The organism is Amycolatopsis coloradensis, from assembly GCF_037997115.1.
Classification (GTDB): domain Bacteria; phylum Actinomycetota; class Actinomycetes; order Mycobacteriales; family Pseudonocardiaceae; genus Amycolatopsis; species Amycolatopsis coloradensis_A.
In genome coordinates, this window is the sequence record NZ_CP150484.1 from 2,081,776 (window position 1) to 2,139,008 (window position 57,233).

General features: G+C 69.2%; 52 protein-coding genes and 1 pseudogene (1 of these 53 running past the window's edge). 29 read left to right on the plus strand and 24 right to left on the minus strand.

What is annotated here, in order from left to right:
• Positions 1 to 31: 31 nt before the first annotated feature.
• The gene (locus LCL61_RS09710) at positions 32 to 976 is read right to left on the minus strand and encodes an o-succinylbenzoate synthase (protein WP_340686534.1); all 945 of its coding nucleotides are present in this window, start codon (positions 974 to 976) and stop codon (positions 32 to 34) included.
• A 57-nt stretch (positions 977 to 1,033) separates the two neighbouring features.
• Between LCL61_RS09710 and LCL61_RS09715 the strand changes: the two genes are divergently transcribed.
• Positions 1,034 to 3,856: an AfsR/SARP family transcriptional regulator gene (locus LCL61_RS09715; RefSeq protein WP_340686535.1), complete on the plus strand. Its 2,823-nt coding sequence runs from the start codon at positions 1,034 to 1,036 to the stop codon at positions 3,854 to 3,856.
• Positions 3,857 to 3,971: 115 nt separating this feature from the next.
• Here the strand turns inward: LCL61_RS09715 and LCL61_RS09720 are convergent, their stop codons facing one another.
• The 3 genes from LCL61_RS09720 to LCL61_RS09730 form a co-directional block, all read right to left on the minus strand.
• On the minus strand, positions 3,972 to 4,787 hold the full coding sequence (locus tag LCL61_RS09720; protein WP_340686536.1) for a DUF72 domain-containing protein: 816 nt from the start codon (positions 4,785 to 4,787) through the stop codon (positions 3,972 to 3,974).
• A 52-nt stretch (positions 4,788 to 4,839) separates the two neighbouring features.
• Complete coding sequence (locus tag LCL61_RS09725; RefSeq protein WP_340686537.1) at positions 4,840 to 5,595, minus strand: DUF4253 domain-containing protein; 756 nt, start codon at positions 5,593 to 5,595, stop codon at positions 4,840 to 4,842.
• Positions 5,596 to 6,063: 468 nt separating this feature from the next.
• On the minus strand, positions 6,064 to 7,710 hold the full coding sequence (locus LCL61_RS09730) for a DNA repair helicase XPB (RefSeq protein ID WP_340686538.1): 1,647 nt from the start codon (positions 7,708 to 7,710) through the stop codon (positions 6,064 to 6,066).
• Between the two features lie 85 nt (positions 7,711 to 7,795).
• On the opposite strand from LCL61_RS09730, the gene LCL61_RS09735 reads away from it, so the two are divergent.
• The gene (locus tag LCL61_RS09735; RefSeq protein ID WP_340686539.1) at positions 7,796 to 8,431 is read left to right on the plus strand and encodes an LppU/SCO3897 family protein; all 636 of its coding nucleotides are present in this window, start codon (positions 7,796 to 7,798) and stop codon (positions 8,429 to 8,431) included.
• Between the two features lie 50 nt (positions 8,432 to 8,481).
• Here LCL61_RS09735 and LCL61_RS09740 read toward each other — a convergent pair whose 3' ends face one another.
• Positions 8,482 to 9,441, minus strand: a complete 960-nt coding sequence (locus LCL61_RS09740; RefSeq protein ID WP_340686540.1) for an ABC transporter substrate-binding protein — start codon at positions 9,439 to 9,441, stop codon at positions 8,482 to 8,484.
• A gap of 193 nt (positions 9,442 to 9,634) precedes the next feature.
• Between LCL61_RS09740 and LCL61_RS09745 the strand changes: the two genes are divergently transcribed.
• Positions 9,635 to 12,304, plus strand: a complete 2,670-nt coding sequence (locus tag LCL61_RS09745; protein WP_340686541.1) for a sensor histidine kinase — start codon at positions 9,635 to 9,637, stop codon at positions 12,302 to 12,304.
• 121 nt (positions 12,305 to 12,425) lie between these two features.
• Complete coding sequence (locus LCL61_RS09750) at positions 12,426 to 13,103, plus strand: copper homeostasis protein CutC (RefSeq protein ID WP_340686542.1); 678 nt, start codon at positions 12,426 to 12,428, stop codon at positions 13,101 to 13,103.
• Between the two features lie 307 nt (positions 13,104 to 13,410).
• Here LCL61_RS09750 and LCL61_RS09755 read toward each other — a convergent pair whose 3' ends face one another.
• The gene (locus LCL61_RS09755; protein ID WP_340681357.1) at positions 13,411 to 14,562 is read right to left on the minus strand and encodes an IS481 family transposase; all 1,152 of its coding nucleotides are present in this window, start codon (positions 14,560 to 14,562) and stop codon (positions 13,411 to 13,413) included.
• Positions 14,563 to 14,994: 432 nt separating this feature from the next.
• Here LCL61_RS09755 and mdlC point away from each other — a divergent pair, with 432 nt between their 5' ends.
• Positions 14,995 to 16,578 (plus strand): benzoylformate decarboxylase, encoded by a 1,584-nt coding sequence (mdlC, locus tag LCL61_RS09760; RefSeq protein ID WP_340686543.1) that lies wholly within the window; start codon positions 14,995 to 14,997, stop codon positions 16,576 to 16,578.
• A 78-nt stretch (positions 16,579 to 16,656) separates the two neighbouring features.
• Here the strand turns inward: mdlC and LCL61_RS09765 are convergent, their stop codons facing one another.
• The 5 genes from LCL61_RS09765 to LCL61_RS09785 all read right to left on the minus strand — a co-directional run bounded on the left by LCL61_RS09765 (position 16,657) and on the right by LCL61_RS09785 (position 21,359).
• Positions 16,657 to 17,517: an ABC transporter ATP-binding protein gene (locus tag LCL61_RS09765; protein WP_340686544.1), complete on the minus strand. Its 861-nt coding sequence runs from the start codon at positions 17,515 to 17,517 to the stop codon at positions 16,657 to 16,659.
• 21 nt (positions 17,518 to 17,538) lie between these two features.
• Positions 17,539 to 18,372 carry an ABC transporter permease gene (locus tag LCL61_RS09770; protein ID WP_340686545.1) on the minus strand — a complete coding sequence of 278 codons (834 nt, stop codon included), beginning with the start codon at positions 18,370 to 18,372 and terminating at the stop codon, positions 17,539 to 17,541.
• A complete protein-coding gene (locus tag LCL61_RS09775) occupies positions 18,369 to 19,139 on the minus strand; it encodes an ABC transporter permease (RefSeq protein WP_340686546.1) in 771 nt (256 codons plus the stop codon). Before LCL61_RS09775 ends, LCL61_RS09770 begins: the two co-directional genes overlap by 4 nt.
• 8 nt (positions 19,140 to 19,147) lie before the next feature.
• Positions 19,148 to 20,095, minus strand: a complete 948-nt coding sequence (locus tag LCL61_RS09780) for an ABC transporter substrate-binding protein (RefSeq protein WP_340688537.1) — start codon at positions 20,093 to 20,095, stop codon at positions 19,148 to 19,150.
• A gap of 307 nt (positions 20,096 to 20,402) precedes the next feature.
• The gene (locus LCL61_RS09785) at positions 20,403 to 21,359 is read right to left on the minus strand and encodes an ABC transporter substrate-binding protein (protein WP_340686547.1); all 957 of its coding nucleotides are present in this window, start codon (positions 21,357 to 21,359) and stop codon (positions 20,403 to 20,405) included.
• A gap of 727 nt (positions 21,360 to 22,086) precedes the next feature.
• Between LCL61_RS09785 and LCL61_RS09790 the strand changes: the two genes are divergently transcribed.
• The 7 genes from LCL61_RS09790 (at position 22,087) to LCL61_RS09820 (ending at position 29,020) form a co-directional block, all read left to right on the plus strand.
• On the plus strand, positions 22,087 to 25,203 hold the full coding sequence (locus tag LCL61_RS09790) for a sensor histidine kinase (protein WP_340688538.1): 3,117 nt from the start codon (positions 22,087 to 22,089) through the stop codon (positions 25,201 to 25,203).
• A gap of 20 nt (positions 25,204 to 25,223) precedes the next feature.
• Entirely contained in the window at positions 25,224 to 25,682 is a 459-nt protein-coding gene (locus LCL61_RS09795) for a roadblock/LC7 domain-containing protein (protein ID WP_340688539.1), read from the plus strand.
• Positions 25,683 to 25,707: 25 nt separating this feature from the next.
• Positions 25,708 to 26,493, plus strand: a complete 786-nt coding sequence (locus LCL61_RS09800; RefSeq protein WP_192743810.1) for a DUF742 domain-containing protein — start codon at positions 25,708 to 25,710, stop codon at positions 26,491 to 26,493.
• Complete coding sequence (locus tag LCL61_RS09805; protein ID WP_007033392.1) at positions 26,474 to 27,082, plus strand: GTP-binding protein; 609 nt, start codon at positions 26,474 to 26,476, stop codon at positions 27,080 to 27,082. The genes LCL61_RS09800 and LCL61_RS09805 overlap by 20 nt, the downstream gene beginning before the upstream one ends.
• Positions 27,083 to 27,510: 428 nt before the next feature.
• Positions 27,511 to 27,930, plus strand: a complete 420-nt coding sequence (locus LCL61_RS09810) for a roadblock/LC7 domain-containing protein (protein ID WP_005156190.1) — start codon at positions 27,511 to 27,513, stop codon at positions 27,928 to 27,930.
• Between the two features lie 3 nt (positions 27,931 to 27,933).
• Complete coding sequence (locus LCL61_RS09815) at positions 27,934 to 28,521, plus strand: DUF742 domain-containing protein (RefSeq protein WP_340686548.1); 588 nt, start codon at positions 27,934 to 27,936, stop codon at positions 28,519 to 28,521.
• Between the two features lie 166 nt (positions 28,522 to 28,687).
• Positions 28,688 to 29,020, plus strand: a complete 333-nt coding sequence (locus tag LCL61_RS09820) for a hypothetical protein (protein ID WP_340686549.1) — start codon at positions 28,688 to 28,690, stop codon at positions 29,018 to 29,020.
• A gap of 39 nt (positions 29,021 to 29,059) precedes the next feature.
• Here the strand turns inward: LCL61_RS09820 and LCL61_RS09825 are convergent, their stop codons facing one another.
• Positions 29,060 to 31,303, minus strand: coding sequence for a helicase-associated domain-containing protein (locus tag LCL61_RS09825; RefSeq protein ID WP_340686550.1), 2,244 nt, complete (start codon positions 31,301 to 31,303; stop codon positions 29,060 to 29,062).
• A gap of 92 nt (positions 31,304 to 31,395) precedes the next feature.
• Here LCL61_RS09825 and LCL61_RS09830 point away from each other — a divergent pair, with 92 nt between their 5' ends.
• The 5 genes and pseudogenes from LCL61_RS09830 to LCL61_RS09850 all read left to right on the plus strand — a co-directional run bounded on the left by LCL61_RS09830 (position 31,396) and on the right by LCL61_RS09850 (position 36,333).
• Complete coding sequence (locus LCL61_RS09830) at positions 31,396 to 31,578, plus strand: hypothetical protein (RefSeq protein WP_007033389.1); 183 nt, start codon at positions 31,396 to 31,398, stop codon at positions 31,576 to 31,578.
• Positions 31,579 to 31,678: 100 nt separating this feature from the next.
• Positions 31,679 to 33,079 (plus strand): NAD-dependent malic enzyme, encoded by a 1,401-nt coding sequence (locus tag LCL61_RS09835; RefSeq protein WP_340686551.1) that lies wholly within the window; start codon positions 31,679 to 31,681, stop codon positions 33,077 to 33,079.
• A 305-nt stretch (positions 33,080 to 33,384) separates the two neighbouring features.
• On the plus strand, positions 33,385 to 34,932 hold the full coding sequence (locus LCL61_RS09840) for an alpha/beta hydrolase (protein WP_340686552.1): 1,548 nt from the start codon (positions 33,385 to 33,387) through the stop codon (positions 34,930 to 34,932).
• Positions 34,933 to 34,949: 17 nt separating this feature from the next.
• The gene (gene moaC, locus LCL61_RS09845; RefSeq protein ID WP_016337573.1) at positions 34,950 to 35,420 is read left to right on the plus strand and encodes a cyclic pyranopterin monophosphate synthase MoaC; all 471 of its coding nucleotides are present in this window, start codon (positions 34,950 to 34,952) and stop codon (positions 35,418 to 35,420) included.
• A pseudogene (locus LCL61_RS09850) lies at positions 35,417 to 36,333 on the plus strand (molybdenum cofactor biosynthesis protein MoaE). Before moaC ends, LCL61_RS09850 begins: the two are co-directional and overlap by 4 nt.
• A gap of 209 nt (positions 36,334 to 36,542) precedes the next feature.
• Here LCL61_RS09850 and LCL61_RS09855 read toward each other — a convergent pair.
• From LCL61_RS09855 to moaA, 4 genes are all read right to left on the minus strand, one after another.
• Positions 36,543 to 37,178 carry a transglycosylase family protein gene (locus LCL61_RS09855; protein ID WP_340686553.1) on the minus strand — a complete coding sequence of 212 codons (636 nt, stop codon included), beginning with the start codon at positions 37,176 to 37,178 and terminating at the stop codon, positions 36,543 to 36,545.
• Positions 37,179 to 37,634: 456 nt separating this feature from the next.
• A complete protein-coding gene (locus LCL61_RS09860) occupies positions 37,635 to 38,486 on the minus strand; it encodes a phosphatidylinositol-specific phospholipase C/glycerophosphodiester phosphodiesterase family protein (RefSeq protein ID WP_340686554.1) in 852 nt (283 codons plus the stop codon).
• A 212-nt stretch (positions 38,487 to 38,698) separates the two neighbouring features.
• Positions 38,699 to 38,953: a MoaD/ThiS family protein gene (locus tag LCL61_RS09865; RefSeq protein WP_340686555.1), complete on the minus strand. Its 255-nt coding sequence runs from the start codon at positions 38,951 to 38,953 to the stop codon at positions 38,699 to 38,701.
• A gap of 1 nt (position 38,954) precedes the next feature.
• Complete coding sequence (gene moaA, locus LCL61_RS09870) at positions 38,955 to 40,019, minus strand: GTP 3',8-cyclase MoaA (RefSeq protein ID WP_340686556.1); 1,065 nt, start codon at positions 40,017 to 40,019, stop codon at positions 38,955 to 38,957.
• A gap of 78 nt (positions 40,020 to 40,097) precedes the next feature.
• Between moaA and LCL61_RS09875 the strand changes: the two genes are divergently transcribed.
• From LCL61_RS09875 to LCL61_RS09905, 7 genes are all read left to right on the plus strand, one after another.
• A complete protein-coding gene (locus LCL61_RS09875) occupies positions 40,098 to 40,571 on the plus strand; it encodes a MarR family transcriptional regulator (protein WP_340686557.1) in 474 nt (157 codons plus the stop codon).
• Between the two features lie 33 nt (positions 40,572 to 40,604).
• Positions 40,605 to 41,009, plus strand: coding sequence for a helix-turn-helix transcriptional regulator (locus tag LCL61_RS09880; RefSeq protein WP_340686558.1), 405 nt, complete (start codon positions 40,605 to 40,607; stop codon positions 41,007 to 41,009).
• Entirely contained in the window at positions 41,006 to 41,761 is a 756-nt protein-coding gene (gene modA, locus LCL61_RS09885; protein ID WP_340686559.1) for a molybdate ABC transporter substrate-binding protein, read from the plus strand. Before LCL61_RS09880 ends, modA begins: the two co-directional genes overlap by 4 nt.
• Before the next feature lie 76 nt (positions 41,762 to 41,837).
• Positions 41,838 to 42,614: an ABC transporter permease gene (locus LCL61_RS09890; RefSeq protein ID WP_167373533.1), complete on the plus strand. Its 777-nt coding sequence runs from the start codon at positions 41,838 to 41,840 to the stop codon at positions 42,612 to 42,614.
• Positions 42,611 to 43,675 carry a sulfate/molybdate ABC transporter ATP-binding protein gene (locus LCL61_RS09895; protein ID WP_340686560.1) on the plus strand — a complete coding sequence of 355 codons (1,065 nt, stop codon included), beginning with the start codon at positions 42,611 to 42,613 and terminating at the stop codon, positions 43,673 to 43,675. Before LCL61_RS09890 ends, LCL61_RS09895 begins: the two co-directional genes overlap by 4 nt.
• A gap of 10 nt (positions 43,676 to 43,685) precedes the next feature.
• The gene (locus LCL61_RS09900) at positions 43,686 to 44,480 is read left to right on the plus strand and encodes an HAD-IIA family hydrolase (RefSeq protein WP_034308369.1); all 795 of its coding nucleotides are present in this window, start codon (positions 43,686 to 43,688) and stop codon (positions 44,478 to 44,480) included.
• A 219-nt stretch (positions 44,481 to 44,699) separates the two neighbouring features.
• On the plus strand, positions 44,700 to 45,515 hold the full coding sequence (locus LCL61_RS09905; protein WP_340686561.1) for a metallophosphoesterase: 816 nt from the start codon (positions 44,700 to 44,702) through the stop codon (positions 45,513 to 45,515).
• Positions 45,516 to 45,518: 3 nt separating this feature from the next.
• Here LCL61_RS09905 and LCL61_RS09910 read toward each other — a convergent pair whose 3' ends face one another.
• Both LCL61_RS09910 and LCL61_RS09915 read right to left on the minus strand, forming a co-directional pair.
• Positions 45,519 to 45,893, minus strand: a complete 375-nt coding sequence (locus LCL61_RS09910; protein WP_340686562.1) for a YccF domain-containing protein — start codon at positions 45,891 to 45,893, stop codon at positions 45,519 to 45,521.
• Positions 45,893 to 46,654 (minus strand): PhzF family phenazine biosynthesis protein, encoded by a 762-nt coding sequence (locus tag LCL61_RS09915; protein ID WP_340686563.1) that lies wholly within the window; start codon positions 46,652 to 46,654, stop codon positions 45,893 to 45,895. Before LCL61_RS09915 ends, LCL61_RS09910 begins: the two co-directional genes overlap by 1 nt.
• A 133-nt stretch (positions 46,655 to 46,787) precedes the next feature.
• On the opposite strand from LCL61_RS09915, the gene LCL61_RS09920 reads away from it, so the two are divergent.
• Complete coding sequence (locus LCL61_RS09920; RefSeq protein WP_340686564.1) at positions 46,788 to 48,446, plus strand: AMP-binding protein; 1,659 nt, start codon at positions 46,788 to 46,790, stop codon at positions 48,444 to 48,446.
• Positions 48,447 to 49,008: 562 nt separating this feature from the next.
• Here LCL61_RS09920 and LCL61_RS09925 read toward each other — a convergent pair.
• Both LCL61_RS09925 and LCL61_RS09930 read right to left on the minus strand, forming a co-directional pair.
• A complete protein-coding gene (locus LCL61_RS09925; RefSeq protein WP_340686565.1) occupies positions 49,009 to 49,980 on the minus strand; it encodes a R2-like ligand-binding oxidase in 972 nt (323 codons plus the stop codon).
• Between the two features lie 30 nt (positions 49,981 to 50,010).
• On the minus strand, positions 50,011 to 50,607 hold the full coding sequence (locus LCL61_RS09930) for a TetR/AcrR family transcriptional regulator (protein WP_340686566.1): 597 nt from the start codon (positions 50,605 to 50,607) through the stop codon (positions 50,011 to 50,013).
• Positions 50,608 to 50,701: 94 nt separating this feature from the next.
• Between LCL61_RS09930 and LCL61_RS09935 the strand changes: the two genes are divergently transcribed.
• On the plus strand, positions 50,702 to 51,355 hold the full coding sequence (locus LCL61_RS09935; RefSeq protein WP_340686567.1) for an HAD family hydrolase: 654 nt from the start codon (positions 50,702 to 50,704) through the stop codon (positions 51,353 to 51,355).
• On the opposite strand, the gene LCL61_RS09940 is transcribed toward LCL61_RS09935, so the two are convergent.
• Complete coding sequence (locus LCL61_RS09940) at positions 51,291 to 51,536, minus strand: hypothetical protein (protein ID WP_125683903.1); 246 nt, start codon at positions 51,534 to 51,536, stop codon at positions 51,291 to 51,293. The two genes, LCL61_RS09935 and LCL61_RS09940, sit on opposite strands and share 65 nt — an antisense overlap.
• Positions 51,537 to 51,667: 131 nt before the next feature.
• Between LCL61_RS09940 and LCL61_RS09945 the strand changes: the two genes are divergently transcribed.
• The gene (locus LCL61_RS09945) at positions 51,668 to 52,054 is read left to right on the plus strand and encodes a cold-shock protein (RefSeq protein ID WP_016337551.1); all 387 of its coding nucleotides are present in this window, start codon (positions 51,668 to 51,670) and stop codon (positions 52,052 to 52,054) included.
• A gap of 270 nt (positions 52,055 to 52,324) precedes the next feature.
• Here LCL61_RS09945 and LCL61_RS09950 read toward each other — a convergent pair whose 3' ends face one another.
• The 3 genes from LCL61_RS09950 to LCL61_RS09960 are packed head-to-tail and all read right to left on the minus strand — an operon-like array spanning position 52,325 to position 55,547.
• The gene (locus LCL61_RS09950) at positions 52,325 to 52,789 is read right to left on the minus strand and encodes a DUF2771 family protein (RefSeq protein ID WP_425342038.1); all 465 of its coding nucleotides are present in this window, start codon (positions 52,787 to 52,789) and stop codon (positions 52,325 to 52,327) included.
• Positions 52,790 to 52,817: 28 nt separating this feature from the next.
• Entirely contained in the window at positions 52,818 to 54,731 is a 1,914-nt protein-coding gene (locus LCL61_RS09955) for an MFS transporter (protein ID WP_340686569.1), read from the minus strand.
• A gap of 51 nt (positions 54,732 to 54,782) precedes the next feature.
• Positions 54,783 to 55,547 carry a glutaminyl-peptide cyclotransferase gene (locus LCL61_RS09960; protein ID WP_340686570.1) on the minus strand — a complete coding sequence of 255 codons (765 nt, stop codon included), beginning with the start codon at positions 55,545 to 55,547 and terminating at the stop codon, positions 54,783 to 54,785.
• A 49-nt stretch (positions 55,548 to 55,596) separates the two neighbouring features.
• Between LCL61_RS09960 and LCL61_RS09965 the strand changes: the two genes are divergently transcribed.
• The gene (locus LCL61_RS09965; RefSeq protein WP_340686571.1) at positions 55,597 to 56,463 is read left to right on the plus strand and encodes a DUF3027 domain-containing protein; all 867 of its coding nucleotides are present in this window, start codon (positions 55,597 to 55,599) and stop codon (positions 56,461 to 56,463) included.
• Positions 56,453 to 57,233, plus strand: partial view of a sacsin N-terminal ATP-binding-like domain-containing protein gene (locus tag LCL61_RS09970; protein WP_340686572.1) — the start only. 2,027 nt of this gene lie beyond the right edge of the window; only the first 781 of its 2,808 coding nucleotides appear in the window; its start codon is at positions 56,453 to 56,455; its stop codon lies off the right edge, out of view. The genes LCL61_RS09965 and LCL61_RS09970 overlap by 11 nt, the downstream gene beginning before the upstream one ends.

Below are 57,233 nucleotides of genomic sequence, written 5' to 3' on the forward strand. Positions count from 1 at the left end.
TTCCTTGCAAGTTTCGCAAGGAAGGGGCCTTTCATGGCATCGGGAGGTGGGCGCGGACGCGGGTGAGGCGGGCTTCCCAGGCCGCCCGGACATCCGAGGCGGCGGCGTGGGCAGCGAACAGGTCGGGAGCGGGAGCCTGAAGCGGCACCGGCAGCCGACCGTCCACAGGGGACAGTGAGTCGCCGCAGACGTCTCCCGTCAGCAAGGACATCGTGCCCAGTCCGCAGGCGAAGTCCAAAGTGGGCAGTGCGCCCGCGAGCGCCAGCCCGGCGGCGAGACCGACGCTCGTCTCGACGGCGGACGACACCACGCAGGGCAGCCCGCACGCTTCGGCGACCTCCAGCGCGCGCCGGACCCCGCCCAGCGGCGCGACCTTCAGCACGGCGATGTCGGCCGCTCCCGCCACGGCCACCTTGAGCGGGTCCTCGGCCCGGCGGATGGATTCGTCCGCGGCGATCCGCACGCCGACCCGGCGCCGGACGTCCGCGAGCTCCTCGATCGACGGGCACGGCTGCTCGACGTATTCGAGTCCGCCCGCCGCGCGGTCGAGTTCGCCGATGGCCTTGACCGCGGTGTCCACGTCCCAGGCCATGTTCGCGTCGACGCGGACCGCGCCCCGCGGGCCCAGCGCGGACCGTACCGCCTCCACCCGGGCGCAGTCCTCGGCGAGGCTCACCCGCGGGTCGGCGACCTTCACCTTCGCCGTGCGGCAGCCCGACGCGGACACGAGTTCGTACGCCTTGTCCGGGGACACCACCGGGACGGTCGCGTTCACCTCGACGCTCTCCCGCACCGGCGACGGCCAGCCGCGGGCACTCGCCTCCAGCGCGGACGCCAGCCACGGCGCGCTCTCGACGTCGGAGTAGTCGGAGAACGGGCAGAATTCGCCCCAGCCGGCTTCGCCGCGGATCAGCAGTCCTTCACGGACGGTGATGCCGCGGAACCGCGTGCGCAGGGGGATCGCGTAGACGTCCATCGGCACCGATCATGCCACCGCGGGAATCACGTGCCGTTTGTCCCGGTTCCGGACAGAATGAGCGACGTGGCACTCGACTTTCGCGTGCTGGGGCCCACGGAGGTCACGGCGGACGGGCTGCCGGTGCCCTTGGGCGGCAGCAGGCCGCTCATCGTGCTGGCAGGCCTGTTGCTGCGCGCGAACACGGTGGTGCCGGTCGAGGAACTGGGCCGCTGGCTGTGGCCGGACGACCGGCGGCGGTCCAAAGGAGCACTGCAGACCTACATCCTGCGGGTCCGGCGCGCGCTCGGCGACGACGTCACCATCCGCACCGAACGCGGCGGCTACCTGCTCGAACTCGACGAGAAGCTGCTCGACCTCGCCCGGTTCCGGTCACTCGCCGCGGCCGGAACCGAGGCCGCGCGGAACGGTGACCTGCGCGGCGCCGCGGATCGTTTCGCCGCCGCGCTGGCCGAATGGCGTGGCCCGGCGCTGCAGAACGTCCACTCCGAAGCGCTGCTTCGGGACGAAGCCGACCAGTTGGGTGAAGAGCGGTTGCGCGTGCGCGAGCAGTGGGCCGACGCGCTCATCGCCCTCGGCGATCACGCCACCGCCGTTCCCGAGCTGACCAGGTTGTGCCGCGAGAACCCGCTGCGGGAGCGGTTGCACGAACAGCTGATGATCGCGCTCTACCGCTCCGGCAGGCAGGCCGAGGCGCTGAACGTCTACCGCCGGATCGGTGCGGTACTGGCCGAAGAACTCGGCCTGGACCCCGGTGCGTCGCTGCAGCGGGCGCACCAGGCCATCCTGACCGGCGAAGAGTCCGTCGAGACCACATTGGACTCCGAACTGACGCGGTACCGGCTCGGCGCCGAACCGTTGATCCCGCGGCAGCTCCCCGCCGATCTCCGGGTGTTCTCCGGCCGCCAACGCGACCTCAAGGCGCTGCACGGCCTCGTCCCGGAGGCGCTGGACACCGAACGCTCGACGTCCATCGCGTCGATCGAGGGGATGGGCGGTATCGGCAAGACGACGCTCGCCGTCCATTTCGCGCACGAGGTCGGAGACCGCTTCCCCGGCGGGCAGGTGTACCTCAACCTGCGCGGCTACGGTCCCGGTGAGCCGGTCGAAGCCGCCGCCGCGCTCGAAACCATGCTCGTTTCCGTCGGTGTCCCCGCCGACCGGATCCCCTCCGACGTGGACGGGCGCGCGGCCACCTGGCGTACCTACAGCGCCGGCCGCCGGATGCTGATCCTGCTCGACAACGCGGGGAGCACCGAGCAGATCAGGCCGTTGCTGCCCGGCCCCGGCTGCCTGGTGCTGGTGACCAGCCGATGGCAGTTGCAGGCGCTCGTGGCGACCCACGGCGCGCGGCGCGTCGCGCTGGAGGAACTGCCGGACGAGGACGCGATCGCCCTCCTCGCGTCGACGATCGGGCTGGACCGGGTCGCCGAAGACCCCGAGGCCACCGAACGGTTCGTCCGGTACTGCGGCGGGCTGCCGCTGGCCATCCGGATCCTCGCGGTGCGGGCGGCGCAGTTCCCGGACCTCGGGTTGCGGGAGTTCGTCCGGCTGCTGGAAGCCGAACAGGACCGGCTGGGCTCGTTCGACCTCGCCGACGGCGACGAGACGAACATCCGGGCCGTCTTCTCGTACTCGTACCGCGCGCTCGACGAACGGGCCGCGCGGCTGCTGCGGTTGCTCGGCCTGCCCACCGGCGGCGACTTCAGCGTGCCCGCGGCCGCGGCGGTGGCCGGGGTCGACATCGCCGAAGCGCACGAGGATCTGGCGAAACTCGCGTCCGCGCACCTGATCGCGCGGTCCAGGCCCGGCCGGTACCAGTTCCACGACCTGATCCGCGCGTACGCGGCCGAGCTCTCGGCGAAGATCGACGGGCCCGAAGCGCGGACGGCGGTGCTGGACAGGCTGCTCCACGCGTCCCTCGCTTCGGCGTTGAACGCTTCGAGGCTCCTGCGGCCGGAACGGCATTACCGGCTCGTCGAACCGGAGCGGTTCGACGGCGCCGGGCTGAGGTTCGGGCACTACGAGCAGGCGCTCGACTGGTTCGACGAGGAGGCGGGGAACCTCATCGCCGCGGTGAACGTCGCCTACCGGGAGCGGCGGTACCGGGAGTGCTGGCAGCTGGCGTGGTTGCTGCAGTCGTACTTCATCGTGCGGGCGCGGCTGGAGGACTGGCGTTCGGTGTTCGGCGTGGCGCTCCGCGCCGCCCGCGACCTGGGGGACCGCTCCGGCGAGGCCGCCATCCTCAGCGGGCTCGGCGTGGCCTGCGGGGTCGCCCGCCAATACGACGACAGCATCGCCTACCTGAAGCAGGTCGTCGAACTGCAACGGCAGGTCGGGGACCGGCAAGGTGAGGCGCGGGCCCTCTACAACCTCACGCTGGCCAGCCAAGACCCGGAGACCGGGTGGGAATACGGGACGCGCGCGTTGCGGCTCATCCGGGAGAGCAACGTCGGTGCCGGCATGGAGGCCAGCGCGCTGCAGGCGCTCGGCGACATCTGTACCCAGGCCGGCCGCTTCGAACAGGCACTCGACTTCGCCGATCAGGCCTTGGCGCTGGAGGCGCACGCGCTCCCCGACGAAGCCCGCTTCACCCTGCACACCAAGGGGACCGCCCTGGTCGGGCTCGGCCGCGGCGACGAGGGCATCGCCTGCATGCGGCGCGCCGTCGAGATGTTCTTCGCCCACGGCGAGCTCTACGAGGCGGCCGACGTGCTGGCCCAGCTCGGCGGAATCCATCTGCGGCTCGGTGATCCCTCGTCGGCGCGGGAGTGCTGGCTGCGTTCGGTCCGGGTGCTGACCGAGCTCGCGCATCCCGACGCCGAGGACGTCCGGACGAAGCTGGCCTCGCTCGTGGGCGAAACGGCCAAGGCGGAGTGAGGCACGGGCGTCCGGCGTGCCGACCCCCAGCCGCAGCACGCGAGTACGCCCGTGCCCGCACACGTCACCTAACAGGACACCGCTCACTGCGCGCTGACTGTGCAGCGTGCGCGGGTCAAGCCAGCAGTTTCGCGAGGGTGATCGCGTTCTTCGGCGCCTCGACCTTGACGTCGTTGTCGAAGTAGACGTACGTGTCGCGGTCCCAGCCCTTGATCTTCCGGGCCCACTTCTCCAAGGCCTTGTCGCTGTACCCGCTGACGTACAGTTCCTCGTCGCCGTGCAGGCGGACGTACGCGAACTCGTCGCTCGTCATCTCGTCGACGAACGGGAACTTGCCCGCGGTGTCGGCGACCACGAGTGCGATGCCGTGTTTCCGGAACAGTGCGAGGCTTTTGGGCTCGGCGAAGCTCGGATGCCGTACTTCGACGGCGTGCCGGAGCTTCCGGCGAGGCTTCGGATCGGTGTGCGGCTCGGCCTTCAGCTTGTCGTCGTGCTCGCTCGCGAGTTCGGCGGCGGCGTGGCTGGTGCGCGGCAACAGCTTGAAGAACGCCTCGACGCGCTCGGCGTCGAACGCCAGCCGCGGCGGCAGCTGCCAGAGGATCGGTCCCAGCTTCCGGCCGAGCGCCAGCACGCCGGACGCGAAGAAGTTCGCCAGCGGCGTCTCGACGTCACGCAGTTGCTTCATATGCGTGATGAAGCGGCCACCTTTGACGGCGAAGACGAAGTCCTCCGGTGTCTCCTCGGCCCACGCCCGATACCGCTCGGGACGCTGCAGTGAGTAAAACGAGCCGTTGATCTCGGCCGAGTTCATCCGGGACGACAGGTATTCCAGCTCGCGCCGCTGCACCAGACCACGGGGGTAGAAGTCCCCGCGCCACGGTGGGTAGCGCCAGCCCGAAGTGCCGATCCTCAGCTCCGCGACGTCGATCACCGCCTTCCCGTGCCGCCCAGATTCCCCCTCTCCGGCCGATGCAAACGCCCGCTCACGCCCACGAGAACCGCCAGCGGCGGGTCTGGACCAGGCTGGAGGCGAACTCGCGCAGGTTGCCCGGCTGACCGGCGAACGAGGGCAGGCAGAACGCCCGGTGCTCGGCGGCGACGGTGAGCGCGCGGCCCTGGGTGCGCGGCGGCGCGGCCACCGACAGCTCCAGCGAATCGAAGCCCAGGACCGTGAGCGTCGCGCCGAAACGGTCTTCCCAGCTGCGCAGGACCGCGGACAACTCGTGGACCTGATCGGTCGCCTTGATCATGCCCGTCCAGCCGAGGATCGCCGGGACGTCGGCGGGCCGCTCCGTCTGCACCAGCGCCAGCCGGTGCGGCCCGCGCGCGGCCAGGATCGACCCGGTGTTGCCCGCCTCGGCCAGCGGATCCGCCCGGCGCGCCGGACGACGGGCGAGCCCGGGGAACTTCGCGCCGAACGGACGCAGGCAGGCGCCGTCGCAGCACGAAGTGTCCCACCAGCGGGCCAGCACCTCGGCCGGGTCCACGGAGGAGATCCGGTGATCGGCGGGGGCGAGCCTGCCGCGGTCGTCGATCCAGTCCTCGCCGTTGGCGGCGAAGCGCTGGTCGTGCGGGATCAGCACCGGCCACAGACCGGAGCGGTCGAACTCGGCGACGCAGCCGGTGTAGCGCTCCGGCCTGGCCAACGGCAGATCCGAAACCCAGATCCGGCCGTGCCACCGGCCGGGCGGCAGGGTCTGGACGGGCGGCGTACCCGGACGGAACGGTGCGATCGTCATCGGCTTCCCCTCGAACTGGTGTTCGGTCAACTCTACCCGAACACTAGTTCGAAGCACCGACAGTTTTCGATACCCCGTTTGCGGTATCTCGCGACGAGTGCCTCAGGTGCCCCTGATGTCACAGTGGCCACAGGGCTTGTCCACAGTGGACTTTCCGGGGTGGCGAAGGTGCTGTTGCGAAAGCGGCTTTCGCAACGCGTTCCTCGAAGTTCGCTTCACTGGCGCTCGAAACGCCCCTTGAGCCCCAGCGGCACCCGTGTGTGGCGGTCGACCGCGGAGGCCGTTCCGTGAAGGCCTCCTTACCTACCCTGAAGGTAGTGAAGGAGGCCTTCGCTACCTCCAGAGGAACCACGGCCTACAAGAGAGAGCCCGGCGGTGGCGTGGTGGGCCCGGGTGGTCGTGAGTGGCGATTCGGGTTAGAACCCGAATCGCCACTCACGACCACCCGGACAAGAGCGCGGACTGTCCCTACATGGGGCGCAGCAGGTCGTCCGCGTCCACGATCCGGTACGCGTACCCCTGTTCCGCCAGGAACCGCTGCCGGTGCGCCGCGTACTCCGTGTCGACGGTGTCCCGCGAGACGACCGAGTAGAAATGTGCCTGCCGCCCGTCGCCCTTGGGCCGCAGCAGCCGTCCGAGCCGCTGCGCCTCTTCCTGCCGCGAGCCGAACGTCCCGGAGATCTGGATCGCGACCGACGCCTCCGGCAGGTCGATCGAGAAGTTCGCGACCTTCGAAACGACCAGCGTGCTGATCTCGCCGCGACGGAACGCGTCGAACAGTTCCTCGCGTTCCTTGTTCTTCGTCGCGCCCTGGATCACCGGCGCGTCGAGTTCGTCGCCGATCATCTCCAGCTGGTCGAGGTAGGCCCCGATGACCAGCGTCGGCTCGCCGGGATGCCGGTCGATCAGCGATTTGATCACCTTGGTCTTGGTGTCCGCGGTCGCCGCCAGCTTGTACCGCTCCTCGGCTTCGGCCGTGGCGTACGCGAGCCTCTCGGCGTCGGTCAGCGTCACCCGGACCTCGGTGCATTCCGCCGGCGCGATCCAGCCCTGCGCCTCGATGTCGCGCCACGGGACGTCGTACCGCTTCGGGCCGATCAGGGAGAACACGTCGCCCTCGCGCCCGTCCTCGCGCACCAGGGTCGCGGTGAGTCCCAGCCGCCGCCGCGACTGCAGGTCCGCGGTCATCCGGAACACCGGCGCGGGCAGCAGGTGGACCTCGTCGTAGACCACCAGGCCCCAGTCCCGCGAGTCGAACAGGTCCAGGTGCTTGTACTCGCCCTTGGTCTTGCGCGTGACCACCTGGTACGTCGCGATGGTGACCGGCCGGATCTCCTTCTTCTCCCCGGAGTATTCGCCGATCTCCTCCTCGGTGAGCGAGGTCCGCGCGACCAGCTCCCGCTTCCACTGCCGTCCGGCGACGGTGTTCGTCACCAGGATCAGCGTGGTCGCCTTCGCGTGCGCCATGGCCGCGGCGCCGACCAGCGTCTTGCCCGCGCCGCACGGCAGCACGACGACACCGGACCCGCCGGCCCAGAACGCCTCGGCGGCCTTGCGCTGGTAGTCCCGCAGTTCCCAGTCGACCTCGGCGAGGTCGATCGGGTGCGCCTCGCCGTCGACGTAGCCGGCGAGGTCTTCCGCGGGCCAGCCGACCTTCAGCAGCGCTTGCTTGAGCCGCCCGCGCTCGGAGGGGTGCACGACGACGGTGTCCTCGTCGATCCGCGCGCCCAGCATCGGGCTGATCTTCTTGTGCCGGAGGATCTCCTCCAGCACCGCGCGGTCGATGGTCGACATCACCAGGCCGTGCGCCGGGTGGTTCGCGATCTGCAACCGCCCGAACCGCCCCATCGTGTCCACGATGTCGATGAGCAGCGGCTGGGGGACGGGGAAGCGCGAGTACGTCGTCAGCGCGTCGACGACCTGTTCGGCGTCGTGGCCCGCCGCGCGGGCGTTCCACAACGCCAGTGGCGTGATCCGGTAGGTGTGGACGTGCTCGGGCGCGCGTTCCAGTTCGGCGAACGGCGCGATGGCGATCCGCGCGTCGTCGGCCTGGCTGTTGTCGACCTCGAGGAGCACGGTCTTGTCGGACTGGACGATCAGCGGGCCATCGGTCACATCCTCCTTTATACGTTCCGGCCACACCGGCTCCCGCCGCGGCACTGCTGGTGGAAGGATATGCGGCAGGTGACTGGAGGGGACCTTGACGACTACACCGACCGGCGGGACACCCGAGTACGACCCGTTCAACGCGTCCGCGCCGCTGCCCCCGATGCCGGAGGCGGCACCGCCGACGCCGTTCCCCAAGCCGCCGCCGCTGAGCGTGCTGGCCAAGGCCTCGATCGTGCTGGGCGTCGTCGTCGCGCTGGGCCTCGGAAGCCTGTTCGCCTTCGCTGTCTCGCAGTCGAGCAGGTTCACCAAAATCGAGGCGGGCAAGTGCCTGTACCTGACCGACGAGCCGGGTGGCGATCAGAGCTACACGACGGCCAGCTGCACGTCGAATCGTGCGACCTTCCGTATCGATGAGGTGCGGACGGGCTCGTCGGACTGCCGTAGTGCCGACTACATCCAGTTCGAGCTGTACGGGGGTTCGTCGAGCAAGAGGGCGGAAAAGACGCTCTGCCTCGCGCTGAACGTCGAGAGCGGGGACTGCCTCCGCGACGTCGTGCACGAGACGCGGATCGCGAAGGTCCGCTGCAGCGACATCAGCGCGGAGGCGCGCGCGGTCGTCACGCGGGGATCGTCGGAGTACGCCTGTTCGTCGGAAGACACCGCCCTGCACTACACCGGGCCGCCCGAGCGCACGGTGTGTCTCAGGCCGACCGGCGAAAATATCTAGCAGCCAGGCAAAGCCTGTCCGTTGAGGGTGGCGGCGGGGCGGGCTCCGGGTTAGGGGCGCGCCACCATCGACTGCACGTCGAGCCGCGCGCCGAGCAGGCCGGAGTTGTGCATCAGGTCGGCGACGCGTTGCAGCCGGATGCCGTTGAGGGAGACCGGGTACGTCCCGAGCGAGATCAGCGACGCCGTGGTCCGGTCGATGTCGGAGAACGACGGCAGCGCGTCGCGGACGACGGCCGGGTCGGCCGCCCGCACCTGCGCTTCGCCGAGCACCTTCCGGAACGCCGCGAGCGTGCGGGCGTTGGCCTGGCCGAAGGCTCCCATCGAAACGTAGGACGACATCGGGAAGTCCAGTGTCGCGCCGCGGGCGCCGTCGGCGAGGATGCTCGCCCCCAGCTCCTTCTCGGCCCTGGTGATGTACGGCTCGACCATCCACGCGGCATCGACCTCGCCCGCCTGCAACGCCTGGGGCATCCGGTCGAACGGGTGCTGCTTGAACTGGATCCGGTTCACGTCGACGCCCGCGGTCCCCAGTACCGAGCGGGCCGCCAGCACGCCGACGTCGTCGAGCATGTTCACCGCGATCTTCGGTGACTTCTTGAGCGTCGGCTCGGTGTAGTCGGAGCCGGGGAGTGTGACGAGCGCCATGGTGTTGCGGCCGGCGGTGTACGCCTCGCCCTGCAGCTGGAGCGCGGTCCCGGCCGCGGAGGCGCGGAAGATCGACACGTCGCTCGCGAACGCCAGGTCGATCTCGCCCGCGGCGAGCTTGCCGATCGCCTGGTCGGCGGGAACCTCGACGAGGGTCACGGAAAGGCCGGCCGCGGTGAATTTCCCGTCCGCGACGGCGACCCGCAAGGGTGCCGTGTCGATGGGGTTCCCGACGCCGATGCGCAGTTCCGTCCGTTCGAGTGGCGCGTCGGTGCTTGCGTCACCACGGGAAAACACTCCGCAACCGGCGGTCACCAGCAGTGCCGCTACCAGCGGAATCGCCAAGACGCGCATCTTCGTCACCGCTCACCTACCGAGAGAATGTGCTCCTGCTTCTGGATCGTATGGTCCGCGCCCCATACGATCGCCTGGGGGAGGCGCCCCGATGGCGCGGCTTTCGATCGTTCCCGAACCTTGTTACTCTACAGTAGGTTCGGGCTCTCGTCCCCGGATGTCAGCCATGGGAAAGGGTCCCGTGGTGGGAAAAGGAAACCAGGTGGCCCGTCGCGACAAACGTCCCCGTGGGGGCGACGCGGCGGAACGGCATCCTCGTGTCGGCGGACGCTGGCGGCTGCGGAACTGGCACCTGCGTACCAAACTCTTCGTGGTACTCCTGATTCCCGCCCTCGCGGTGGTCGCCCTCGTCGGGCTCCGGGTCAACTCCGACCTGCGGGACGCGAGGCAGCTGGCCGAGTTCGCCACCCGCGGCCGCGTCGACAGCACCGTCGCCGAGGCCGTGCACCAGCTCCAGCGCGAACGAGACCTCACCGTCCGGTTCGTCGCCGGCGATCGCAAGGGCGACCTTTCCGAACTGACCGAGCAGCGCAAGCGCGTCGACGAGGCCATCGGCACGTTCGACCGGACGCTCGGCGAGAGCAAGAGCAGGCTCGGCGGCAAGACCGCGACCAGCCTGCAGCAGACCAGCGACCGGCTGCGCGTGCTGACCGGGCTCCGCTTTTCCGCGGAACACTCCGCTTTTCCCGCCGACGCGGTGCTCCGCTCCTACAGCGACCTGATCTCCGGTCTGCTCGACATCAGCGATTCCACCGCCGCCGACGTGTCCGACCCGGATCTGGGGAAGCTCCGCCTCGCGGGCAACGCGCTCGCGCGGGTCAAGGACCAGATGTCGGTCAAACGCGCGATCATGGCGGCCGCGCTGGCGCAGGGCGGTCTCAACCGGGACAGGACCCGCGCGCTGCTCGGCGCGGAGGCCGAACTCGCCGCCGCCCGCAACGACTACCGCACGTTCGCGACCCCCGAACAGCAGCGGATGTACGACGACACGGTCATCGGCCTGATCGTCGACATCGGCAACGACATGGTCGAATCGGCGCTCATCCGCGCGGAGAACGATCAGGGGCTCGGCGGGCTGGATCCGAACCAGTGGGACACCTCGGCCACCTATACGGTGAATCTGGCCCACCAGGTGCAGCAGGCGCTGCTCGTCCAGCTTCAGGAACGCACCGACTCCCTCGCGGCGCAGGCGAGGACGTCCGCGATCTGGGACGGCGGCATCGTGCTCGCCGTGCTGGTCATCGCCGGGGTGCTCTCGGTGATCATCGCGCGTTCGCTGCTGCGGCCGCTGCGGATCCTGCGCCGCAGCGCGCTGCATGTCGCCGAACACCAGCTGCCGGCGGCCGTCGAAGGACTGCTGAGCGACCCCGAACCGCAGCCGGAGAACCTGCGGCGGCGGCTGGCCGTCGCTCCGGTGCCGGTGTTCAGCCGCGAGGAACTCGGCCAGGTGGCGCGCGCGTTCGACGCGGTGCACGGCGAGGCCGTCCGGCTCGCCGGGGAACAGGCCATGCTGCGGGAGAACATCAACGCGATGTTCGTGAACCTGTCGCAGCGGAGCCAGGATCTCGTCGAACGGCAGTTGTCCGTGCTGGACCGGATGGAAGCCGACGAACAGGATCCCGACACGCTCGCCGGGCTTTTCGAACTCGACCATCTCGCGACCCGGATGCGCCGCAACAGTGAGAACCTGCTGGTGCTGTCCGGAACCGACGTCGTCCGTGAGGACGGTGGCGCCGTCGTCGCCGACGAGATCATCGGCGCCGCGCTCTCGGAGGTCGAGCACTACCAGCGGATCGAACTCGGCCCGGCGCCGCGGATCGCGGTACGCGGCGAGGCCGTCAACGATCTCGTGCACGTGGTCTCCGAGTTGCTGGAGAACGCGACCCGCTATTCGGATCAGAGCACGATGGTGCAGGTCGAGGGGCACGAGACCGACCGCGGGGAATGGCAGATCGAGATCACCGACCACGGTGCCGGGATGCCGCAGGCGGAGATCGACCGCACCAACGCGCGGCTGGCGAACCCGCCGGACGTCGACGTCGAGGTCTCCCGGCGGATGGGCCTGTTCGTGGTCGCGACGCTGGCGATCCGGCACCGTATCGACGTCCGTCTCCGGTCCGCCGACGGCGGCGGGATCACCGCGGTGGTCGTCGTACCCGCCGAGCTCATCGTCGAAGCGCCCCGGCCCGCCCCGATGCCGGAACCCGTGCCCGTCACCGTCGTCGTCCCGGAGCCGGAACCCGAGCCGCCGCTGGAAGTCCCGCCGCTGCCCGAGCCGGAGGAGAGCGTCGACGAGTCGCGGTTCGCGCCCGTGCTGGACCCCGGCCCGCTGCGGCGCGCTCCCGTCGTCGAGCGCGAGACCCAGCCGGAATGGCCGTCTTCGGACGACGACGCCGTCACCCATCTCGAACTGGATTCGCCGACCGAACGGATGCCCAAGTACCAGAGCGTGCTTTCGCAGTGGTTCGACCACGGCGGCCCGCGCGAAGGGCCTTCGCCCGCGGAACCCGGCCCGCCTTCCTTGCCTTCGTTCGAGCCGGTCAAGAACGCCGTGCCCGAGGAACCCGCGCAGGATCCGGACGAGCCGACCGAACCGACGCTGAAGCCGCTGGAGCCGAAGGAAAAGGAGCCGGAACCGGCTTGGCCGACGCCCGCCGAGCTGGAACAGGAGGACGGGGCGGAGGAGACCTGGCCGGTGCTGCCCGCCGTCGTTCCCGAGGCCCGGTCGCAGGACGACAGGCCGGAGAAGCCGCGAGGGGAGAGGCCGATACTCTCACTTTCCCCCGAAGCGGTCCGTGAACGGATGACCAGCCTGCAAGGCGGATTCCGGCGCGGTCGCCACGCCAGGGGTGACGACAACCCCTCGGATTGAGCGAATGTGCGGAGCTGCGATGTACCCGGAAGGCGACCCTGAGCTTGAACCCGCCTCCGCCGAAGGCTCCGCTATCGCGGCCGCGGGTTCACCGACAGACACTGAGCGAATTGGAAGGTCCATGACCCCGAAAACCGGCCTGCTGGAAGTGATCGCGCTGACCGCGGTGGACGCGGAGCGCGCGCAGGAGGGCGGGGCCGATCGCCTCGAACTGGTCAGCGACATGGCCAGCGACGGTCTCACCCCGTCGGTCGAGACGGTGCGCGACGTGCTCGGCGCCACCGATCTCCCGGTGCGGGTCATGCTGCGCGACAACATGTCCTTCGCCGCCGGTGACCTCGACGGGCTGCGTGCGGACGCGGTGCGCCTGATCGACGCGGGCGCGCGGGAGTTCGTCTTCGGTTTCCTGGACCTGGAAAGCGAAATCGACGTCGAAGCCTGCGAGACCCTGGTCAAGGAGCTCGACGGGCTGCCGTGGACCTTTCACCGCGCCATCGACCGCGCGCGGGATCCGTTGCGCGCCTACGACCAGTTGACCGGCCTCGGCTGCGACACGGTGCTCGCGGCCGGGCATCCGCACGGCGTCGCGCACGGGCTTTCGGTGCTGCAGCGGCTCGCCCGGCGTGAGGACGGGCCTCGGCTGCTGGTCGGCGGCGGCCTGCGGGCGCAGCAGGTGCATCTGCTGCGAGCGGGCGGGGTCGGCGCGTTCCACGTCGGCGGCGCGGTCCGTCCAGGCGGCTGGGAGTCCGATGTGGACGTCGCCGCCGTTCGCGAGTGGGCGGCGCTGGTCAAGGAGTAGGTCCCGAACGCCGGTACCGCGCGGCGCCGTCTCGCTCCGCATGCCGTGAAGGCCTCTTTCCCTGCCCTCAAGGTCAGGGCCCGGCGAAGTCGCCTAAACGCTGGCCGGTGCCGTTCTTGGTGATTCGAGGTGGACCTCCCGAACGGGCCGATGACAGAGGCCCTGAACGGACGGTGTCCACAAGGGACGCCAGAGGACAGATGAATGTCCGTTTGATGCTCATCTGTACGGTTTTGACCGGGGTCGTGAGTGATAAGGACGGTTCTAACCCTCTGTCCTGTTTCAGGACCTCACGGACAGATGTGTTTCAGTACTTGTCGGACAGTTTTGGGTTGGTCAGTGGTTGGTAGCGTATTGCTCTGTTGAGGGTGAGCTGGCGGGCGAGTGTGTCGCCGATCATGATGACGACGCGGTCGCCCTGCCAGAACACGGTGGCGCTCTGGCCGGCCCAGTGTCGGCCTAGCACGATGGAGCAGCCGGAGAAGGCGATGACCCCGGTGCTGGAGACGGGGCGTTGGGTGGTTCCGCTGGGAGCTGTGGAGCCTTCGGGTGGAGTGGCTTTGGGACTGGCGTCGTAGCGTTGCTGCGGGGTCTGGCCGTCGAGGCTCTGGTGTCTTCGGTTGTTGTAGATTGTGCGGTAGTCGTCGAGCAGCTGTTGCAGGGCGGCAAGATTCTCGGCCGGGGGCCGGGCGGCGAGCCATTTCTGCAGAGTCTGATGGACGCGTTCGTTCTTGCCGCAGGTTTGCGGGTGATAGACCGACGAGGCGATCGTGGTGACGCCGTGTTCGGCGAGGTGACGTTCCAGATCGGCCATCCAGCCGCGGTGTTTGCCGGAGAAAGCCAGCCCGTTGTCGGACAACAGTTTCACCGGCGCCCCGTAGCAGGCGATGGCCAGTTGCACTGCGGTCCAGGTGTCAGCACCGTTCTCGCTGACCGCGGCATAGGAGCCGACATCGAGGCGGGAATGGTCATCCAGGATCTGGATGATGCAGACCTTGGTGCCGTCGGCCAGGTAGTGCTCCGTCCCATCGATCTGCCAGCAGCCGTTCGGGTCCGGGTACTGGAACCGGCGCCGCGTGCGGGGCTTCTTGCGTGGCTCGGGTTCGATCTGGCCGCGATCACGCAGGATCCGGTAGATCGACGACTGCGAGGGCGGCGGGAGCATCCCGGCGTCCTCCAGACGCCAGCGAATCGAGATCGGCCCGTTGTCCAGGCCTTCCTCCTCGAGCTCTTTACGGGCCCGCAGCACCGCCTCGGCCACCTCCTCACCCAGCGCGGACGGATGGCTCAGCGGAGCGGTGCTGCGGCAGGCGAACCCGACGGTCCCCTCGCTCCGGAACCGAGCCACATACCGATAGAAGGTGTCACGGGAAACCCCGTGCTCGCGACAGAACCGCGCCACGTTGATCTTCTCGCCCGCAGCCGACCTGACGATCGCGGCGACGAACTCAGGATCCATCGGAAAACCTGCTCTGCCCATCGCCGCATGATCACCACACAAGCCCTGGTCACCACGCCGACAAGCCGGTCAGTGTCCGTGAGGTCCTGAAACATCAACTGTCCGACATGTCCTGAACTCAGACAGACGGTTCTAACCCTCCTTATCGCTCACGACCCCTTCGCAAAATGCTCGAATCGGGCACGGTCACCCCGAAGCGTCCCCTGTGGACAGTCGAGAAGTGTCAGGCCATCGTGAGGGGTCCTCCGCCACCCACTTGGGCAGCGTGAACACGACTCTGCCGGAACCCTGGCCCTCAAGGTAGGCAAGGAGGCCTTCATTCCACTCGCGACCCCGTACCGAGGCCATGAACACGGGGTCAGGTCCAGACCACACACGGTGATACGAGGTTGCATCTTCAACTATCCGGTACCGACCAGATAGCGTGTGGCCATGGCTACCCGCACCGTACGTGACGCGACCAGGGAACTGCTGCGCGATCTGGGCCTGACCACCGTTTTCGGCAATCCCGGTACGACCGAGATCGCCTTCCTGACGGAATGGCCCGACGACTTCACCTACGTGCTCGCGCTCCACGAGGCGTCCGTCGTCGCGATGGCCGACGGGTACGCCCGCGCGAGCAGGCGGGCGGCGCTGGTGAACCTGCATTCCGCCGGCGGGGTCGGCCACGCGCTCGGGCATATCTTCACCGCGTACCGCAACAACGCCCCGCTGATCATCCTGGCGGGCCAGCAGACCAGGTCGCTGCTGCCGGACGATCCGTTCCTCGGCGCCGTCGAGGCGGCGAACTTCCCCAAGCCGTACGTGAAGTGGAGTTGCGAGCCCGCCAGGGCCGAGGACGTCCCGGCGGCGCTGGCGCGGGCGTACCACATCGCGACGCAGGCGCCCATGGGTCCGGTGTTCGTCTCGGTGCCGGTGGACGACTGGGACGTCGAGACCTCGAAGCCGGTCGTCTCCCGGCCGCGGATCCCCGGCTTCGCGCCCGATCCGTCCGCTTTGGACGAACTGGTGTCCGCCTTGGACGCCGCCGAACGCCCGGCGATCGTGGTCGGCCCCGGTATCGACGGGGAAGGCGCCGTGCCGGACGTCGTCGAACTGGCCGAGAAGGTGGGCGCCGGGGTCTGGGCGCCGCCGATGGGAGCGCGCTGCTCGTTCCCCGAGGACCACCCGCAGTTCTTCGGATTCCTGCAGCCGGAACGGAAAGCGCTCGCGAGCGCGCTGACCGAGCACGATCTCGTGGTCGTCATCGGCGCCCCGGCGTTCACCTACCACGTGTACCGGGGCGAGTCGGAAACCGCGCTGCCGGCGCTGTTCCTGGTCAGCGACGACGAGCAGATCCTCGCCAGGGCCGCGGAAGGCACCGGCATCCGCGCGACGCCGAAGCTCGCGATCCGCGCGCTGCTGGATCGCGCCGCGCCGCGGGAAGCGCCGAAACCCCGTACCAGGCTGGAAAAGCCCGCCGCGGTCACGCCGATCACCCCGGCCTTCGCCTACTCCGTGATCTCGGAGGTCCTGCCGGACGACGCGATCGTCGTCGAAGAGACCCCGAGTCACCGCAACGAACTGCACGACCACCTGCCGATCAAGTCCACCGACACCGGTTTCCTCACGGTCGCCAGCGGCACCCTCGGCTACGGCCTCCCCGCCGCCGTCGGTGCCGCGCTGGCCCGACCGGACCGCAAGGTCGTCGCGATCCTCGGCGACGGGTCGAGCATGTACTGCGTCCAGGCACTGTGGACGGCGGCGCAGCACAACCTGCCGGTGACGTTCGTGATCTTCGACAATGCGCAGTACGCCGCCGTGCGCATCCTCGGCGAGGCCGCGGGCGGCGAGAAGGTGCCGGGTGTCGACCTCGGCGGTATCGATTTCCCCGCGCTGGCGAAGAGCCTGGGGCTGCGGACGTCGGTCGTCGAGAAGGCCGAGGACCTCAAGCCGGCGCTGGAGGCCGCGCTGCCGGACGAGCGGCCGCATCTGGTGCACGTCCGCATCGACGCGAACCCGCGCACGCTGTACTGAGCGAGCTGAAGGGCGCTTTCCTCGCGTCACATGCGGGGAAAGCGCCCTTCATCGCGTCAGATGCGGGGAAAGTCCCCTTCAGCTGCTCTTGGCGCGTGCGTCAGAGGCGGAAGCCTCCTGCTGCGCCAGCTCGTACTCGGCCGCGTCGGAAGCCGCGGCGACGGCTTCGGGGGCACCGCCGTGCAGCAGCCGCGCCACCTCACCGCGCAGCGTCACGAACTCCGCGGACTCGCGCGTGGTGATCTGGTCCCGTTCCGCGGGCAGCCCGACCGGCAGGTCCGCGACGATCTTCGCCGGCGACTTCGACAGCACCAGCACCCGGTCCGACAGGTAGACGCTTTCGTCGATGTCGTGCGTGACGACGAGGACCGTGCTCCCGTTCTCGCGCTGAACGCGCCGAGTCAGGTCTTCGAGCTCGAACCGCGTCTGCGCGTCGACCGACGCGAACGGCTCGTCCATCAGCAGCAGGGCGGGACGGCTGGCCAGCGCCCGCGCGATCGACACACGCTGCTGCATACCGCCCGAGAGCTGCCACGGGAACTTCGAGCCGACCCCGGACAGACCGACCGACTCCAGCGCCTCCTGCGCCCGCGTGCGGCGTTCCGAGCGGCTCAAGTCGCGCCACCGCAAGGGGAACTCGACGTTCTTCGCGACCGAGAGCCAGGGGAACAGCGAGCGGCTGTAGTCCTGGAACACGACGGCCAGATCCTCCGGCACCCCGGAGACGTCGTCGCCGTGCAGGCTGACGCGGCCGGACGTCGGCTTGATCAGCCCGGCGATGCAGCGCAGGAGCGTCGACTTGCCGCAGCCCGACGGGCCGACGATGCTCGCGAGCTGTCCCGCTTCGACGGTGAACGACAGGTCGTTGACCGCGACGTGCGCCTTTTCTCCCGCGCCGTACCGGTGGTTGAGCCCGGAGACTTCGAGCATGGTTGACATCTTGCTGACCCTTCGAAAGAACTAGAGACGGCCGTTGCGGGTGGGCTGCCAGCGAAGCACTCTCTGCTCCACCGCGAGGAAGGCCGCGTTGAACCCGAAGCCGAGGAGCCCGAGCAGGACCAGCCACGACCACATGAGCGGGAAGTCGAACGCCTGCTGGGCGTCCATCAGGGACCGGCCGATGCCGTTGTAGGAGCCGACCAGTTCCGAGATCACCATCAGCAGCAAGGAGATGGACAGGCTCAGCCGCAGGCCCGCGAAGATCTTCGGCCCGGCGGCGGGCAGCACGATCGAGCGGACCCAGTACGACCGGGGAGTCCGGAACGACTTCGCGGTGTCGATCTTCACCTGGTCCACCGAACGGACGCCGTCCACGGTGTTGAGCAGCACCGGCCAGATCGCGCCGAAGATGATCGACCCGGTCTGCATCCCCGGCCCGAGTCCGAAAAGGACGATGAACACCGGGATCAGCGCGGGCGGCGGCACCGAGCGGAAGAACGCGAACAGCGGCCCGACGTAGTCCATCCCGTGCTTGGACCGTCCCAAGAGGACACCGAGCGCGACGCCGAGGGCGCCGGCCAGCAGCCAGCCGCCGAGCGTCCGGCCGAGGCTCGGCAGGACGTTGTCGAACACGGTGTCGGTGAGGAACAGCTGGGAGGCCGGACCGGTGAACCACAGTTTCACCGAGGCGGACAGGATCTCGGTCGGTGGCGGGAAGAACGGGCTTTCCGCGAGCCGGGTCGTGAGCTCCCAGATCCCGAGCAGGGCGAAGAACAGCAGCCAGTTGCGGACCAGGATGCCGATGCCCCGGCCCACGCGCCTGCCGACGCGGCTGGTCAGCGTGAGGGTCGTCACGAGACCGCCTCCCGGTCGACCGTGCTCCAGCGGAACGCCCGCCTGCCGATCATCTCGAGCCCGCCGTTGATGAGGAAGCCGAGCGCGCCGACCACCACGGTGCCGGCGAGCACGAGGTCGAACCTGGTGGAACCGGTGCTGGCCTGCATGATGAAGTTGCCGATGCCGAGTTTGGCACCGGCGAGGAACTCGGTACTGACCACCGCGATCAGCGCGATGTTGGCGGACAGCCGTACCCCGGTGAACACGAACGGCGCGGTATGCGGCAGCGCCACCGACGTCAGCGTCCGGAACTTGCCGGTGCCACAAGCCTTCGCGGTCTCCAGCAGGACGGGGTCGATCTCGCCGAGCGCGTAGATCGTGTTGAACATGATGGGCCACAACGACGCGTACACGGCCAGCGTGATCTTCGCTTCGGGCCCGCCGCCGATCAGCAGGAGCACCAGCGGGATCAGCGCGACGGCGGGGATCGGCCGCAGGAACTCGATGACCACCGCGGTCGCGGTGCGCAGGCCGGGGATGCTGCCCAGCAGCAGACCGGCGGGCACGGCGATGGCGACCGCGATCAGCAGGGCGATCGCCCACGCGAGGAACGTGGCGACCAGGTCCCGGATGAACTGGGTCTCGCCGAACTGTTCGAAGATCGTCACGAGGACGACGGACGGCGGGGGGAGGAACTCTTTACGGACCAGGCCGGCCTGGACGATCACTTCCCAGACGAGGAAGAAACCGGCCAGACCGGCCAGGGCACGGAGAAGTCGTGGCACCTTGACCTTTATCCAGCTTGAGGGGCGAGCATCGGAGCGGCGTCGAGCTTGGCCGTGATCACACCGGTCTGCAGCAGCAGATCCGGCACTCGCTGCAGGCGACGGGCGTCCAAGGTGGACCCGAACGTCGGCAGCGTGAGCAGTGAAGCGGTTTCGGCGTCGACCTTGGCGTACTTGACGATCATCGGTTCGATCTTGGAACGGTCGGCCGAATCGCGCACGGCCTTGGCCAGTGCGCGCTGGAACGCGGCCAGCGTCTTGGGGTTCTTGTCCACGAAGGAGCCGAGCGCGCCGAAGCCCGCCAGGGGGAAGTCCTGGGTGGCGCCGGTCGAGATGTCGACGACCGGGGTCGCGCCGACGACCTTGGAGGCCTGGGTCAGGAACGGTTCGGGCAGGTAGCCCGCGTCGACCTGGCCCGAGGAGAGCGCCGCGGCGATGTTCGGCAGCTGCATGGGCACCCACTGGACCTTGCTGGTGTCCACGCCGTGGTCCTTCATCACCGAGACGGTGAGCAGGTGCGAGGCGGTGTTCTTGTCGGTGATCGCGATCTTCTTGCCCGCGAGGTCGTTGATCGTCTTGACCGGCGAGGTCGGCACGGTGACGACCGCGTTGCTCTTGGGGCTGGCCGAAACGGAGTCGGCGACGAGCCGGATGTCGGCCGCGCCCTTGCTCTTCGCGACGAAGAACGGCATGTAGGTGGAGAATGCGATGTCGACCTCGCCACCGATCATCTTGGTCATCGCCTGCTGGCCACTGGGGGCGTCGACCGCTTCGACCTCGAGACCTTCGGCCTTGAAGTAGCCGCCTTCCTGCGCCAGCCGCAGCGGCGCGAGGTCGACGACGGGCAGCAGGGCCACCTTGATCTTCGGCTTCTCGAGCCCGCCTTCGCCGCCGCCCGACGCCTTCGACGTGTCCTCGCCGCCGAGTGCCCCGCAGGCGCCCAACGTGGCCAGCATGAGCGCGCTCAGGGCGACGCCGACGGCACCCCGTCCTCTACGTGCACCGTTCCTGCTCATGGCGTTTCGAAACAAAGCCAGCTCCTCGGAAACAATGAATCACCGTTGGGTTTTTTCATCCGTGTCGTGGCTTCATTCCGCCAGGCACGCGGTCACCTTAGAGATTTGCCCACCTGCTCACAATGGGTGTCGTGAGCGGGTGATCATTTTAGGCCATTCGACCGATCGCTTGATCACCCGCTTGGACAACATTACTTTCAGTGATCGAATTCCGCGTGGATGGGCAATTCGGAGTAACCGCGAGTCATCAACTCGTGGCCTGTGCCGCGATCATCGGGCCGACGTCGATCTTGCTCTGGATCGCGCCCATCTGCAGCAGCAGGTCCGGGACCCGCTGGATGCGGCGGGGGTCCAGGGTGGACTGGAACGTCAGCAGCGTGGTCAGCGCGGCGGTGTCCTGGTCGATCTTGGCGTACTTGACCAGCAGAGGCTCGATCTTGGAGCGGTCCGCCGCGTCCCGGGTGGCCTTCTGCATGGCGCGCTGGAAGGCGGCCACGGTCTTCGGGTTCTCCGAGACGAACTTGCCGAGCGAGCCGTAGCCCGCGGTCGGGAAGTCCTGGGTGGCGCCGGTGGCCGTGTCCACGACCGGAACGGTGCCCGCCTGCTTCGCGGTCTGGGTGATGAACGGCTCGGTCAGGAAGCCGGCGTCGATGTCACCGTTCTTCAGCGCGGTCCCGACGTTCGGCAGCGGGATCGGCACCCACTGCACCTTGCTGGCGTCGACGCCGTGGTCCTTCATGACCGATTTGGACAGCGTGTCGGACACGGTGTTCGGCGCGGTGATGCCGATCTTCTTGCCGGCCAGGTCACTGACGCTCTTCACCGAAGACGTCGGCAGGGTGACCAGCATCGTGCTCTTCGGGCCCGCGGAGGAGGCGTCCGCCACCAGCTTGATGTCGGCGGTGTTCTTGCTCATCGCGATGAAGAACGGCGTGTAGCTCGCGTACGCGATGTCGACCTCGCCGCCGATCAGCTTGGTCAGCGAGACCTGACCGGTCGCGGCTTCGATGGCCTCGACCTCGAGACCCTCGTTCTTGAAGTAGCCGCCGTCCTGGGCGAGGCGCAGCGGGGCCAGGTCGATGGTCGACATCACGGCGACCTTGATCTTGGACTTCTCGAGGTTGCCCGAGCCGCCGGAGGAGGACGAATCGTCTCCGCCGAGAAGGCCGCAGCCGCTGACCGATACCGAAACCGCGGCCGCCATCGCGAATGCGAGGGCTCCACGCCGACCCAGGCTGACGCTCAAGGCCTTCTTCGAGCTTGCAGAGCCAAGCAAGTGGTGCTCCTGATCAAGGGAGGGACACGTGATGACGTGGCCTGATGTGGAATTCGGAAGTGACTCTTTGTCTCAAGTCAGGGCTCACTGTAGAGAAGACACACTGTGCTCACAATGGGTGGTCATCCCATGATCCCAAGTGGTAACGATCACCCGAACAGGTTGTTTGTCAGAAGTGAACACAACTGGGCGTGTTCGCGCCGGGGACTTGTTGACAACTGAGCGCCCGCGGGTCAAGACCCGTCCGGGGCTTTCTCGGAGGTCTTGACCGAAGGGTTACATCTGGGCCGCCCGTTCGCTACCCTCATGCACCGGTAGTGAGGTGTGGACCACTGATGTAGTGAAAGAGAGTGCCTTGGATGGCCGAACGCTCTGGACCTTTCCCGAGGTGCAAGGCACTCTGTGTTGAACACGGTGAACACGTCCGTGCTTCACTGGTGCGCGCCCGCGCACTGGCGGGTTAGGCCGAACAGACCAATGGCACCGAGCAGGGTTTCGGTCAAGTGCACTTGAGAGATCGCTTCAAAGAAGACTTCCTCATTCGGATGAGTGGATACTCACGCCGTGCGTGTTCCTCCCGGGTGACGGGAGCGTGCGGGTAGTGGTCTCCGACAACCGGCCCAGACAGCAGCAGTACGGCCAGCTCGAGAACGGCATGTCCAAAATGGGCTTTCCCGGCCCGGATGAAGATGATGGTGGTGCGGCGGTGCCGAACGAAGACACCGCGGGGGTGGGAGGGGCCCCTGCGCGGGAAACCGGAGACGGTCCTGGCGGGAAGGCCGGGTCGTTCCTGGGCCTGCGTAACTGGCGTCTGCGATCGAAGCTCGCGGCCGTCCTGATCATTCCGACGCTGACCGCGCTCGCGCTCGGCACGCTCCGCGTGATCGACGACAGCAGCGAAGCGGCCCGGTTCCAGGACACGGCCGACCAGGTCGCGTTCGCCGACAAGATCACCCTCGTGGTGCACGAGCTGCAGAGCGAACGCGCGCTCGCCGTCGCCAAGATCGCCTCCGGTGACCCGTCGCGCCAGAACGGTCTCGACGCGCAGATCGCCAAGGTCGACCGCGCCGTCGACGACCTGCGTGCCTCGGCGAACCAGATCAACCCGGACGATCAGGACACGAGGGACCGCTACGCGCGTGGTCTGCAGCGGCTCGACGCCCTGCGCCCGCTGCGCGGCGCGATGAACACCTCGCTGCTGGGCGACACCCCGATCCTCATCGCCTACTCCGGCATCCTCGACTCGCTGGTCCAGCTCGGCCGCGAGGTGACCACCGCGGTGGCCAACCGCGACGTGCTCCGGCTCGGCGTCACCGTGCAGGCCATCAGTGAGAGCAAGGAGTTCATCGCCCGCGGTGACGCGGCGCTGCTGATCGCCTCCTTCCGCTCCGGCTTCCCCGGCGACCTGTTCGACCAAGCGCGTTCGGCGGTCGCGAGCGGTGACGCCTCGACGGCGGCGTTCCTCAACAACGCCAGCCCCGAACAGCGGCAGCTTTATTCGGACACCTTCTCCGGTCCCGAGGTCGACGACCGCCGCCGGATCACCACGATGGCGTTCTCGCTGCACCAGCAGAACGAGCCGCCGGCGATCGACAACGTCGCCCTCGGCAACGACAGCCGCGTCGCGCTGGACAAGCTGCGCGCGGTCGAGACCAATCTGCTCGGCCAGCTGCGGGCACAGGCCGACGGCCTGGCCACCGACGCGATCAACTCGGCCTGGATCGGCGGCGCGATCGTGCTGCTGGCGCTGCTCGCGGCGCTGTTCCTGATGCTCGTCATCGCCCGCCTGATGCTGCGCCCGCTGCGGGTGCTGCGGAAGACGGCGCTCGACGTGGCCTACACACGACTGCCGGAAACCGTGCAAGCGATCCTCGACGACCCGGACCCGGTCAACGCCTCGAAGCGGTCGGTCGAGCCGGTGCCCGTCACTTCGCGTGACGAAATCGGTGAAGTGGCGCGGTCGTTCGACGTCGTCCACGAACAGGCCGTCAAGATGGCCGCCGAGCAGGCCCTCCTGCGCGAGAACGTCAACGGCATCTTCGTGAACCTGTCCCGCCGGTCGCAGCGGCTGGTGGAACGCCAGCTGGGCGTCATCGACCGGCTCGAGGCCGACGAGCAGGACCCGGACCACTTGGCCAGCCTGTTCGAGCTCGACCACCTCGCCACGCGGCTGCGCCGAAACGGCGAAAGCCTGCTGGTGCTCTCGGGCGCCGGTCTCGCGAAGTCGGTGCCCAAGCCGGTGCCCGCCGCCGACGTCATCGGCGCCGCGGTCTCGGAGATCGAGCAGTACGCCCGGATCGAGATCGGGATCGTCCCCGAGGTCGCCGTCCAGGGCCTGACGATCCACGACCTCGTGCACGTGCTCGCGGAACTGCTGGACAACGCCACCTACTTCTCCGAGCCGGAGACGAAGGTGACCGTCCGCGCGGTGATCACCCGCAAGAAGGCGCTCGCCATCCAGGTCACCGACCACGGTGTCGGCATGACCGAGGAGCGGCTCGCCGAGGTCAACCAGCGGCTCGCCGACCCGCCGGACCTGGACGTCTCGGTGACCCGGCGGATGGGCCTGTACGTGGTCGCGCGCCTGGCGCGCCGCCACGGCATCGAGGTCCGGCTGCGGGAGAACGAGGACATCGAGGGCGGCGTGATCGCGCGGGTCGTCGTGCCCGCCGAGCTGCTCACGCAGATGCGGCCCGGCGTGCGCAACACCCCGCCGCCGGCGAACCGCTCGGAAACGTCGATGCCTTCGATGCCGTCGGTGTCCGAGATGTCGACCTCGCTGCCGAACATCCCCGCTTCGGACCGCGGCCTGGAGATGACCCCGCCGCCGCCGTCGAAGCCCCCGGCTTCGCAACCGGTCGCGCAGCAGGGCGGGCTCGTCCCGCTCGACCAGCCGATCAGCCTCGACGACCTGGTCGCGGGCAAGAACGCGGCCGGGCCGTTCCTCAGCCCCGCGACGCCCGCCGAGGAGACCCCGGCGTGGCCGACGGCCGAAGACATCTCGCCCGCCAACGGCGACGGTGCCTCCAGTGGCACCGAGACGCAGTTCGCGTCGCTGGTGCTGCCGAAGCGGGAACCGAAGTACACCCCTGTCGAGCCGCAGAACAAGCCGGAGGACTCTTCGGACGCCGGCAAGTCGGCGCTCGAAGACGACGTGCCCACCCGGCGGCTGCCGATCTACCAGTCGGTGCTCTCGCGCTGGTTCAGCGAAGGCGACGAGGCCGGGGGTGACAGCCCGACCACCTACACCGAGCCGGTCGAGTCCGACACCGCCGCGCGGACCCGTAACGGTGACGCCGAAGTGGAGGAACCCGCCGTCGGGGACACTGGAGACACTTCCGGAGAGGCATTGCCCACTCGGACACCGCGGAGTGTTCCGCCGGAGACGGTGCTCCAGGACAATGGCTGGCGCAGCGCGTCGGACGACGGCTGGCAGGCGGCGCAGGTCCTGTACGAAGACCGGAACGACGAGATCACCCCGGCGGGCCTGCCCAAACGGGTGCCGAACCAGTACCTCGTCCCCGGCTCGATCGGCGGGAACGAGCCGAAGAAGGAAGACTCGTTCGCCGACAAGACCTCCGGAATGCCGGGAACGGGTGCGATCGCCCGCTCGGCGACGGCGGCGCGGAGTCGGATGGCAAGCTTCCAGAAGGGCTACACGTCGGGACGGCACGCGTTGAAGGAACGCCCGCTCGATGCGCTGGATGACAACGGCGTTCCGGTGACTGGCAGGGGTGCGGGTTCCCCTGCCGATGACAGCAGTAAGGAGTGACAGTGACACGGGCGGGTGCGATGCAGCCGGGTAATCCGGCGCAGCCTGGCGGCCAGGCGCAGGGTAAAGGACACACGAGCAGCTTTGCCTGGCTGATCACGGATTTCGTGCACCGGGTCCCGGGCGCGGCGCATGCCGTGGTGGTGTCGGCGGACGGGTTGCTGCTGGCCTCCTCGAAGGGACTTCCCAAGGACAGGGCCGATCAGCTGGCCGCCGTCGCGTCGGGGCTCACGAGCCTCGCCCGCGGTGCGGCGAAGGTGTTCGAAGGTGGCACGGTCGCGCAGACGGTGGTCGAGATGGCCAACGGCTTCCTCTTCCTGATGTCGGTGTCCGACGGGTCGTGCCTGGCGGTCCTCGGCTCGCCGGAGAGCGACATCGGCCTGGTCGTCTACGAGATGACCCTGCTGGTGGAACGGGTGGGGCAACAGCTGACACCGGAGATGCGCGCGCAGCTGCAGGGCGCGTCGGTCCGCCGCTGAGCGACCGGGAACCGAGGAGAATGCCGTGGACGACGGGCGCTTGAGGGGCGATGGCCGGCTCGGTGACGACTTCTCCGGCGGGTGGTCGGAACGTGACGACGGCCGGGAGGACTGGACGTCCTTCCGGGACCGGGTCGACCGCGAATGGCGATCGCGGCGGGCACAGGGGTCGGACAACGACCCTGTCTCCCCGGACGAGGCCTCCCGCTGGCTGACCGATTCGAACGCGGGTCAGGGACCCGCCGATTTCAGCGTTTCGGACTACCGGGAACGCCTCCTCGGCGGCCCCGGGGCGGAACTGTTCGGTGGTGGCAGCGGTCCGCTGTACGACTCGGGCGAGTTCGCCAAGTTCTCCTTCGACAAAGAGGAGGAGCGCCGGGCGGCGGCGGCCGCCGCCGACCCGCTCGCCGCGGCACTGCCGCAGCAGGCGCAGAACGAGTACGTCGACGAGCAGTACACCACCGACGTCGAATCCTCCGGCCTGGTCCGGCCGTACTTCCGCACGCGGGGCCGGACCAAGCCGACGTACGACCTTGCCATCGAGGCGTTGATCTCGACCAGCGAACAGGGACGTGTGCTCGACCGGGTACGCGTCCCCGAACACCGGTCGATCTGCGACCTTTGCCTGGACACCCGGTCCGTCGCCGAAGTCGCGGCGCTGCTGCGCCTGCCGCTCGGCGTGGTCCGGGTGCTGATCGGAGACGTGGCCGGCCTCGGTCTGGTCCTGGTGCACACCGCCAGCCAGAACGTGGGTGACCGGCCGAGTATCGAGTTCATGGAGAGGGTGCTCAGTGGGCTTCGGAGAATTTGACTCCGACGCGAATGCGCCGCAGGTGACCGGACCGACTTCGTCGGCCAAGATCGTGGTCGCTGGCGGATTCGGCTCGGGGAAGACCACGCTGGTCGGAGCGGTTTCGGAGATCGATCCGCTGACCACCGAGGCCATGATGACCGAGGCCAGTACCGGCGTCGACGACAATTCGGCCACCCCGAACAAGTCGACGACGACCGTGGCCATGGACTTCGGGCGGATTTCGCTGGACTCGGACCTGGTGCTGTACGTGTTCGGTACGCCGGGCCAGCACCGGTTCTGGTTCATGTGGGACGACCTCGCGGTCGGTGCCATCGGGGCCGTCGTGCTGGTCGACACGCGGCGGCTCGCCGACGCGTTCCCGTCGATCGACTTCTTCGAGAACCGGAAGCTGCCGTACGTCGTGGCGATCAACTGCTTCGACCGGCTGCTGCACCACCAGATCGAGGACGTCCGGCACGCGCTGACGATCTCCCCGTCCGTGCCGATCATGGCCTGTGACGCCCGGGAACGTGAGTCCGCCAAGCAGGTGTTGATCTCGGTCGTGCAGCACGCCATCGCACACGATTCGGCGTTGCGCGCGGGGTAAAAGGGACGAAAGCCCGGAGCGGATGCGGCCGTTGGAGTGAACTCGGCAGGCTTCACCCGCTTCGGGGAGTGGCGTCACCAGCCGGATCGACCGCAGGGCGACCCCTTTCACGCGATCCGGCGCCGGCGCCACCCGTTCGAGCGGCCGTAACGCCGATGACCTGCGCGGACACCGGTTCACCCCTGGTCGCACCCGGCCACCACGGGGTGACCCACGAATGCGTGGTTCGTGATGGGTCGACGCGGTGAGCGGCTGGACGTTTACATTCGGTTAACTCCGGTGGCCGGGTGGCGGACTCGACACGATCGACGGGACGAATACGCTGGGTGGAGGCGTCTTTCGGCTCGACGGTACCGGGATCGGTGCAGGTCGGCGGGAGACGCCCGGACCACGCCGCCCAGGTGGTCTTGAGCAGCGAGGAGGGACTTGTGACGGCATCCGGGCAGCAAAGCTCGTTCGGCTGGCTCATCACGGATTTCGCGCGCCGGGTTCCCGGTGCGGCGCACGCCGTGCTGGTCTCCGCGGACGGGCTTCTCCTCGCGCCGTCGGACGGACTGCCGCAGGAACGGGCCGAACAGCTGTCCGCGGTCGCCTCCGGGCTGATCAGCCTCACCGCCGGCGCGGCGCGCTGCTTCGACGCGGGCGGGGTCAACCAGACCGTCGTCGAGATGGAACGCGGTTACCTCTTCCTCATGTCGGTCGCCGACGGCTCGTCACTCGCCGTGCTGGCCGCGCCGACCTGTGACATCGGCACCGTGGCCTATGAGATGACCCTGCTCGTCGAGCGGGTCGGCCAGCAGATCACGCCCGAGCTGCGCGCGCAGCTCCAGGGCGGCGTACGTGGGTGACCGATGAAGATCACCGGATTCACCGAACCGGAACCGTCCGGCTGGGACTCCCTCTACCAGGGCACCGAACGCGAAGCCTTCGATTCGCCGAGCCGCTTCGAGCTGAGCTCGATCAGCACGGTGATGCCGCGGCGCCCGGCCGCGCCGCCGGAGCCGCCTCCCGCGCCTCCGTCGATGCCTTCGCCGATCCGTCAGTCGCCGCCGCGTCCCACACCCGCTGACGTCGCACCCGCTTCGGTCTATCTGCCGACTTCGGGCTCCCGGGTCCGGCCTTACACCCGCACCGGCGGGCGCACCCGCACCGCGCACGACCTGGCGCTGGAGGCGCTGGTGTCGACCAGTGAGGACGGCCGCCGGTACCGCGGCGTGCGGACTCCCGAGCACCGCCAGATCTGCGACCTCTGCCTGGACACCCGGTCGATCGCCGAGATCGCCGCGCATCTGCGGCTGCCGCTGGGCGTGGTGAAGGTGCTCGTGGGCGACATGGCGGACGCCGGGCTGGTGCTGATCCACCAGACGGAGCTGATCCTCGGCGACTCTTCTTCGCGGGCTTTCATGGAGCGGGTGCTGCAAGGCTTGCGCGCCCTCTGACGTCCGCATTTAGTCCTCTGGATCCGCCGACCTACTACACCGTCCGATGTCCTTGTGGGCAGCATCAGCGTTGGATCCATCTGACGCCGAGCGGTGCCAACTACGGGAAGAACGCGATCTCCTGGCTGCTTCGTCAACCTTGCTACCAGATCGAAGGGGGTTACTGATGGCTGTGACGGTTCACGCGCATTGGGTGTTCATCGCCGACGGCGATGGTGATCTCTTCGGTTATTGCGACAAGGTGATGCGAGCGCTGCTCGAGCAGGAACGCTGTCTCGACGGATTCGTGGACAGTGCGGTCTCCGCGGATGGCGGACGAGCGGTCATGGAGATCGAGGCCGACGTTTCCGGCGACGATCTCTCGCACGCGATCGCGAAGGCTCATGCCGCCGTCCGGTCCGCCCTGCATTCGGTCGGGATCGGGACGCCGGATTGGCCGACACACGGCGAGGCCATGTCGGTGGTGCTGAAGGACCTCCGCACCGAGCAGCTCGCGTAGCTGCCGTCGCGCATTCAGAGGACTAAACGCGCGGTGTGGTCAGTCTTCGACGAGGGCGGCCGACGTGATCCGGTGCAGCGGGTAGCGCTCGTTGTCGGTCCCTTCGAGGACCCCGGCGCCGACTCGCAGCGGCCGGACCACCCGCTGGCTCGCCGTCCCGCGTGAGTCGACGAACCCGATCCACACTTCACGGCGCTCGATGGTCGCCTGGGACAGCAGCGCCAGCGTCGCGGACGTGTCCCCGGCGCCGCCACCCTGCGGCGCGCGCACCGTCTCGCCCCGGCGCCGTGCCGAAGCCGCGTCGCCGGCCCGGACATGCGCGACGATTTTGCCGACCTGTTCGTCGGTCAGCCCGGCAGGCTCGCCAGGCGCACGACGCGCGGCACGCGCCTTCGCGGGCAGGCGACGTCCAGACGGCCTGATGTCCATGACGCGTCCGTCGGGGCCTTCGGCGGCCGGAGCGAACCCGGCGGCGCGGAGCGCGTCGAGGACTTCGGCGAGCGGGTACGCGCTGATGAGCACCGTCGGCGCGATCATCCGCAAGCCGTACTCGGTCGCGACGGGGCTGCCCATCACCTCGGCGAGCAGCGACGCGTCGTCACAGCGCAGGAACGACTCGGCGGCCCCGCCGCGCAGCCGCCCGTGCCGCCGGGCGACGTCGTCGATCAGGTAGCTCAGCGATTGCGGCACCGGCGTCGCCGACCGTGTCGAGAACAGTTGGTGCAGCTCTCCCGCGGTCCGCCCGGTGTCGAGCGCGCGCCGCACGGACGTCTCGGTGATCCGGTAGACGGTCGCGTGCCCGGCCGATTCGATGTCGGCGACGGCGGTCATCTCGGCGGCGAGTTCGGCCTCCAGTGGCCCGGGCGCGACCACGGTCAGGTCGGCCTGGACGAGGACGTGATCCACCGGACGCGGCAGCGCGTCGATCATCGCCTCGACCGCTCCGGGCCTGTCTTCGGCCAGCAGCGCCCGTGCCGCCGTGGTGAGGCCGCCGAGCCCGATCAGGCCGAGCGCCGCCCCCTCGGCCATCGTCCAGCGCACGGTCTCGTCGCGCAGCCGCCCGCCCCGCCGCGGCGCGCGCCAGGCGAGCGCGGCGACCAGTTCGTCGGTGCTCTTCACGCACGCGCCCTCGGGAAGAGCGGCCAGGGCGAGCAGGATCCGTCGCCGCGACGTGGGTGCCAGCGGACGGCGCAGGTCCTCCGAAAGCGGCGCGATCGGCTTGTCCTTCGCGTCCCGCCCGCCGGCGAGCCCGGGCAGCCGGGGCAGTTCGAGCCAGGCCTGGGCGATCGTCATCCAGCGCTGCGCGGTCGGCGACGCGAGCCACGAATCCGTGAGCGTCGTCGGCACCCATTCCGGCGTGGTCGCTTCGCTGTCGGCCACCAGCCCGGCGCCGACGGCGATCTCCGCGAGCAGGGTCACCCGTGTCTCGTCGACGTCGAGATCCTTGGCGAGCTTCTTGAGCTCGCGGACCCCGAGACCGCCGGACTTCAACACCGGCGGTGGCGTCTCCGACCACGCGCGAAGCATGCTTTCGGTCTGGCGCAAGAACTCCATCGCCTCACCGGCCGCCGTCGTGTCCACTGTGGACGGCTGATGCGGATGCGTGGGGAGTTCCGGTTCGCGCAGTGACGCCGGGTCGAACACCGACCCGCCGCGCAGCGCGATCCCGATCTCGCGCGGCAGCTCGACGGTCTGGTCGTCCCGGCGCAGCAGCAGACCGCGCGCGAGCAGGCGCTGGACCGGGTTCTGCGCCCGCTCCAGCGGGACGTCGGCCGCCGCGTCACGGGTCCGGCCGATCGGCGGCCCGGCCGCAAGCGTCGTCAGTACGGCGCGTTCGTCCTCGCCGACCTCCGCGAGCGCGGCCTCGATATCCGCTCCGGCGAGCGAGGGCGACGACGACCCGAGTCCGGCGGGGAAGGGGCCGAGCGCGTCACGGGCCGACGGCGGGACGCGCAGCGCGTCGTCCTCACCCCAGACCAGTGCCCGCTTGCGCAGCAGCGCCAGCGGCTCGCCGATCTCCTTGCCCACGAGCCGCGCGACCTCGGCCGCGGCGACCGGTTCGGCGTCCGCCCCGGCCAGCAGCAGGGCGTCGAGGACGGCGAGCGTGAAGGTGCCGAGGTCTTCGCAGGCGCGCGCGACGGAGCCCGGCGTGCCTGCCCGGGTGGCGAGCACGATGGTGTCGGACGGGGGCGGCGTGGACAGGTCGCGACGCGTGCGCAGCAGTGCCGCTAGAGCGTCGTCGGACTCCTGGCGCAGCCAGTCCGCCAGGGAGGGCGCGGGCATAGAGGACCAGGATACCGGGCGGGTGGTGGCCCGGCAGCCGCGTTCGGGCAGACTGTCCCCCGAGAACGCTTGACCATGCTCTGGAGGACGTTGTGGCGAAGGGCGATAACAAGAAGCGCGCGGGCATCGACCCCACGTGGCCCGGTGAAGACGGGGAGCACCCCGTCACCGAGCTCGCGTCCGATCGGCAGGGTGCGCTGTCCCCGTTCGGCGACGTGACCTTCCCGCTCGAGAGCGTGCCTTACGTGCACCCCGAGACCGAGATCAACCGGTAGAAGTTACTGGTCAGTCACCCCCTGCGAGGGTTCGTGGCGGTCGTCACGGGAGTAGGTTTCCGATCGACCTATTCGAGCGTTCCTCAGCGGGGGTAGTGCCATGCCGGTTCCCGGTCCCGGATATTCGATCACCGTCCGGGTGGAGGCCCCCGCGTCGTCCACCGCGGCGGGTGACCTGACGACCGCCGTCGGCCGGGTCGGCGGCGTGCTGACCGCGTTCGACGTCGTCGAGTCGCACCCCGACTCGATCGTCGTCGACATCAGCGCCAACGCCCTTTCGGAGAACCACGCGCAGGACATCACGCAGACCCTGGACTCGTTGCCGGGTGTCCGCGTGCGCAAGGTCTCCGACCGGACGTTCCTGATCCACCTCGGCGGCAAGATCGAGGTCAGCCCCAAGGTCGCGCTCCGCAACCGTGACGACCTCTCCCGCGCGTACACGCCGGGTGTCGCCCGTGTCTGCCAGGCGATCGCGGCGAACCCCGAGGACGCGCGCCGCCTGACCATCAAGCGCAACACCGTCGCGGTGCTCACCGACGGTTCCGCGGTGCTGGGGCTGGGCAACATCGGCCCGGCCGCCGCGCTGCCGGTGATGGAGGGCAAGGCGGCGCTGTTCAAGAAGTTCGCCGACGTCGACGCGTGGCCGGTCTGCCTGGACACCCAGGACACCGAAGAGATCATCATGATCGCGAAGGCGCTCGCGCCGGTCTACGCGGGCATCAACCTCGAGGACATCGCCGCGCCGCGCTGCTTCGAGATCGAGAAGCGCCTGCGTGAGCAGCTCGACATCCCGGTGTTCCACGACGACCAGCACGGCACCGCGATCGTCGTGGTGGCCGCGCTGCGCAACGCCCTGCGCGTGGTCGGGAAGAACATCGAAGACTGCAAGATCGTCGTCAGCGGCGTCGGCGCGGCGGGCTCGGCGATCATCCGCCTGCTGTTGCGCAAGAACCCGGGCGACATCGTGGCCGCCGACATCGACGGCATCGTGCACTCCGCGCGCGGCAACCTCGACGACAACCTCACCTGGATCGCCGCGCACACGAACAAGGAGCAGCAGGCGGGCACGCTGCACGAGGCGCTCGTCGGTGCCGACGTGTTCATCGGGGTCTCCGCGCCGAACCTGTTCGGGGCCGAGCAGGTCGCGACCATGAAGTCCGACGCCGTCGTGTTCGCGCTGGCGAACCCGGACCCGGAGATCGATCCGCTGGAGGCGCAGAAGCACGCCGCCGTGGTCGCCACCGGCCGCAGCGACTTCCCGAACCAGATCAACAACGTGCTCGCGTTCCCCGGCGTCTTCCGCGGGCTGCTCGACGCGCAGGCGCACCACATCGACGACTCGATGCTCCTCGCGGCCGCCGACGCCATCGCGGACGTCGTGGACAACGGCAAGCTGAACGCTTCGTTCATCGTGCCGAGCGTGTTCGACAACGCCGTCGCCCCCGCCGTGGCGGACGCGGTGAAGAAAGCAGCCAAGGCTGCGAAGTCTGCCGAGCGCTGACGGAAACCCGCCGAAGGGGCGCCGGTTCCGCATCCACCTCACGGGGGAGCGGAGGGCGCCCCTTCATCGTGTTTCCGTGGGCCTTCGGCCCGAAATAGGGCGCTCGGCGGTGAAGTCTCCGTCGGGCGCGGGGCGCCCTTGGGGAGACCCCGTGCCGGAAGCGATAGCAAAGGTCCCTTGCTCCATTCGGAGTGCTTGTCATCACTGAGGCCGACCTCGTGGCCGACTTCAGGGTGACGACTCCGCGCCTGGCCCGCTCATAGGCTCGACCCCGACCAAGAAGTCGATCATGACGGGGGTTGGGGATGAATCGCTCTGTCCTGAGCAGGATCGGGGCACTCACGGCCGCGGCGGTGACCATGGCGGTACTCGTACCGGCCACGGCGTCCGCCGCGGTTTCGTCCGTGCGCTGGGGGCCGTGTCCGGAGGACGTGGCCGCGCCCGGCGTGCAGTGCGCCACCTTGAAGGTCCCGCTCGACTACCGGAACCCGGGCGGGAACACCATCGACATCGCCGTTTCGAAACTCGCCAGCACGAAGCCGGCGAAGCGGCGCGGGATCATGCTGACCAACCCGGGAGGCCCCGGCGGGCCAGGGCTGACCATGCCCGCCGGGTTGCGCGCGGCGGGCATGCCGTCGAGCGTGCTCGACGCGTACGACATCATCGGCTTCGATCCGCGCGGGATCGGTCACAGCACGCCGGTCACCTGCGATCTCAAGCCCGAGCAGCAGGTGAGCAACGTCCCGCCGTACGCGCGTGACGCGGCGGCGGTGGCGGAGCGCGCGAAGTACGTGGAGGGCATCGCGAAGCAGTGCGGGGCCTCGGCGACCGCCGCGAACCTGCAGTACATCACCACGGCCAACACCGCCCGCGACATGGACCGCATCCGGGAAGCCCTCGGCGAGGAGAAGCTCTCGTACTACGGCGTTTCGTACGGCAGCTACCTCGGCGCCGTGTATTCGACGCTGTTCCCGCGGCAGACCGATCGCGTCGTGATCGACAGCGTGACCGGCCCCGGCGGGCTCGATCCGGTCACCTCGCGCCGTCTGGCGGAGGGGTTCGAGGACCGCTTCCCGGACTTCGCGAAATGGGCGGCGGCGCGGCACGCGAGCTACGGGCTCGGCCGCACTCCGCAGCAGGTGACGGCGAAGTTCTACGAACTCGTCGCCAAACTCGACGGCGGCGCCGTCCCCGGTGTCGACGGCGCGGCGTTCCGCATGGGCACTTTCGGCGCGCTCTACGCGACCAGTTCCTTCCCGGTGCTGGCGCAGCAGTGGCAGGCGCTCGACACCGAAGGCACCGTGGAGCAGACCGCTCAGGCCCAGCAGATCGATCCGGCGCAGCTGCTGGCCGGGCAGTTGCACGTGGTCTGCAACGACGCGGACTGGCCCGAGGATGTCGCGACCTACCAGCGCAACGTCGCGAAGGACCGGGTGAAGTACCCGATGTTCGGCGCCGCCGGGGCGAATATCTGGGCCTGCGCGTACTGGCCGTCCGAGCCGATCGAGCCGCCGGTACGGATCGGCGACCGGGGTCCGTCGAACATCCTGATGGTGCAGAACCTTCGTGACCCGGCGACGCCGCTGAGCGGTGCCAAGGAGATGCGCCGCGCCCTCGGTGACCGGGCGCGGATCGTGACCGTGGACGAGGGCGGGCACGGAGTCTGGCTGAGCGACGAGAACGCTTGCGGCAACAACGCCGTCAACCGGTTCTTCGTGGAAGGCAAGCGCCCCGCGCGCGACACGGCCTGCGCCGCGGACAAGGGCGGGCTCTTCGCTTCGATGACGCCGGAGCAGCGGCGGGAACGGGAGAAGGCGCTCGACGAGGTTCGCTCGAAGCAGCGGATGTTCTGAGGACTAGCCTGCTGGGCGTGAGTGAACTCAGCCACGTCGACCATACGGGTGCCGCCCGTATGGTCGACGTTTCCGGCAAGACGCCCACCGCCCGCACCGCGCTGGCGGGCGGCACCGTGCACACCACGGCCGAGGTGCTCGGCCTGCTGGCGACGGACGGGCTACCCAAGGGCGACGCGCTCGCGACCGCCCGGATCGCTGGCATCATGGGTGCGAAGAAGGTGCCCGAGCTGATCCCGCTCTGCCACCAGATCGCGTTGTCCGGGGTGAAGGTCGAGTTCGTCCTCGACGAGACCGCCGTGCACATCACCGCGACCGCGAAGACGAACGACCGGACCGGCGTCGAGATGGAGGCGCTGACCGCCGTCGCCGTCGCCGGGCTGACCCTGCACGACATGATCAAGGCCGTCGATCCCGCGGCGACCCTCGACGACGTCCGCCTGATCCGCAAGGACGGCGGCAAGACCGGGACCTGGGAGCGGCCGTGAACCGGGCCGCGAGGGTGATCGTGGCGTCGAACCGCGCCGCGAAGGGTGTCTACGAGGACACCACTGGCCCGGTCATCACGGACTGGCTGTCCGCACGGGGCTGGGACGTGCCGGAGCCTGTGGTCGTCGAGGACGGGGAACCCGTCGGCGAAGCCCTGCGGGACGCCGTCGCGGCCGGGGTGCAGGTGATCGTGACGACTGGCGGCACCGGCATCTCGCCGACGGACCGCACCCCGGACGTCACGCGCGCCGTCCTCGACTACGAACTCCCCGGCGTCGCGGACGCGATCCGCGCCGCCGGACTGCCCAAGGTGCCCACGGCCGTCCTCTCGCGCGGTGTCGCCGGCGTCGCGGGCCGGACCCTGGTGGTGAACCTCCCCGGCTCGCGTGGCGGGGTGAAGGACGGCCTGGGAGTACTGGACGGGATCCTCGACCACGCCGTCGACCAGCTGGCGGGCGGCGACCACCCACGGGAGGCACAGCAGTGAGCGTTCGGGTCGCACGGATCGCGGTGGTCGACGAGCCGCTTTCGGTCGAAGAGCACGCCCGCCTGGTGGACGACGCGGCCGCGGGTGCCGTCGTCACCTTCGGCGGGGTCGTGCGGGACCACGACGGCGGCCGGTCGGTGGACCGGCTCGCCTACGAAGGACACCCCAGCGCCGCCGACGTGCTCGCGGAGGTCGTCGCGGATCTCTCGGGCAGATGGGAGGGCGTGCGGGCGGTCGCCGTCAGCCACCGGCTGGGCGCGCTGGCCATCGGTGACGTCGCGCTGGCGTGCGCCGTGGCGGCCGAGCACCGGGGGCAGGCGTTCGCCGCCTGCTCGGAGCTGGTCGACGAGGTCAAGGCGCGGCTGCCGGTGTGGAAACACCAGCACTTCAGCGACGGCAGCGACGAGTGGGTCAACTCGCCGTAGGAGGGGGCTGAAGGGGACTTTCCCCGCATGCGATGAGACGAAAGCGCCCTTCACCGCGTCAGACGAGGTGAAGGGCGCTTTCAGCCCGCAACGGGCGCGGACACGACAAAGCCCCACCGCCGGGGGAATGGCGCGGTGGGGCCTTGTCAGTCGTGACGTGGCCGCGCGGGGAATCCCGCGGGCGTCACGACTTACCGGTGCTCAAGAGCTCACTTGGTGGCGAGCTTCTGGCCGACGACGATGAAGTCGGCGTTCGGCACGTATTCCTTGTTCAGCTCCTGCAGCTTCTGGTAGCCGCCCTGGACGTTGAACTTGGAAGCGATCTTCGACAGCGTGTCGCCGGCCACGACGGTGTAGTCACCCGCCGGGTTCGAGTTCGCGACATTGGCGGCGGCCGGGGCCGGGGCCTGCTGCTTGGTGACCGGAGCGGTCGACTTCTTCGGGGTCACCTTCTTGGTGGCCTTCGGGGCGCTCGACTTGGCCTTGGCGGGGCTGGCGGAGCCGCCCTTCTTGCCACAGTGCGGCCACGCGCCGATGCCCTGGCCCTGGAGGACCCGCTCGGCGACGGCGATCTGCTGCTCACGCGTGGCGTTGTGCGCGCTGCCGGTGCCACCGTAGGCACGCCAGGTGCTCTGCGAGAACTGCAGACCACCGTAGTAGCCGTTACCGGTGTTGGTGCTCCAGTTGCCGCTGCTCTCGCACTGCGCGATGGCGTCCCAGTTGGTCGCCGACGCGGGGGTCGCGGCGATTGCGAGGGGAGCGCCGACCGCGACACCCGCAATGGCGACGCGGGCGATGTGACGGGTGGCGGCGGACATCTTGCGGTGCTTGCCTCGGTAAGACATGTGAATAAATCTCGCTCCCTGCGCCTACGAGTCTGTGCTGAGGGAAGGACCCGTGGGTCCTGGCCGGCCGTCTCAGGCCGGCTGACTCCGCCTGACGCACGACGCGTCGGCTCGGTCCCCTCGTCCCTGTCCGGAAATGCTTTCGCTCGGGGTTGGGTCCGGGAATCCGTTGGACAGGGCTCGGCGCTACGGGTTCCCGGTGTTGCGTGGTCGGTCGGGGCCAACCGAAAAGCGACGGTACGTAACGAACGGCCTGATCGGAAATTATTCGAGCCGTGACCTACATCACAGTAACAGCACGCAACCCATGGCGATTCGGCTGTTTATGCAGGTCAGCGGGCCGTTATCTGGCCGTTTCCTGACCGAGATAATTCACGGATCGTGAGGCTTGCATCACGTGGATTAAGGGATGACTGGCCCATTCGTGCGCCTTCGCGCGCGAATGGGCCGCGCACTTTAGCGAGACCTCAAGAAGTTCGCCAGCCCTGGCAGGTCATCCGTATTCAGGTGGTCGACCCCGGCGGCGACCAGCTCTTTCCACAACGCGTCACGGCCGGGCCCGGCGGCGTCCGGCGTGGCCCAGAAGCGCACGCGCTGACCCGCCGCGTGGGCCCGCTTGACCAGATCGTGCAGTTTCGCCCGCTCACCGGCGGGGAAAGGGCCGTCACCGGTCCAGGTGAACAGGCCGCTCCAGGAGTCCGAGACGAGCGGCGTGACCCGCGGGTCGGAGCCGATGCCGAGGTCGTTCTCGTCCCTGATCCGGCCGTCGTAGAAGGCGAGCCGGAACCGCTGCCCGAGCATCACGTCCTTGGGACGCCCGCCGGAGATCACCGCGGTGACGGCCCGCTTCTTCACGTGACCGAATGCGTACAGGGAGAAGAGGAAGGAGTAACGCGGGTTGTAAAGACGTTTCTCGAGTGCCGCGTAGGTGCTGTTCGCGTCCCCCTTGACGTCGATCAGCAGCTGGAACTCCGCGCGCTGCCGGTACACGCCGACGCCGTGATTGGCCAGGACGCGCTCGCGCAGCGGCTCCAGGTAGAGCGACTCCAGGGTGCGGTCCGGGCGGGTGTCCGCGAGGTCGTGCGCGACCAGGAGCTGCCCGTCGACCAGGAAGATGTCGGCCTCGACACTGGTGAAGCCCTGGTCGAGCGCGTCGTGCAGCGGACGGGCGTGTTCGTAGTCGTTGTGGCTGTGCGCCTGCGCCAGCGGCCGGACGCCGCGTTCGTGGGCGGACGCCGGAGCGGTCGCGAGGCTCGTGGCGGTGACCGCGGCGAGCAGTGCGGCGAGAATACGGCGGGGAGTGATCACTGGCGCATCCTCGGCTGCTTCGGCGACCGGATGGTGAACTCGAGACGGCGAGCAAGGGACCTTTGCTACCACTTTCGCCGTTCACGCAGGTCAGGGGCGATGTGACCCTGGCGATCGTGTCGCGAAAGCCACTTTCAGGACATCGGACGTCGCGAAAGTGGCTTTCGCGACACACCCGGCAGGCACCTGCGCGGGCAGCGGGGCAACGGCGGTCAGCCGCCGGCGAACGGGGGCAGGACGTCCAGTTCGGCGCCCTCGGTCAGCGGCCGCGTGAGATCCCGCACGGCGACACCGTCCAGCAGGTACGAGACCGCGTCGAGCAGCTTCGCCAGCTTCTCCGGGTGGAGTTCACGCAGGCGGGCGACGGCATCGGCGACCCGGGCGCCGTCCGGCAGCGTCACCTTCTCCTCGTCGAGGTCTGCGGCCGCGCGGGCCGAGGCGAAGTACCGCACCACGATGGTCACCATGTCAGCCGCCGATCGCGCTCATCGGCCGGATCGGCTGCGCGAACCCGGCCTCGTTGATCTCGTGCCCGGCGAGCTTGCCCCACATGGTCGCCCGCCACGCGTCCGCCACCTCTTCTTCGCGCGCGCCCGCGCGCACGAGGGCGCGTAGGTCGGTCTCGTCGTTGCTGAACAGGCACGAGCGCACCGCGCCGTCCGCGGTCAGCCGGGTCCGCTCGCAGGCGCCGCAGAAGGGACGGGTCACCGACGCGATCACGCCGACGTCGCCCGGTCCGCCGTCGACCAGCCAGCGTTCGGCGGGCGCCCCGCCCCGCGCGGCGGGGAACGGCGACAGTGTGAACTCCTCGCGGAGCATGCCGAGGATCTCCTCGGCGGTGATCATGTCGGCGCGGTTCCAGCCGTGCTGCGCGTCGAGCGGCATCTGCTCGATGAACCGCAGGTGATAGCCCTCGGCGAGGCAGAACTTCAGCAGCGGCACGGCCTGGTCCTCGTTCAGCCCGCGCATCAGCACCGCGTTGACCTTCACCGGGTCCAGCCCGGCCTCCCGCGCCGCGGCCATGCCGGCGAGCACGTGCGAAAGCCGGTCGCGACGCGTGATCGTCTCGAACAGCGCGCGGTCGACGGTGTCCAGTGAGACGTTGATCCGGTCCAGCCCCGCGTCGGCGAGCGACTTCGCGCGCTTCGCGAGCCCGATCCCGTTGGTGGTCATGGAAAGCCGCGGCCGCGGTTCGAGTGCCGCGACCCGCTCGACGATCTTCTCCAGGCCCTGGCGCAGCAGCGGTTCGCCGCCGGTGAGCCGGATGTCGGTGATCCCGAGCCGTTCGACGGCGATCCGGAGCAGGAGCACGAGCTCGTCGTCGGTCAGCACGTCCGCGCTCGGCATCCATTCGAGCCCTTCGGCGGGCATGCAGTAGGTGCAGCGCAGATTGCACTTGTCGGTGAGCGACACCCGCAGGTCGGTCGCCACGCGGCCGAAGGTGTCGATCAGAGCGGGGTTGTCCGGCCTGGGCACGCTGGGACGCCCTCGTGTACCGGGGACACGGGGAAACCCGAGATCGACTGCTGTCATTGACACCAGACTAACCCCGAAGCGACCGAAAACCGACTGTCTAGAATTCCGCAGGCACCGAATCGGAAGGGTTTCCGGATGGCGAAATATCCGCTCTCGGCGGAGGAATTGGCCCGGTTCGCCCATCTCGGCAGGGAGAGCAGCACGCTGACCGTTCTCCGGCACGCCAGGATCGCCGAGCGGATGGGCCTGTCGGCCACCGATCACAAGGTGCTCGAACTGGCGGGCCAGGCGCCGGGACCGTTGACGGCGGGCAGGATCGCCGAACTGACCGGACTGTCGACGGGTGCTGTGACCGGCGTCATGGACAGGCTCGAGAAGGCCGGTCTCACTCGCCGTGTCCGCGATACCGCCGACCGCCGGAAGGTCCTGATCGAGGTCGTCCCCGGCGCCATGGAACGGCACGCGCCGCTCTTCGAATCCGCGTACACGAACATGAAGACGGTGCTCGAACAGTTCTCTCCCGAGGAACGGAAAGTGCTGGAGCGATTCCAGAGCGCGGTGCTCGACGGCCTCCGCGACGAACTCCCCGGCGATTCTTCGCGTCCATAGCTTTTCCGCATCTGCGGAAGTAACCTTCCGGACATGCCGCAATTCCGGTTGTCCGAGGCCGCTCGTCTACTCGGCGTCAGCGACGACACCGTCCGCCGGTGGGTACGTGCCGGCCAGTTGACCGCGTTCGGCGACTCGGCGGGCCGCAAGGTCGTCGACGGCGCCGAGCTCGCCGCGTTCGCCAAAGCGCAGGCAGAACAGCCTGAGGACCCTTCGAGCGTCGGCCGCTCCGCGCGGAACCGGTTCGTCGGGCTCGTCACCGAGGTGATCACGGACAAGGTGATGGCACAGGTCGAGCTGCAGTGCGGCCCGCATCGCGTGGTCTCCCTGATGAGCGCCGAGGCCGTCCGCGAACTCGGACTGCGGCCGGGGGTGCTCGCGGTCGCGGTCGTCAAGGCGACCACCGTCGTGGTCGAAACCCCGGAAGGAAGCCGATGAGGAAGCTCGCGCCCGTCCTGCTCGCGCTGGCGCTGGCCGCGACGGCCTGTGGTTCGGAGGCGGCGCCTCAAGAAGGAGGAAGGACGCTGACCGTCTTCGCCGCGGCGTCGCTGACCGAGTCGTTCGGGACGCTGGGCAAGCGGTTCGAGGCGCAGAACTCCGGGGTGACCGTGAAATTCAGCTTCGAGGGCTCCTCGGCGCTGGTCCAGAAGCTGACCCAGGGCGCGAAGGCGGACGTGTTCGCCTCGGCCGATCAGGCCAATATGGACAAGGCCGCCAAGGGTGAGGTGCTCGACGGGCAGCCGTCGGTGTTCGCCACCAACCGGCTCGCCATCGCGGTCGGCAAGGGCAACCCCCTGGGCATCAAGGGGCTGGCCGATCTCGCGCAGGACGGGCTGACCGTCGTCGTCTGCGCGCCGCAGGTGCCGTGCGGGTCGGCGGCGAAGAAGGTCCAGCAGTCGTCCGGGGTCACGCTCAAGCCCGCGAGCGAGGAACAGGACGTCAAGTCTGTGCTCGCGAAGGTGCAGTCGGGTGACGCCGACGCGGGACTCGTCTACGTCACCGACGCGACCTCCGCGGCCGCGAAGGTGGACAAGGTGGACTTCCCGGAGGCGGCGGGCGCGATCAACGACTACCCGATCGCGGTGGTGAAGGACGCTCCGCAGGCTCGGCTCGCCGGGCTGTTCAGGGACTTCGTCCTCGGCGCGGAGGGCAAGAACGAACTCGCGAAGGCCGGTTTTGGTGCGCCCTGACCCCGCATTTCGTCCTCTGGACGCGGTAGATGCACGCGCAAGTACCGCATTCAGAGGACGAAATGCGGGGGCCGGGGTGCCGTGGGTGTTGTGGCCGCCGGCGATCTGCGCGCTGGCGCTGGTGGTACTGCCGGTCGTCGGCCTTCTGGTGCGTTCGGACCTGACCCGCTTCCCGAGCCTCATCACCTCGACGTCGTCGCTGAACGCGCTCAAGCTCTCGCTGATCACCGCCGGACTGTCCACTGTGGCCTGTGTGCTGCTCGGGGTCCCGCTCGCCGTGGTGCTCGCGCGCTCGGGGGCGCGCGGTGTCCGCGTGCTGCGCGCGGTGGTGCTGCTGCCGCTGGTGCTGCCGCCGGTGGTCGGCGGCCTGGCGTTGTTGTACCTGTTGGGCCGCAAGGGTTTCCTCGGGATCCTGGTGACCACCCTGACCGGTGAGCAGGTGCCGTTCACCACGGCGGCCGTGGTCATCGCGCAGACGTTCGTCGCGATGCCGTTCCTGGTGGTCAGCCTCGAAGGAGCTCTCCGGGGCGCCGGCGACCGGTACGAAAGGGTCGCATCCACACTGGGCGCCAAACCGTGGACGGTGTTCCGCCGGGTCACGCTGCCGCTGCTGCTGCCCGCGCTCGGTTCGGGCATCGTGCTGAGCTTCGCGCGGGCGCTGGGCGAGTTCGGCGCGACGATCACCTTCGCCGGCAGCCTGGAAGGGGTGACCCGGACCCTGCCGCTGGAGGTCTACACCCAGGCCGAGGTCGACGTCGACAGCGCGGTGGCGCTCGCGTTGCTGCTCATCCTGGTCGCCGTCGCGGTGATCGCGCTCGCCCGGCCGCGCGCGCTCGAAGGAGTCCGGTCGTGACCCTTTCGGCCGAGCTCGCCCTCCGGCGCGGCGAGTTCACCTTGGACGTCGGCTTCGAAGTCCCTGATGGCGGAGTGCTCGCGCTGCTCGGCCCGAACGGGTCGGGGAAGTCCAGTGTGCTCGGTTGCCTCGCCGGTCTGCTCCGGCCCGGCCGGGCACGGATCACCCTCGACGGCCGCGACCTGGCGGGCCTGCCGCCGCACGCGCGCGGCATCGGCCTGCTCTCCCAGGACGCGCTGCTCTTCCCGCATCTGTCCGCTTTGGACAACGTCGCCTTCGCGCCGCGCTCGACCGGTGCCGGCCGCGCCGAGGCGAAGAAGCGTGCGCGGGAGTGGCTGACCGAAGTGGACGCTCTCGAACTGGCCGCACGGCGGCCCGCGCAGCTCTCCGGCGGGCAGGCGCAGCGGGTCGCGATCGCGCGGGCGCTGGCCGCCGAGCCGGGACTCCTGCTGCTCGACGAGCCCTTCGCCGCGCTGGACGTCGACGCGGCGCCCGCCATCCGGGGGCTGCTCCGGCGGGTCCTGCGTTCCGGGCCGCCGACCGTGCTGGTCACCCACGACCCCCTCGACGCGCTGGCGCTGGCCGATCACGTCGCCGTCCTCGACGGCGGCCGGATCGTCGAACGCGGCGAGACCCGCAAGGTCCTCTCCGCGCCGCGCACGGCGTTCACCGCGCGGATCGCCGGGCTGAACCTGGTGCCCGGCATCGCCGCCGAGGGCGGTTTGCGCACGTCAGGCGGGCAGTTGGCCGGAATTCCGGCCGAGGACGTCGTCGAGGGCGAAGCGGCCGTCGCCGTCTTCGCGCCCAGTGCCGTGGCGGTGTACCCGCGGGACGGCGAGCACCGGGGCAGCCCGCGCAACACCGTCGAGGGAATCGTCGACGCGCTCGAACCCCACGGACCGGTGATCCGTGTCCGGGCCCGCGGCGACGACTGGGCGGCGGGTCTCGCCGCGGACCTCACCCCGGCCGCGGTCGCCGAGCTGGCGCTCGAACCCGGCACACCGGTCAATCTTTCGGTCAAGGCGGCGTCCGTGGCTGTTCACGCCGTCTCGGATCATTAGGGTGGGCGGTATGAACGAGCGCCGTTGGACATACCTCAGCGACATGGATGGCGTGCTGGTCCAGGAGGAGCACCTCGTACCCGGCGCGGACGAGTTCCTCAAGGAGCTGCGCGCCAACGACATCGGCTTCCTGGTGCTGACCAACAACTCGATCTACACCCCGCGCGACCTGCGGGCGAGGCTCGAGCGGACCGGTCTCGACATCCCCGAGGAGGCCATCTGGACCTCCGCGCTGGCGACCGCGAAGTTCCTCGCGTCGCAGCGGCCGAACGGCTCGGCGTTCGTGATCGGCGAAGCCGGGCTCACCACGGCCCTGCACGAGGTCGGCTACGTGCTGACCGAACGCGACCCGGACTACGTGGTACTCGGTGAGACCCGCACGTACAGCTTCAGCGCGATAACCCGCGCGATCAGGCTCATCGAGGGCGGCGCCAAGTTCATCGCGACCAACCCGGACGCCACCGGCCCGAGCATGGAGGGCTCGATGCCCGCCACCGGCTCGGTCGCGGCGCTGATCGAGAAGGCGACCGGCCGCTCGCCGTACTACGTGGGCAAGCCGAACCCGCTGATGATGCGCTCCGCGCTGCGGCGGCTCGGCGCGCATTCGGAGTCGACGCTGATGATCGGCGACCGGATGGACACCGACGTCCACTCGGGAATCGAGGCCGGATTGCAGACGATCCTGGTGCTCACCGGCATCTCCACGCGGGAGAGCGCCGAGCACTACCCGTACCGGCCGACCAAGATCATCGACTCCATCGCCGATCTGGTCGGGCGCACCGGCGACCCCTTCGGCGAAGGCTGAGTCCGTGGTGAACCCGCGTGCGAGAGCGACGTCTGCAGGGCGCGGCGCCGTCACTTCTCACTTCTCCACAGGGGTGGGAGCGAAGGTCCCCCAACCTCGGTGTGGAGAGGCGAGCGACCGCGCCCCGTAGCGGGGCCTTCGGCCGGTTTCGCGGGCCGTCATCAGCTCCGCCAACAGGCTGAGCGACACAGCCGCATGCGGAGGGCTTATCGTCAGACGATGCACGACGATCAGCCCGCGTCCTCGACCTACGTGGTCGGTGACGTGCACGGACACCGGGACGAGCTGGCCGAAGCGCTCCGGGAGAAGGGGCTGATCGACTCCGACGACGACTGGTCCGGTGGGGAGACGACCCTCTGGTTCCTCGGTGACTTCGTCGACCGGGGGCCCGACGGCGTCGGCGTCATCGACCTGGTGATGCGGCTGGAACGGCAGGCCGCGACGGCGGGCGGCCACTGCGGGACGCTGCTGGGCAACCACGAGATCCTGCTGCTCGGGATGTACCACTTCGGCGACACCGAGGTGCCGTCCGACTTCGGTCCGCGCAGCTTCGCCCGCAGCTGGGAGATCAACGGCGGGCTGCTCGAAGACCAGGACAGGCTCACCCCGCAACATATCGAATGGCTGACCTCCCGTCCGATGCTGACGCTGGCCGCGGACCATCTGCTGATGCATTCGGACACGCTCGAGTACCTCGACTGGGGCGAGGACATCGACGGCATCAACGCGCGCGGCCGCGAAATCCTCGAAGGCAGCGACATCCAGGCCTGGTGGGACGTCTGGCGGCGGATGACCACGCGCTACGCCTTCCGCGGCCCGGACGGCGCGGACGTCGCGCAGCAGGTCATGGACCGGCTCGGCGGCGAGCGGATCGTGCACGGGCACAGCGTCATCGCCGACCAGCTCGGGATCCACCCCGCGCAGATCGAGGGACCGTACCTCTACGCGGGCGGGAAGGCGCTGGGGATCGACGGCGGGTTGTTCGTCGGCGGCCCGTGCCTCATCGTGCCGCTGCCCTGGGAACCCGAGGACTGATCGTCAGGGAAGCTCCACGATCTCCTTGCCCAGCGGCATCAGCGAGACCGGGATCATCTTGAAGTTCGCCACGCCGAGCGGGATCCCGACGATCGTGACGCAGAGCGCCACCCCGGTCAGCACGTGCCCGATCGCGAGCCAAAGCCCGGCGAAGAGGAACCAGATGACGTTGCCGATCGTCGACGCGGCCCCGGCGTCGCGCCGGTCCACCACGGTGCGGCCGAACGGCCAGAGCGCGTAGGCCGCGATCCGGAACGACGCCAGCCCGAACGGGATGGTGACGATCAGGATGCAGCAGATGACGCCGGCGACGACGTAGCCGAGCGCCATCCACAGGCCGCACAGCACGAGCCAGATGACGTTCAGGATCAGGCGCATCAGACGTGCAACTCCCCGCTGGCCACGGTGACCGCCTGCCCCGAAAGCAAAACGCGGTCGCCTTCGAGGTTCATCCGCACGATGCCGCCGCGGGCCGAGGCCTGTTCGCCGACGAGCTTGTCCCGGCCGAGGCGAGCGGACCAGTACGGCGCGAGGACACAGTGCGCGGAGCCGGTGACCGGGTCTTCGTCGATGCCGACGCCCGGCGCGAAGAACCGGGTGACGAAGTCGATCCCCTCCACATCACCCGGCGCGGTGACCATCAGCCGTCCGTTCCAGTGCGCGCGCAGCGCGGCGAGGTCCGGGGCGAGCGAGCGCACCACGGACGCGTCGTCCACCACCGCGAACAGGTTGTGCTTACTGCGCCCGACGTACTCGAAGGAGACGCCCGGCAGGATCGACGACAGATCGTCGTCCGACTCGCGGGGCGGGTCCGACGGGAAGTCCATCGACACCCAGCCGTCTTCGGCGCGGCAGCGCAACTCGCCGCTTTTCGTCGTGAAGGTCTGTTCGCCGCCGAGGACGTGCGTGGTCGCCAGCGTCGCGTGCCCGCACAGGTCGACTTCGGTCTCCGGCGTGAACCAGCGAAGCGACTTCGGGCCTTCGCCACCGACCTCGACGAAGGCCGTCTCGGCGTGCCTCAACTCGGCGGCGACGGACTGCATCCAGCCCGCGTCACCCGGCGAGTCCAGCAGCACGACGCCGGCGGAGTTACCGGCGAAGGCCTCGGAGGTGAAGGCGTCGACGATGTAGAGGCGCATGTCTCCGACGATATCGGCCACGGCCGGACCCGGCCTCCGGGTTTCCCCTGAGGTGGTCTCCACTTGCAGGTGGCCGCCGTCACGCCGCGTTCCTAGACTCGACGCGTCGATGCCGCCGAACGCAGGAGTCTCCATGCCCGACGCCCCCGCCTTGCCGAGCTACGCATCGGGAATCTCGGACACCCCGCTGCTGGGGGACACCATCGGGGACGACTTCGACCGCACCGTCGCCGCCTTCGGCGACCGGGACGCGCTCGTCGACCGCGCCGCCGGGAAACGCTGGACCTACACCGAACTCGCAGCCGAGGTGGACGCGCTCGCACTGGGCCTGCTGGACCTCGGGATCGCCAAGGGCGACCGCGTCGGCATCTGGTCGCCGAACCGGTGGGAGTGGACCTGCGTCCAGTACGCGACCGCGAAGATCGGCGCGATCCTGGTCAACATCAACCCGGCGTACCGCTCGCACGAACTCGAGTACGTGCTGAACCAGGCCGGGATCAAGCTCATCGTGGCCGCGGCGTCGTTCAAGACGTCGGACTACGCGGGCATGATCGCCGAAGCGGGACCGAAATGCCCGGCGCTGGAACACGTCGTGCTGCTCGAAAGCGAGGAGTGGACGTCGCTGCTGGAGAACGGACGCGGCGCGGATCCGTCGAGGCTCGCCAAGCGCCAAGGCGAACTGTCCGCGGACGACCCGATCAACATCCAGTACACGTCCGGCACCACGGGTTTCCCCAAGGGCGCCACGCTGAGCCACCACAACATCCTCAACAACGGCTACTTCGTCGGCGAACTCTGCAACTACACCGAAGCCGACAAGATCTGCATCCCCGTGCCCTTCTACCACTGTTTCGGCATGGTGATGGGCAATCTCGCGGCGACGACCCACGGCGCGTGCATGGTCATCCCGGCGCCCGCGTTCGAGCCGAAGGCCACCCTCGAAGCCGTCGCGGCCGAGAAATGCACGTCCCTGTACGGCGTTCCGACGATGTTCATCGCCGAACTGGCCGACCCGGACTTCGCTTCACACGACCTGTCCTCGCTGCGCACCGGGATCATGGCGGGCTCGCCGTGCCCGGTCGAGGTGATGAAACAGGTCATCGACCGGATGGGCATGGCGGAGGTGTCGATCTGCTACGGCATGACCGAGACGTCGCCGGTGTCCACGCAGACCCGCGCGGACGATTCGGTGGAACGGCGGGTGTCGACGGTCGGGCGGGTCGGGCCGCATCTGGAGGTCAAGGTCGTCGATCCGGAGACCGGGCTGACCGTGCCGCGCGGCGAACCCGGCGAACTCTGCACACGCGGCTACTCGGTGATGCTCGGCTATTGGGAGCAGGCCGACAAGACGGCCGAGGCGATCGACGCGGCGCGGTGGATGCACACCGGCGACCTCGCGATCATGGACGCCGACGGGTACGTCAACATCACCGGCCGGATCAAGGACATGGTCATCCGCGGCGGTGAGAACCTGTACCCGCGCGAGATCGAGGAGTTCCTCTACACCCATCCGGACATCCTCGACGCGCAGGTCATCGGCGTCCCGGACGAGAAGTACGGCGAGGAACTGATGGCGTGGGTCCGCATGCGCGAGGGCGCGGAGCCGCTGACGGCCGAAGCCGTGCGGGAGTTCTGCGAGGGGAAGCTGGCGCGCTACAAGATCCCGCGGTACGTCCATGTCGTCGAGGAGTTCCCGATGACGGTGACCGGCAAGGTGCGCAAGGTCGAGATGCGGGCGGAGTCGATCAGCATCCTCGGACTCGAAAAGGCGGCGGCTACCAAACACGCCTGACACTTCGGGGGCAACCTGTCACAGTTTTGCCGCGTGTTCCCTTCGCGGTGGATCCGAACGGCCGCGAGGGGGAAGAATGAAACTCGAGCGAAGCAGAAGAGTTCTCGCCCTGGCCGTCTCGGCGATCGTCCTGCCGCTGTCGCCGCGGCTCCCGCGACCGCCCCCATCGATCTGGGAACCCTGCCGGGAGACCAGTACAGCCAGGTCAACGCGGTCAACGACGACGGCGTCATGGTCGGCTCGTCCACGCCGCTGGACGCCAGATCAAGTACCACGCGGCGAAATGGGACCCGCGGGGTCGCATTTCCGCGCTGCCGGGCCTCGGCGGTGAACAACATCGCGACGAAGTGGGCCGCCGACGGCACCCGGACGGTGCTCGGCGCTTTTGCCGGGCGGTACCTACAGCGTCGCCGACCACATCACGGCGAACGGGACGATCATCGGCCTGTCCGGCAACGAGAACGGCCGCACGCACGCCGTCTGCTGGCCCGCCGGATGACCTTCGAAAGCGCGTGAAGGCCCCCTTCCGTCGGTTCAGCCGAGTGAAGGGGGCCTTCACGCGCTAGGCCGCGGTGTTGGCGGCGGCCGCGGCGATCGCCTTCGCGTCTTCTTCGCCGAAGGTCTCTTCGAGGTTCTCCGGCGAGTAGTCGAGGTCGATCTGCTCCACCGGCATCCCGCGCGCGGATTCGATCGCGCCCAGCCGGCGCTGCGCCCGGTCGGCCGCGTACTGGGTGATCTGCTCCTGGTCGAAGTCGAAGGGAGTCTCTTCGAACTGGCTCTGCACCCACTGGATCATGTCGAGCGCGTGGGGTAGCAGCTCGCCCATCCGCTGCTGCACCGCGTCCCACAGCGAGTCGTCCGCGGCGACGTGGCGGCGGCAGGTGAAGGTGCCCCACGCCATGTGGCGGCGTTCGTCGTCGCCGATACGGCGTACCACCTCCTGCACACCCGGCAGGATGTTGTGCTGCGTGCAGATCAGCTGCCACGAGTAGTACCCGGTCAGCGCGAGACTGCCTTCGATGACGTGGTTGTAGGTGACGCTCGCGCGGATCTGGTTGAGCGGACTGGGATCGTCCTCCAGCGCACGCAAGGACTGCGGCAGCTCTTCGTAGAAAAGCTTGCGGTAGTGCGGATTCTCCGCGACGTACGGATGCAGGTCCTCGGTCAGCCCGACGGCGTCCATCCAGCGGCGGAACACCTCGGTGTGCTTGGCCTCTTCGAAGCAGAACTGCGTCAGGTACATCTCGTCGCCGAAGCGCCCGGTCGCGGACATCGCCCGCATGAACGGCTGGATGTCTTCGGTGACAGCCTCTTCGCCTGCGATGAACTGCGACACCAGGTACGTCGCCGACCGCTGCTGCTCCGGGTTGAGCGTCTCCCAGCCCTCGCGCTCCCGGGAGAAGTCGATGTCGGCGGGATTCCAGAACTTCTTGTTCCCCTTGACGAACAGCCGCAAGGGGAACGAGTCCCAATTCAGCCCGCCTTCGCGCAGTGAGGAAAAACCGGTCCGCAGTTCGGAGAGCGTATCGGTCATGACGTACCCTTCATGTCACTCCATTGTGGACTAATCGGTGGTCAGCGCCCGGATGGCGGGCGCCAGCACGGCGACGACCGAAGCCGCCGCCTCGTCGGCCGAATGCGTCGGCATGACGAGATGGGAGAGGGAAAGCCGCACGACGGTCTCCGCCAGCAGCGCGGCGGATTCCGGGGACAGCGACGGCTCGAACTCGCGGTACTGCCCGGCCGCGACCTCGGTGGCCGCGGTCAGGATCGGTTCGCCTTTGGTGGTCAGCAGGGGAAGGAGATCCTCGCCCGCTTCGGTGCCGAGTGTCGTGGCGACGAGCCGGTTCTCGCGGGCGTGCTCGATCGTGTGGACGACCGCCACCCGGATCCCGTCGCGCAGGTCCCGCGCGTCCTGGACGCGCAGGCGGATGCCTTCCAGGAACTCCGACGTCGTCCGGAGGATCACGGACTCGGCGAGCGTGCCCTTGTTGCCGAACTCGTTGTAGACGGTCTGCCTGCTCACTCCGGCGCGGGCGGCGACGTCCGCCATCCGCAGGGCCGTGTAGCCGCGTTCGGTGAGCAGGTCGGTGGCCGCGTCGAGCAGAGCCTCCCGCAGAGAGGCCTTGGTTCGATCGGAGAAGCTCGTGATGTCGCCCACACTTCCAGCTTGACACAGATCGCGTCCATGTCAAAGAAGTTGACGGGCACCCATCCGGTGTAAATCAGTCGGTGGCTGCGGCTACCGTGGCCGTGTGGGCATCACCGTGGGGTTCGACCTCGACATGACATTGATCGATCCGCGGCCGGGCATGGTCGCGGTGATGAACGCGCTCGGCGTGGAGTCCGGCCTGCCGCTGGACGGCGAGTACTTCGCGGCCAACCTCGGCCCGCCGCTCGACGCCAGCCTGCGGGGCTTCGGGGCGCCGGAGGAGCGCATCCCGGAGCTGGTGACGCGCTTCCGCGCGATGTACCCGGAGACGGTCGTGCCCGTGACGGTCGCGATGCCCGGCGCGGCCGAGGCACTGCACGCGGTCCGCGAGGCGGGTGGGCGCACCGTCGTCGTCACCGGGAAGTACGCGCCCAACGCGAAACTCCACCTGGACGCGCTCGGTCTCGAGGTCGACGTCCTGGTGGGGGAGCTGTGGTCGACCGAGAAGGCCGCCGCGCTCACCGAGCACGGCGCCCGTGTCTACGTCGGGGACCACCTCGGCGACATCCGCGGCGCACTGGCGGCCGGTGCGGTCCCCATCGGGGTCACGACCGGCCCATGCACCAAGGAGGAGTTGCTCGCGGAAGGGGCCGACGTGGTGTTCGACTCGCTGACCGAGTTCCCCGGCTGGCTCAGCTCTTTCGGCGAGCCTCGCGGATCAGGGCGATCAGGCCGAGGGCCAGCCCCAGCGGAGTGATCACACCCGCCGCGGCGGACAGCCACACCGGCAGGTTCTCCAGTCCGGCGGCGAACAGCACGAACACCGCTGTGACGGCGATCATGCCGAGCGCGAACAGGCCGATGCCGACGCGCATGAGGATCGGTTTGCCGGGCTTTTCGGGGACGGCCACAGCGGCCTCCTTTACTGCGGTCTCCATGAAGCAGAGGGTATCCGCCGGTATCCGCTTCTCCACAGGGCGTGTGGCGAGATACGCTTATGGGACGCGCGCCCTGGGTACGCCCCGGGCGCGTTCGTTGTGAGCAGGACAGCAAAGGACTGGTGAGGGAAGTGCCGACCGGCAAGGTCAAGTGGTACGACGCGGAGAAGGGTTTCGGTTTCGTCACCCAGGATGGGGGCGCCGACGTCTACATCCGCAAAGCCGCGCTGCCGCAGGGCGTCGAAGGGCTCAAGGCGGGCCAGCGCCTCGAGTTCGGTGTCGCCGACGGCCGCCGCGGCCCGCAAGCGCTCTCCGTCCGGCTGCTGGACCCGCCGCCGTCGGTCGCCGAGGCGCGCCGCCGTCCCGCCGAGGAGCTGCACGGGCTCATCGAGGACATGATCAAGCTGCTCGAGCTCAAGGTGCAGCCGGACCTGCGGCGCAACCGCTACCCGGACCGGAAGAACACGAAGCAGATCGCCGAGATCATGCGCGCCGTCGCCCGGGACCTCGATCCCTGATCGGCCGCGCCCGGGTCCGTGAAGGCCTCCTTGGCGGATTCGTATTTGTTCACCCACCCGCGCGGCCGGCGGTTTCGTCGATGAGGGATCGGGGACATTGAACGTCCCGAATCCCTCATCAACGGCGTCCCGCGGTGTCTCGAATCCTGGTGGCGCCGTGACTCGGGGAAGGCCGGTCGTAGGTAAGTCCGTGGAGACCTTCACGGACTTACCTGCGCAGGTCGACCGCACCGAGAGGCCGCGCGCGGTAGCAAAGGTCCCTTGCTCCCCTCAGGCGGCCGGCGGCTCGACCTGCAGCGACCAGATCGCCGTGGTGACCGCCTCCGCGTCCTCCGGACGCCCGGTCCGGCTGAGCACCGAAGCCTGCGCGACCTCGACGACGAGGATCTGGTCGTCCGGCCGGGGCGTCGTCACGGTGTAGGCGAACCGGTCCAGCGACGTGATGATGTCCTGCTTGAGCTCCTGCGGCTCGCCCTTGCCGTTCACGTACTGCACCGTGACCTTCCACGGTGTCTCCGCGATCGCGCTCGGCACCGAGATCTGCACCGGCTTGCCCGGCCGGATGCGCAGCTTGCCCGCGGCGTCGGGCCGGGTGGTGCACTGCGCGCTCTTGATGTCGCAGGACGCCAGCGGGGCGACGTTCACCGTCTTGCCGTCGGCGAAGAAGGTCACCTCTTCGGGGCCGGGGGCCGCACAACCGGCCACCACGAAACCACCCGCCGCGAGTAGGGCCAAAATACGAAGTCGCCGCATACGGTGAAGATTACGAGCCTGGCCGCCACCGGGAGTCACCGGGCTGCGAGGGGATCGGCGATTCGCTCGTCGGCTCCGGGCGCAGCGGCCGGTCGCCGCCGAGCCCCGGGATCAGCGAAGTGCCGCGCCGGACCATGAACGTCTGCGTGAACCCGACGGTCAGCAGGATCGACAGCACCAGGAAGCCGATCCAGTACGTCGGCGGCAGCAGCAGGCCGACGGCACCGCCGAAGCACCAGGACATCTGCAGCACGGTCTCCGACCGCCCGAACGCCGACGCGCGCGACTCTTCCGGCAGGTCTTCCTGGATGACGGCGTCGAGGCTGATCTTCGCCAGCGCGCTCGCGGTCGCGCCGACGAGCGCCACGATCGCCGCCGTCGCCAGTCCCGCCGCCACGGTGGCGATGATCGCGATGCCGAGACAGGCCCCGACACAGGCCAGGATCACCTGATCCGGTTTGCCGAAGTGCAGCCGCGAGCCAAGCGCGTTGCCGAGGAAACCGCCGACACCGGCCGCGGCACCGATGATCCCGAGCAGCAGCAGCTGGTCGAACGGGCTCTGCCCGCTGCCTTCCGCCTGCGCCTTCACCGCGAACGCGGAGAACATCATCAGGAACCCGGTCAGCACGCGGACGGTGCCGTTGCCCCACAACGAGACGACGATCTGCCGCCCCATCGGCTGCCGCTGCTTCTTGACCCGCCGCTCGGGATGCGCGGACAGCGACGCCGGCACCTCGCCCTCGGTCTTCTCGACCCAGGACGGGATGCGCATCGACTGCACCGCGGCGGCGACACAGATCAGCATGGTGAACCACAGCGCGCCCTGAGAGCCCCAGATCGCGTTGACCCCGCTCGCCAGCGCGCCGAACGCACCGGCGGCGACCAGGCCGAACACGGTCAGCCGCGCGTTGGTCTTGGACAGCGTGATCTCCGGTGGCAGCACCCGTGGGGTCACGGCGGCCTTGAGCACGGTGAACGACTTCGAGAGCACCATCATGCCCAGCGCCGCCGGGTACAGGAGCCAGTCGTCGAAGTGCAGCGCCATCACGATCGCCATCAGCGCCTGCCCCGCCGAGGACACGCACATCGCGAGCCTGCGGCCGCGCTGGATCTTGTCCAGCGCCGGGCCGATCACCGGCGCGACCAGCGCGAACGGTGCGATCGTGATGAGCAGGTAGAGCGCGACCTTGCCCTTGCTCTCCCCGCTGGTGGCGGCGAAGAACAAGGTGTTGGCCAGCGCGATCGCCATGGCGGCGTCGCTGGCGTAGTTCAGCATCACCGCGTACGTCAGCGACGTCAGGCCCGATTTGTCGGCGCCGTCCGCCTTCGTCGCGCGCTGGAAGGCTCCGACGGCCTGCCCGGTGAGCTGACGGCTGCGCATCGCCGCGACCCGGGTGACCGTGATCTTCTTCGGCATCTTCGGCAGGGAGCCCGCGCGTGGCGGGACCGCGGTCGTCGGATGCTCGTGCGGCTGCTCTTGGGCGACACGCGGCTCACCCGCGTAGCCACCGGTGTCGTAGTGCTCGTACTCGCCGCTGCCCGGCGGGTGCTCGTCGTAGAACCCGCCCGGACGGCGCCGGACGGGTTCGGTCTGCCGCTGCGAAGGATCCGGATACGGCCGCGCGCCGCGGGGAGGGGTCCTCGGCGGGGGCGGCTGGTGGTGCCCCATCGGGATCGCGCTGGTGCGTGCCTCGTCGGCGGTCGGCCCGGCGGGATGCGGCTGGTAGTGGGGCTGGTGCTGCGGACGGGCCGCGGGCGGCACCGGCTGCTGGTCGACGCGGGTGGGCGGTGGCGCGGACCAGTTGCGTACCTGGGCGGCTCCCGGCTCCGGCGTCCACTTCCGCTTGCTCTTGCGGCCACGCTCCTTGCCCGGCCTGCCGGAAGGCGTGCCGTCGGGTCCAGAGTTCGAGCCGAAGATTCCCACGCTTCAATCCTGCCTTACGCGGGTCTCGCTTCGCGCGTTCACCACTGCTTTCTAGGTGGTCGCGACGAATTTCACGCGGAACATCCTGGGCCAGAGCTTGCCGGTGATCAGGAATTCGTCGGTCCCCGGCACCGCCGCGATGCCGTTGAGGACGTCGGCGGAGCTCCGCTCCTCGGGAGTGAGGAGCCCGGACGCGTCGATCTCGCCGGTCACCCGCCCGGTCGCGGCGTCGATCCGCAGGATCCGGTCGGTCTGCCAGACGTTCGCGTACACGGAGCCCCCGACGCATTCCAGCTCGTTCAGCTGGTCACGGCCGACATCGACACCGCCTGTCGGCGCGAAGGTCACGGGGTCACGGAAGGTCAGCTTCGACGACCCATCGCTCATCACCAGCTGCCCGTCGCGGTGGCACAGCCCCCAGCCCTCGCCGGTGTAGTTCACGCGCCTCAGCTCGGCCAGCGTCTTGGCGTCGCGTTCGATCGCGACGCCGTCCTGCCAGGTGATCTGCCAGGCCGTCGGCCCCAGCACGGTGATGCCCTCGCCGAACAGGTCGGGCAGGTCCTGCCGGACCGACGGCGCCGCTCCCGGGGGCCCGGCCCGCATCGACGACTTCCCGACCAGGCCGGTCCCCTCGTACAGCGTCTCGCCGGAGAACTCGAGGCCCTGGGTGAAGGCGGCCGGGTCGTGGGGCAGGGTCGAGAGCACCCGCACCTTGAATTTCTCGGGCGCGGGCGGGGCGGCGTCGCTCACCGGCGCGGCGGCGCAGCCACCGAGGACGGCGGCCAGCAGGAGTGACATGGTCATCAGCGTGCGCACGCGGACAGCCTGACACGGACCGCGATATCGCGTGCGGCAGAATGGGGGCATGACCCTGCTGTTGACTCTGGACGACGGCTCCATCCAGCGCAAACTCGCCGAGGCGGTCGATCTCGCCCGTGCGGCGGTGCTGGAGGACGCCGGTGCCGAACAGGTCGGCGCGCACGTCGGCGTCGACCGGGAGGACGCGGTCTCCGCGAGCCACCTGTTCGAGGCGACCGTGTCGGGTTATCGAGGCTGGCGCTGGTCGGTCACGGTCGCGCTCGCCGGCGAGGAAGAGCCGATCACGGTCAGCGAGGTCGTGCTGATCCCCGGTCCGGAAGCGCGCGTCGCCCCGGCGTGGGTGCCGTGGGACCGCCGTGTCCAGGCGGGCGACCTCGGCGTCGGCGACATCTTCCCGGTGGAGAAGGACGATCCGCGGCTCGTCCCGGCGTACCTGGAGTCCGACGACCCCGCGGTCGAAGAGGTCGCCATGGAGGCCGGTCTCGGGCGGGTCCACGTGCTGTCGCGGCACGGCAGGCTCGACGCCGCCGCCCGCTGGCACAGCGGCGAGTTCGGCCCGCGGTCGGACATGGCGCGCAGCGCGCCGGACGTCTGCGGGAGCTGCGGGTTCTTCGTGCCGCTGGCCGGTTCGCTGAGCGCGGCCTTCGGCGCGTGCACCAACGACATCTCCCCGGCGGACGGTCACGTCGTCGACGTCGAGTACGGCTGCGGCGCGCATTCCGAGATCGAGGTCGAGGTGACCTCGTCCGTGCCGGTGGCGGAACTGGTCTACGACGACTCGCTGATCGACTTCGAGCCCGCCCCGGAGACCTCCGCCGAGGTCCAGCCGGAGGTCGAGCCGGAGACCGTCTCCCCGGCCGAGGAGACCGCCGACGAAGCTCAGGTCGAGGCCGAAAGCGCCAGTGAGTACTGACCCGTTTGGCACCGAGCGGCTCCGCGCCGCAGTCCTGCGGGCGTGGGCCGATTCGCCGACGCGGTTCACCGAGGACACGAACACCGAGAACGACCTGCGGGTCGGCGGCTACCGTGACCGGCTGTTCGTCGAGCTGGCGCAGAACGCCGCCGACGCCGCCCTGGCCGCCGGTGAACGCGGCAGGCTCAGGGTGTCCGTCGTGGACGGTGAGCTGAGGTTCGCCAACACGGGTGCGCCCTTGGCCTCCCGCGGGGTCGAATCCCTTGCCTCCCTTCGCGCTTCCGGCAAGGGGGAGGAGACCGTCGGCCGTTTCGGCGTCGGGTTCGCCGCCGTGCTCACGGTTTCCGCCGAGCCGAGGATCGTTTCGGTGACCGGTGGGGTCGCCTTCTCCGCGGAACGCACGCGCGCCGAAGCCGGCCGCGCCGGAGACGTTCCCGTGCTCCGGCTTCCGTGGCCGGTCGCCGAAGCCGAACCTCCCGTGCCCGAAGGCTTCACCACCGAGGTCCGGCTTCCGCTGAGTGAGAGCGTCGACAGCCAGGCCCTGCTGGCGGACCTGAAGAACGACATCGGCGATCTCCTGCTCACCCTGTCCTGGCTCGAAAGCATCGAGGTCGAGGGCGGTGTCTGGCGCCGGTCCGATCTCGGTGACGGCGTCGTCGAGATCGCGTCACCGGACGGTGCCGAGCACTGGCAGGTCCATCGCGGCGACGTCGTCTGGGCCGTCCCGCTGGACGGGTCCGGGTCGCCCCGGCCGCTCGGTGACGACGTCC

Coding starts and splice junctions, on each gene's coding strand:
- LCL61_RS09920 (WP_340686564.1), top strand. CDS start 46,788: ATGCCCGACGCCCCCGCCTTGCCGAGCTACGCATCGGGAATCTCGGAC.
- LCL61_RS09825 (WP_340686550.1), bottom strand. CDS start 31,303: ATGCCCGCGCCCTCCCTGGCGGACTGGCTGCGCCAGGAGTCCGACGAC.
- LCL61_RS09865 (WP_340686555.1), bottom strand. CDS start 38,953: ATGGTGACCATCGTGGTGCGGTACTTCGCCTCGGCCCGCGCGGCCGCA.
- LCL61_RS09750 (WP_340686542.1), top strand. CDS start 12,426: ATGACCCCGAAAACCGGCCTGCTGGAAGTGATCGCGCTGACCGCGGTG.
- LCL61_RS09780 (WP_340688537.1), bottom strand. CDS start 20,095: ATGCTGGCCACGTTGGGCGCCTGCGGGGCACTCGGCGGCGAGGACACG.
- LCL61_RS09820 (WP_340686549.1), top strand. CDS start 28,688: ATGGCTGTGACGGTTCACGCGCATTGGGTGTTCATCGCCGACGGCGAT.
- LCL61_RS09795 (WP_340688539.1), top strand. CDS start 25,224: ATGCAGCCGGGTAATCCGGCGCAGCCTGGCGGCCAGGCGCAGGGTAAA.
- mdlC (WP_340686543.1), top strand. CDS start 14,995: ATGGCTACCCGCACCGTACGTGACGCGACCAGGGAACTGCTGCGCGAT.
- LCL61_RS09710 (WP_340686534.1), bottom strand. CDS start 976: ATGGACGTCTACGCGATCCCCCTGCGCACGCGGTTCCGCGGCATCACC.
- LCL61_RS09755 (WP_340681357.1), bottom strand. CDS start 14,562: ATGGATCCTGAGTTCGTCGCCGCGATCGTCAGGTCGGCTGCGGGCGAG.
- LCL61_RS09790 (WP_340688538.1), top strand. CDS start 22,087: ATGTCCAAAATGGGCTTTCCCGGCCCGGATGAAGATGATGGTGGTGCG.
- LCL61_RS09875 (WP_340686557.1), top strand. CDS start 40,098: ATGGCGAAATATCCGCTCTCGGCGGAGGAATTGGCCCGGTTCGCCCAT.
- LCL61_RS09835 (WP_340686551.1), top strand. CDS start 31,679: ATGCCGGTTCCCGGTCCCGGATATTCGATCACCGTCCGGGTGGAGGCC.
- LCL61_RS09965 (WP_340686571.1), top strand. CDS start 55,597: ATGACCCTGCTGTTGACTCTGGACGACGGCTCCATCCAGCGCAAACTC.
- LCL61_RS09905 (WP_340686561.1), top strand. CDS start 44,700: ATGCACGACGATCAGCCCGCGTCCTCGACCTACGTGGTCGGTGACGTG.
- LCL61_RS09765 (WP_340686544.1), bottom strand. CDS start 17,517: ATGTCAACCATGCTCGAAGTCTCCGGGCTCAACCACCGGTACGGCGCG.
- LCL61_RS09900 (WP_034308369.1), top strand. CDS start 43,686: ATGAACGAGCGCCGTTGGACATACCTCAGCGACATGGATGGCGTGCTG.
- LCL61_RS09715 (WP_340686535.1), top strand. CDS start 1,034: ATGAGCGACGTGGCACTCGACTTTCGCGTGCTGGGGCCCACGGAGGTC.
- LCL61_RS09910 (WP_340686562.1), bottom strand. CDS start 45,893: ATGCGCCTGATCCTGAACGTCATCTGGCTCGTGCTGTGCGGCCTGTGG.
- LCL61_RS09880 (WP_340686558.1), top strand. CDS start 40,605: ATGCCGCAATTCCGGTTGTCCGAGGCCGCTCGTCTACTCGGCGTCAGC.
- LCL61_RS09725 (WP_340686537.1), bottom strand. CDS start 5,595: ATGACGATCGCACCGTTCCGTCCGGGTACGCCGCCCGTCCAGACCCTG.
- LCL61_RS09915 (WP_340686563.1), bottom strand. CDS start 46,654: ATGCGCCTCTACATCGTCGACGCCTTCACCTCCGAGGCCTTCGCCGGT.
- LCL61_RS09785 (WP_340686547.1), bottom strand. CDS start 21,359: ATGGCGGCCGCGGTTTCGGTATCGGTCAGCGGCTGCGGCCTTCTCGGC.
- moaA (WP_340686556.1), bottom strand. CDS start 40,019: ATGACAGCAGTCGATCTCGGGTTTCCCCGTGTCCCCGGTACACGAGGG.
- LCL61_RS09815 (WP_340686548.1), top strand. CDS start 27,934: ATGAAGATCACCGGATTCACCGAACCGGAACCGTCCGGCTGGGACTCC.
- LCL61_RS09855 (WP_340686553.1), bottom strand. CDS start 37,178: ATGTCTTACCGAGGCAAGCACCGCAAGATGTCCGCCGCCACCCGTCAC.
- LCL61_RS09925 (WP_340686565.1), bottom strand. CDS start 49,980: ATGACCGATACGCTCTCCGAACTGCGGACCGGTTTTTCCTCACTGCGC.
- LCL61_RS09840 (WP_340686552.1), top strand. CDS start 33,385: ATGAATCGCTCTGTCCTGAGCAGGATCGGGGCACTCACGGCCGCGGCG.
- LCL61_RS09940 (WP_125683903.1), bottom strand. CDS start 51,536: ATGGAGACCGCAGTAAAGGAGGCCGCTGTGGCCGTCCCCGAAAAGCCC.
- modA (WP_340686559.1), top strand. CDS start 41,006: ATGAGGAAGCTCGCGCCCGTCCTGCTCGCGCTGGCGCTGGCCGCGACG.